This window comes from Streptomyces sp. iso_384, assembly GCF_056172905.1.
Genome location: NZ_JBWBTT010000001.1, coordinates 4,987,897 through 5,043,604, shown reverse-complemented (window position 1 = coordinate 5,043,604; position 55,708 = coordinate 4,987,897). Strand labels below are relative to the sequence as shown.

Here is a 55,708-nt window from a genome sequence, read left to right as displayed (position 1 = left end):
GGGCCGGGGGAGGACCACGGACAGGACGAGGGCGGCGGAGGCCAGGAAGCCGACGGTGGTTCCGGCGAACAGCCAGTTGTAGGAGACCAGGGTCAGCAGGCCCGCGGCCAGAGCCGGGCTGAACAGGCTCTCCAGGTCGTAGGCGAGCCGGGAGAGCGACAGCGCCCGGGTGTAGTCGCGCTCGGCGGGCAGCACCTCGGGGACGGTGGCCTGGAAGGTGGGCGTGAAGGCCGCCGAAGCCGCCTGGAGCAGGAAGATCAGTACGTAGATCTGCCAGACCTCGGTGACGAACGGCAGCGCCAGGGCGACGCCCGCGCGCACGACGTCCATCGAGATCAGCAGCGCCCGGCGGGGAATGCGGTCCGCGACCGCAGCGATCGCCGGGGCGATGCCGACATAGGCGGTCATCTTGATCGTCAGCGCCGTGCCCAGGACCGTCGATGCGCCCGCGCCGGCGAGGTCGTACGCGAGCAGACTCAGCGCCACGGTGGCGAGCCCGGTCCCCGTCAGGGCGACGACCTGGGCGGTGAACAGACGTCGGTAGGTGCGGTTGCGCAGTACGGACAGCATCGGTCCCGTCCCGGCCGGCGGCATGGTGCGACCGAACCATCGTAGACAACGCGTGCGTACCTATGCACATGTTTTCGTCGGTCCGCTGCTCTCGGCGGGAGGCCGGGGCTCAGTCGTGCGGGGGCAGCGCGCCGATCTGGTGGTCGGCGACGTTCAACGCCTCTTCCACCAGCCGGCGCAGATGCCCGTGGCGCAGGCTGTACACGACCCGGCGGCCGTCCTTGCGGGTGGTCACCAGGCCGGCCAGACGGAGCTTGGCCAGATGCTGGCTGACCGAGGGCCGCGCCGCGCCGCACGCCTCGGTGAGGGTGCCGACGTCGGCCTCCCCGCGCCCGAGCTGCTCCAGCAGCGCCAGCCGGGTGCCGTCCGCGAGCAGAGTGAGGACCGAGACGGCCGTCGCCAGCCGCTCGGCCCGCTCCTGCGCACTGCGTGCACCTGCTTGATGCGTGCTCGCGCTCATGCCGCACATCGTAGGCCGCCGATGGTCGAATATGTGCTCGCCCCTGGCATGATCGGCCGACATGAGCCACACACCGCGCCACGTCCTCGTCATCGGCATGGGCGCCGGAGATCCCGACCATCTGACCCTCGCCGCGGTGAAGGCCATGCGCCGGGCCGACGTCTTCTTCGTGCTCGGCAAGGGCAAGGAGAAGGAGTCCCTGACCCGGCTGCGGCGGGACATCCTGGACGAACACCTCACCGGCCCCTACCGCGTCGTGGAGGCCGAGGACCCGTGGCGGGACCGCACCCAGCAGGACGGCGGGCGCTACGCCTCGGCGGTGCACGACTGGCGGCAGCGCCGCGCCGACATCTGCGAACGCCTGATCGTCGATGAGCTCGCGCCGGGGCAGTGCGGAGCCTTCCTGGTGTGGGGCGACCCGTCGCTGTACGACAGCACCCTCGCGATCCTCGACGACATCCGGGGCCGTGGCACGGTGGAATTCGGCCATGAGGTGATCCCCGGCATCAGCAGCGTCTCCGCCCTCGCCGCCCGGCACCGCGTCACCCTGAACGGGGTCGGCCGCCCCATCCACATCACCCCCGGCCGGCGGCTGGCCCAGGGCTTTCCCAGGGACGACGTCGACATCGTCGTGATGCTCGACGGCCATGAGACCTTCACCCATCTGACGGGCAGGGGGCTGTGGATCCACTGGGGCGCGTACATCGGCACCCCGGACGAGATCCTCGTCTCCGGGCCGCTCGACGAGGTGGCCGAACGGATCAGCCGGCTGCGCGCGGAGGCCCGCGAGCGGCACGGCTGGATCATGGACACCTATCTGCTGCGCCCGGCACCGGACGCCACGGACGCCTGACGACACGGACGGGCGACGGGTCCACGTCGAGGCGCGGGCGGCAGCGGCCTCCGCACCTCGTCGTCGGACCGGCGGGGTGTCAGCGCCGGGTCTCGTGCGCCCGGATCACGCCGAGCCCGTGCCCCAGGCTCGGGCACTCGGCGGTCAGGTCGTCGCCCCGCACCAGATAGTTGTGCACCCGGCCGTCCGCCGGCCGCTCGATCGCGCGATACAGCGTGCCGTTCACCGTGATCGTCCAGTCGTCGCCGTCCTGGGCCCATCCGACGGTCTTCTTCATAGGGCGTTTTCCTTTCCTCTGGTCGAACGTCGCCGGGGGTCCGGCGGCCGTGTAGTGGGAAGAAGAACGGCTTGTGACGCTCCGTGGTTCCGCGTTCTCTACGCCATTCGGTTACATCTGGGTCACTGCCTCCGCGCAGTCGAGGTCCACGGCTGACCGGTGGTCAGGGAGCGCGTGACGAACGGCGGTACGGGCGCGGAAGGCCCGTGGCGCCCACGCCCATCGAGTAGACACTGTCCATCCCTGGCCCAGGTGCGGTGGACGAGTACGGCCTACCCCCTCGCGGTGGCGAGTCTTCTCGTCCTCGCCGGACGGCTGGGCGACCGGTACGGCCACACCCGCCTGCTCCTGAACGGATCGCTCGACTTCGGGGCCGCGTCCATGGTCATCGCCGTGGCGCCATCGGTCGGCTGGGCCATCGCGCTGCGCGCCGTACAAGGAGTGTTCGGAGCCCTGTCGCAGCCGACGACGCCGGCCCTGCTGCGCCAGGTCCACCCGCCGGACCGGCTCGGCCTGCCGGTCGCCCTGCCGACCAGCGCCATAGCGGTGGCGGCCGCCGCCGGTCTGCTGCCCGCCGCCGGGGCCGGACAGGCGGAGCGGCGGGAGGGGCGATGGGGGCGGCGCTCCTGGTGCCCGCCGCGACGGCCGCGCTTGCGCTGGTCCCCGCGCGCTGCTGCCGGGCACGCGCCGGCGCACCGGACCGCCCTCGGGCGACGCGGACCGTCCTCGGGCGACGCGGATCGCGGACGGCCGGAAACCGCCGTCCCGTGTCTCACATCACCGTCCGAAGTGTGAACTACGGTGTGCGCCCGGCGGTCGCCCCCTTAGGGTGACCGGTGCAGCTGGTTCGCCCTGTCCGCCAGACAGGGTGTCGTAAGAGGGAACCCGGTGGGAATCCGGGACTGCCCCGCAGCGGTGAGTGGGAACGACCGCCGTCATACGCACTGGGCCCGGCCGGGTCTGGGAAGCGACGGCCAGTAGGTGTCCGCCTCCGGCAGACGTGCCCGCGAGTCCGAAGACCTGCCCGCTGCCCGCACGCGACCGTTCGCGTGCGGAGATCTCGGTGACCTCGTGGGCGGGTCGGCGTAACCATCAGGTGGACGGACACGGTTCCAGGTGTCCCGGCGTCCGCCCGATGCGTCATCCCTTCGCGTCCGCGTCCCGTTCCGGGATCTGCACAGCAGACACGCTCGCGAAGGAGAGTCACGTGACAGCGAAGCCCGCAGCCGCGGCAGCACGGGCCACCGTGTACGGCTACCCCCGCCAGGGTCAGAACCGTGAACTGAAGAAGGCCATCGAGGGCTACTGGAAGGGCCGCGTCACCGCGGACACCCTCCGGCAGACCGCCGCCGAACTGCGCCGGGGTACCTGGGAGCAGCTCGCCGAGGCCGGCGTCCACGAGGTGCCGACCGGTGATTTCTCGTACTACGACCATGTCCTGGACACCAGCGTCATGGTCGGCGCTGTCCCCGAGCGGCACCGCGAAGCGGTCCGCGCCGACGCCCTCGACGGCTACTTCGCCATGGCCCGCGGCACGCAGGATGTCGCGCCGCTGGAGATGACGAAGTGGTTCGACACCAACTACCACTACCTGGTGCCCGAGTTGGGTCCGGACACGGTCTTCACCGCCGACTCCGCCAAGCAGGTCGCGGAGTTCAAGGAGGCCCTCGCGCTCGGCCACACCCCGCGCCCGGTGCTCGTCGGCCCCGTCACCTACCTCCTGCTCGCCAAGGCGGCCCCCGGTGCGGCCGCGGACTTCGAGCCGCTGACCCTGCTGGACCGGCTGCTCCCCGTGTACGCCGAGGTCCTCGCCGACCTCCGGGCGGCCGGCGCGGAATGGGTGCAGCTCGACGAGCCCGCCCTCGTCCAGGACCGCACCCCGGCCGAGCTGAACGCCGCGGCCCGCGCCTACCGCGAGCTCGGCGGACTCGCCGACCGGCCGAAGCTGCTGGTCGCCTCCTACTTCGGGCGGCTCGGCGAGGCGCTGCCGGTCCTGGCCAAGGCCCCCGTCGACGGTCTCGCGCTCGACCTCACCGAGTCCGGCGCCGGAAACCTCGACGACCTCGCGGCGGCCGGCGGACTGCCCGGCAAGCGCCTGGTCGCCGGTGTCGTCAACGGCCGCAACATCTGGATCAACGACTACGAGAAGTCGCTCGCCACCCTCGGCACGCTCCTCGGCCTGGCGGACCACGTCGACGTCTCCGCCTCCAGCTCCCTCCTCCACGTCCCGCTGGACGCCGCGGCGGAGAGCGACATCGACCCGCAGGTCGCCCGCTGGCTCGCTTTCGCCAAGCAGAAGACCCAGGAGATCGTCGTCCTGGCGCGCGGTCTGTCCGACGGCACCGAGGCCATCGCCGCCGACCTCGCCGCCAACCGGGCCGACCTGGCCTCCCGCGCCGATGCCGCCATCACCCGCGACCCGGCCGTCCGGGCCCGTACGGCGGCCATCACCGACGCCGACGGCCGCCGCTCGCAGCCGTATGCCGAACGCACCGTCGCCCAGCGCGCCCACCTCGGGCTGCCGCTGCTGCCGACCACCACCATCGGCTCCTTCCCGCAGACCACCGAACTGCGCACCGCGCGGGCCGACCTGCGGGCCGGCCGGATCGACGAGGCCGGCTACGAGGACCGGATCAAGGACGAGATCCGCGAGGTCCTCTCCTTCCAGGAGAAGGCCGGACTCGACGTCCTGGTGCACGGCGAGCCCGAACGCAACGACATGGTGCAGTACTTCGCCGAGCAGCTCACCGGCTACCTCGCCACCCAGCACGGCTGGGTGCAGTCCTACGGCACCCGCTACGTCCGCCCGCCGGTCCTCGCGGGCGACATCTCGCGCCCCGAGCCGATGACCGTGCGCTGGACCACGTACGCGCAGTCGCTGACCGAGCGCCCCGTCAAGGGCATGCTCACCGGCCCGGTCACCATGCTCGCCTGGTCCTTCGTCCGGGACGACCAGCCGCTCGTCGACACCGCCCGCCAGGTCGCCCTCGCCCTGCGCGACGAGGTCAACGACCTGGAGGCGAGCGGCACTTCGGTCATCCAGGTCGACGAGCCCGCACTGCGCGAGACGCTTCCGCTGCGGACCGCCGAGCACACCGCGTACCTGGAGTGGGCGACCGAGTCCTTCCGGCTCGCCACCGCCGGGGTGCGGCCGGACACCCAGATCCACACCCACATGTGCTACGCGGAGTTCGGCGACATCGTCCAGGCCATCGACGACCTCGACGCCGACGTCATCAGCCTGGAGGCGGCCCGCTCCCACATGCAGGTCGCCCGCGAACTGGCCGCCCACGGCTATCCCCGCGAGGCCGGACCCGGCGTCTACGACATCCACTCCCCGCGCATTCCCGGCGCCGAGGAGGCAGTGGCCCTGCTGCGCACAGGACTTGAGGCCATTCCGGCCGGGCGCCTGTGGGTGAACCCCGACTGCGGCCTGAAGACCCGAGGCTGGCCCGAGACCCGGGCCTCCCTGGAGAACCTGGTCGCCGCCGCGCGGCAGGTCCGCGCGGAGCTGCCCACCGAAGCGGCGTGATCGCGCCCGGTGCGGGAGCGGCCACCGCCGCTCCCGCACCGGGCCGTACCCGTCGGGGCCGGGTCATGTCCGAGCCCGCTGATAGCGTGCCGCTTCCGGATCGAAGATCACGAAAGGGCGGGGTACGTGCGGGAAGTGACGTGTCATGAGGTGGACGCCCGGCGGCTGGACGAAGCGTCGGAAGGCATCGTCGGGCGCACCGCGGGCCGGTGGCACGGAATGCGCCACGGCGACCCGGCCCCGCGGCGCATGGCCGAAGCGGCCGCCGAACTGCTCGACCACGTCGCCGCCCGCACCGGGCAGGGAGCCGCGCTCGACGATGTGGCACGCGCCGCGCTGCGCACGGCGGCCGAGTGCCGCCTGGGGGAGTTGAGCGTCAGCTGCTTCCCCGACGGCGACCAGGAGATCCCCTTCCCGCTGATCGGCGAGCAGCTCAGCACCGAGGACATGTCCTTCGGCGCCGCCATCGGCCACGCGGGAGCGCACGCCCCCTCCGCGCGGACCTGGCTCGACGCCTTCGCCGTCTGCCTGGTCAGCGGCCTCGTGCTGGACTGGCGGCGGGTGATCGGACTGCTCCTGCGGAACGACTACGCGCCCGCGATCCACGAGGGCGTTCCGTACTCCCCGCTCACCTCCGCATCGGACCCGGTGGACCTCGTGGCGATGGACGCACTCAGCCTCTACCTGCGCGAGGCGGAGGGCCATCTGCCCCGGCACTGGCCCACGGTGCCGCTGCGCCGGCCGGCAGCCGACGAGCGGGAACGGGCGGCCGCCGCACTGGACGCCGCGGGCACGCCGACCCCCGATCAGCGACTGCTGCGCGTCCTCCTCGACGACGAACAGCACGCGTTCGAAGCGGCGTTGGCGGACCGGCTCGACACCTATCGGGAGAACCAGGGGCCCGCTCCCGCGCCCCGCACCCTGCTGCCGCTCGACGCCCTCGCCCTGGCCGCGCTCGCGGTGCAGGTGCATGGGTGGGAGCTCGGCGTCCGCTCCAGCTATCTGCCGCCCGAACTGCAGGGAACCACCGACGCGTTGCGCCGGGCGGCATAGGCAGGGCCCGGCAACCCGGTCTCCTGGTAAGCGAAGTAGCCTCCATGGCCCGGCGGGCCACCGTCCCGCGCCCCTCGAAGTTAGGTTAGCCTAACCAGCGGATGTCCGGTGGTGGATCTTCTTCCCGCCCCCGGTACCGCCCTGCGTGCGGACATCGCTCCCGCCCGACCCGCCGCGCACTTTGACCGAAGGGCTTCGCCATGCCACCTGCTCAGCTCCCACCATCCGGTGAACCGCCCCTGGAGCGTGGGGTGTGAGCGCCGGTACGCCGTCGGCGCCCGGCGCACAGGGCGTACGGGCGGGCCTTCTCGCGGGCGGTGCGGACGGGCCCGGGCGGCTGCGGGACCTCACCACGATCGTCCTGGACGCACTGGAGTACGCACCCCGGGCCCGGGGCGGCCCGCTGCCCGCCGGAGGACCCGGGGCCGTGGCCCTGAGTACCCGCGCCCTCTGCTCCCCGGTGCTGCCGGAGGAGGGCGTCGGCGCCGAGGCAGCGCTCGCGGACGTGGTCCGCGCGGTCGCGGAAGGGGCCGCCGACCCGGCCGACCCCGCCTGCGCCGCCCATCTGCACTGCCCGCCGCTCGCGGTGGCGGTCGCGGCGGACCTGGCGGGGGCGGCCCTCAACCCCTCGATGGACTCCTGGGACCAGGCGCCCGCCGCCGGGGTGATCGAGGAGCTGACCACGGCCGCCATCGCCCAGCTCGTCCACCCGACGGCCCCCGCCCCCGACGCGCTCATCACCAGCGGCGGCACCGAGTCCAACCTCGTCGCCCTCCTCCTCGCCCGGGAACGGGCGACGCCCGGACCGCTGCGGGTGGTGACCGGCGCCAACGCCCACCACAGCGTCCACCGTGCCGCCTGGATGCTCGGACTGCCCGCCCCCACGGTCGTGGCCTGCCGCGACGGCGTGATCGACCTGGCCGCCCTCGACCGTGCCCTGACCGGCCTCGCCGGAGCGCCGCTCCTGGTCGTCGCCACCGCAGGGACCACCGACGAGGGGCGCATCGACCCGCTCCCGGAGATCGCCCGGATCGCCGAACGGCACACGGCCCAGCTCCATGTCGACGCCGCGTACGGGGGGCCGCTGCTGTTCAGCGAGCGGCTGGCCCCGCTGCTCGCGGGCCTGGAGCACGCCGCCTCCGTAACGTTCGACCTGCACAAACTCGGCTGGCAGCCGGTCGCCGCCGGGGTGCTGGCCGTCGCGGACGCCGGAATGCTCACGCCGTTGTCCCTGCGCGCCGACTACCTCAACGCCGACGACGACACCGAGGCCGGACTCCCGGACCTGCTGGGCCGCTCGATCCGCACCACGCGACGCCCCGACGCCCTGAAGATGGCGGTCACCTTCCGGGCGCTCGGCCGCCGGGGACTCGGCGATCTGGTGGAGCACTGCGTGCGGACGGCCCATGAGTTCGGCGAAGCCGTCGACGCGCGACCCGCACTGCGCCGCCGGCCCGGCGGGATCGGCATCAGCACCGTGCTGTTCCGGCCGACGGTGGCCGACGCGCTGCCCGAGGAGGCGGGCGACGCCGTGGTCGCCGCCGTCCGCCGGATTCTGCTCGCCGAGGGACGTGCCGTGCTCGGCCGGGCGGTGGCGGAGGACGGCGACGGCCGGCGCCGCCTGTGGCTGAAGGCCACCCTGCTGCACCCGAACGCCGCGACGGCCGACCTGCTTCCACTGCTCGACCTGGTCACAGCGGCGGCGGGCCGTGCTGTGAGCGAAGCCTCGGCGGCCGAAGGTACCCAAGCCGCCGGGGCGGAAAGGCTGTCGCCATGATGTCGACGATGCGCACGACTCGCCCGGGACGATTTACCGCCGCCCCCGTGACCCCCGCCGGAGGAACCCGATGACGCCCGGACCGCGCACGTCGCCCCTCGATCTGCTGGGAGTGGGGGCGGGGCCCTTCAACCTCTCGCTCGCCGCGCTCGCCGACGGTGTACCGGGCCTGCGCACCGTCTTCCACGAACAGCGCGCCGCCTTCCACTGGCACCCCGGGCTGCTCATCGAGGGAGCGACCCTCCAAGTGCCTTTCCTGGCCGACCTGGTGAGCCTGGTCGAGCCCACCAGCCCCTGGTCCTACCTCAATTACATCAAGATCCGCTGCAGACTCTTCCCCTTCTACTTCGCCGAGCGCTTCCACATCCACCGCTCCGAGTTCGACAGCTATCTGCGCTGGGTGAGCACCGAACTCCCCGCCACCCGCTTCGGCCACCGCGTGGACACGGTGGCCTGGGATCCCGGACAGGGCGCGTTCGCCGTGGAGTTCACCCGGCTGGACCCGGACGGGGAGACCCTGTCGACCGGGCTCACCCACGCCCGCAACCTCGCCCTGGGTGTCGGCACGGCACCGTATGTCCCGGAGCCACTGCGGGATCTCGTCCAGGATCCGGCTGCCGTCGTGCTGCATTCCGCGGACTACCTCGCCCAGCGGAACCGGCTGCTGGCCGCCCGTCACATCACCGTCGTCGGCTCGGGCCAGTCGGGCGCCGAAGTCCTGCTGGACCTGCTGCGGGCCCGGCCAGAGGGGGCGGAGGGGCTGACCTGGCTGGCCCGTACGCCCGCGTTCGCGCCCATGGAGTACAGCAAGATCGGCCTGGAGCAGTTCACCCCCGACTACACCCGCTACTTCCACGGACTTCCGCAGGCCACCCGGGACCGGCTCCTGCCCCGGCAGTGGCAGCTGTACAAGGGCGTCAGCGGGGACACGCTCGGAGACATCCACGACGAGCTGTACCGGCGCAGCCTCGGCGGTGGCTGGCCCGACGTCACACTGACCCCCGGCATCGAGGTCACCGGTGCGGCCACCACCGGGGAGGGGCGCATCGAACTGATTGTGGAGCACGGCCAGCAGGAGACGCGGGGCCGGCTCGTCACCGACGCCGTCGTCCTCGCCACCGGCTACCGGGAGCGTCCCGTCGACACCCTGCTCGCCGCTCTCGACCCGTACATCGTCCGCGACGGGGCCGGGCGTCCGCAGGTCGACGCGGCCCAACGGCTCGTCCTCGCACCGGAGATCGCCGGTTCCGTGTTCGTGCAGAACGCCGAACGGCACACGCACGGCGTCGGAGCACCGGACCTGGGCCTGGCCGCCTGGCGCTCCGCCGTCATCGTCAACGCGCTGACGGGCAAGGAGTTCTATCCGCTGCCCGAGCGCACGGCCTTCACCACGTTCGGCCTCGGAGCCCAGGACCGCGAGGAGCTGGACCCGCCGTCACGCCCGGCCGAGGAACGACGCTGACGACGCGGCCGGGCCGCACGGTGGGTTCACCGTGCGGCCCGGGGCGGGGTGGTGCGAGTGATCAGCCCTTGCGGGTGTTGATCTCTTCGGTGAGCTGGGGAACGACGGCGAAGAGGTCGCCGACGACGCCGTAGTCGACGAGCTCGAAGATCGGGGCCTCGGCGTCCTTGTTGATCGCGACGATCGTCTTCGAGGTCTGCATACCCGCCCGGTGCTGGATCGCCCCCGAGATACCCGAAGCGATGTACAGCTGCGGCGAGACCGACTTACCCGTCTGCCCGACCTGCGAGGTGTGCGGATACCAGCCCGCGTCCACCGCCGCACGCGAGGCACCCACCGCGGCACCCAGCGAGTCCGCGAGCGCCTCGATCACGGGGAAGTTCTCCGCCCCGTTGACCCCACGGCCACCCGAGACCACGATCGCCGCCTCGGTCAGCTCCGGGCGCCCCGTCGACTCACGCGCCGTACGCGAGACCACCTTCGTGCCCGTCGCGGTCGCGCTGAACGACACCGACAGAGCCTCGACGGCACCGGCGGCCACAGCCGGCTCGACCGGGGCGGAGTTCGGCTTCACCGTGATCACCGGGACGCCCCTGGAGACCCGCGACTTGGTCGTGTACGAAGCGGCGAACGCCGCCTGCGTCGCGACCGGACCCTTCGTGTCGGCCTCCAGATCGGTGGCGTCGGTGATGATCCCCGAGCCGATCCGCAGCGCGAGACGCGCGGCGATCTCCTTGCCCTCCGCGGACGACACCACCAGCACCGCCACCGGCGAGACCGCCTCGAATGCGGCCTGCAGCGCGTCGACCTTCGGAACCACCAGATAGTCCGCGAACTCCGGGGCATCGGCGGTCAGCACCCTCACCGCACCGTGCTCACCCAGCACACCCGCGGCCGCCTCCGCACCCGCACCCAGCGCCACCGCGACCGGGTCACCGATCCGACGCGCCAGCGTCAGCAGCTCCAGCGTGGGCTTACGGACCGCCCCGTCCACATGATCGACCAGAACAAGAACTTCAGCCATGACAACGCACTCCAGACGAGAGAAGAAACGAGAGAGAGGGAGGGAAGAGAGGAAGAGGGGACCTAGATGAACTTCTGGCCCGCGAGGAACTCGGCGAGCTGCTTGCCGCCCTCACCCTCGTCCTTCACGATCGTGCCCGCCGTACGCGCCGGACGCTCCGTCGCGGAATCCACCGCCGTCCACGCACCCGCCAGACCCACCTCGTCCGCCTCCAGACCCAGATCCCCCAGATCCAGCGACTCCACCGGCTTCTTCTTCGCCGCCATGATCCCCTTGAACGACGGGTACCGCGCCTCACCCGACTGGTCCGTCACCGACACCACCGCCGGCAACGACGCCTCCAGCCGCTCCGACGCGGTGTCACCGTCACGACGCCCCGTCACCACACCATCGGCGACCGCAACCTCGGACAGCAGCGTCACCTGCGGCACACCCAGACGCTCCGCCAGCAGAGCCGGCAGCACACCCATCACACCGTCCGTCGAAGCCATACCGCAGATCACCAGGTCATAGCCGGCCTTCTCCACCGCCTTCGCCAGCACCAGCGACGTCCCCATCACATCCGTGCCGTGCAGATCGTCGTCCTCGACGTGAACCGCCTTGTCCGCACCCATCGACAACGCCTTGCGCAACGCATCCTTGGCATCCTCCGGACCCACCGTCACCACGGTGATCTCCGCATCATCAGCCTCGTCAGCGATCTGCAACGCCTGCTCGACCGCGTACTCGTCCAGCTCCGACAACAGACCGTCGACATCCTCACGGTCCAGCGTCAGGTCATCGGCGAAATGCCGGTCACCGGTCGCGTCGGGCACGTACTTCACACAGACAACGATCCTCAAGCTCACGCCGGCTCTCCTGCCTACCTGGGTGTGGTCCCACCTGGGTGTCGTTCGTAGTGGTGACGACAATATGGCACTCAGTACCCTCTGTAAAGGTACGCAGTGCCAAAAGTGCCGTTCCGGTGCTACGTTTCGCCGCATGAGCGAGGCACGAGGACCCGAGAAGAAGGCGCCCATGCGGGAGGTGCTCGCCCAGGCGGCCTTCCAGCTGTTCCTGGAGCGGGGCTTCGAGCGGACGACCGTGGACGACATCGTGGCCCGGGCCGGGGTGGGGCGGCGCTCGTTCTTCCGCTACTTCCCGTCCAAGGAGGACGCGGTCTTCCCGGACCACGAGCGCTGCCTCGCCGAGATGACCGAGTTCCTGGCGGCCGTCGACGACAGCGACCCGGTCGGCGCGGTGTGCGACGCCGCGCGCATCGTGCTGCGGATGTACGCGGCCAACCCCGAGTTCTCCGTGCAGCGCTACCGCCTCACCCGGGAGGTGCCGGGGCTGCGGACGTACGAGCTGTCCGTGGTGCGCCGTTACGAACAGACCCTCGCCGGGCATCTGCGGGGCCGGTTCGGCGAGGGCGGCGACGGGGAGTTGCGGGCCGAGGTGATCGCGGCGTCCGTGGTCGCCGCGCACAACAACGGGCTGCGGCTGTGGCTGCGTTCGGGTGGCGAGGGCGACCCCGAGGAGGCTGTCGATCATGCGCTCGACCTGGTGCGCGAGGTGTGGGCGCGACCCGTCGACGAGGTGGCCCCGGTCTCGGCGCGGCCGGAGCGGGAGGCGGTGGAGATGTCCGGCGCGGCCGCTTCGCTGCCCGTCTCCGCCGACGGTGAGGTGGTCGTGATGGTGGCGCGGAAAGGGACTCCGATGTGGCGCGTCGTGCAGCAGATCGAGGCCGCCGTCGGCGAGAACTGAGCGCCGCGGCGGCGAGAGCCGTGTACCAATGGGCACTCAGTGCCTTTACTGTCCGGCACTGAGTGCCATATGGTGCGGACGCGCCGGCAGTGCAGGTGCGGCGCGTCCGAGTCGAGCGCAGGGGGTCGAGCCGTGTCCCAGACAGGAATGGGCACCGTCCAGAAGGCGCACGAGGAGTGCGGCCTCTCCTACCACCGCTGCCGTTGGTGCGGCACCGCCTCGTTCCGGCGGTTGCTGTGCCCGGTGTGCGCGTCGAGCGAACTGGAGCCTGAACGCACCACCGGCCACGGCGTGGTCGTCCGCACCGCCGTGGTCCACCGCTACACCGAGGCCGCGCGCAACGAGTCCCTGGTGCGGTTCTCCGAAGGGTTCGTCTTCCGCTGCCGGATCGTGGGGGCGGCACCGCATCTGGTGACGGTCGGAGCGCGCGTGCGGCCCGTCTCCGGGGACGAGCCGGAGACGGGTGCGGTCGTGCTGGAACTCTGCGAGCCGCCCGCACGGCGGGACTGGGTCTGAACGGGCGGGGCCTGAGGCCTCGCCGCGCCCGTCAGCCGAGTCGGCTGAGCAGTTCGGCGGCCAACGGGGCGGAGGAGGACGGGTTCTGACCAGTGATCAGGTTCCGGTCGGTGATGATGAACGGGGCCCAGGGCTCGCCCTCCTGGAAGTCCGCGCCCAGCTCCACCAGCCGGTCCTGGAGCAGCCACTTGGCCTTCTCCGCGAGGCCCGCCTGGGTCTCCTCGGTGTTGGTGAAACCGGTCAGCCGGTACCCGGCGAACGCGTGTCCGCCGTCGGGGCCGGTCGCGGCCAGCAGGGCCGCCGGACCGTGGCAGACCACGCCGAGCGGCTTGCCCGAGGCCAGCGTGTCGGCGAGCAGCCGGCCGGAGGCCTCGTTCACCGCGAGGTCCTCCATCGGGCCGTGGCCGCCGGGGTAGAAGACCGCGTCGTACGCGTCCAGGTCCACGTCCTCCAGCGCGACGGGCCGCCGCAGCTCCGCGAATCCGTCCAGTGCGGCGGCTACCCGGTCGGCCCCTTCCTGGCCGCCGTTGAACTCGGGCGCCAGGCTGCCTCGGTCCACGGTCGGAACGACGCCGCCGGGGGTGGCGACGACCACCTCGTGACCGGCGGCGGTGAGGGTCTCGTACGGGGTCACGGCCTCCTCGGCCCAGAAGCCCGTGGGGTGCTTCGTGCCGTCCGCCAGGGTCCAGTGGTCCGCGCCGGTCACCACGAAAAGGATCTTTGCCATGTCGTACGTCTCCGTAGGTCGAGAGAGAGTGTGCGGGATCGAGCGTGTGGGGGAGTCCCGGTGAGGGCTGACTCATGCGACCGTAGGACGGATCGCCCATAGGTTTCCAATAGGCTGGCAGCTATGAGAAATAAGGATCCTGATGGGTTCGCCGGGCTGGGCCGTCCGGCGGACGCTCACTCGGGTACAGGCGGGCAGTCGGCTGGTCCAGCCGATCTGAATCTGCTGCGCACCTTCCTCGCCGTGCACCGCTCGGGGTCCTTCACCGCCGCCGCCCGGCTGCTCGGCCTGTCCCAGCCCACGGTCACCGCCCAGATGCGCGCCCTGGAGCGGCAGGTGGGCCGGGAGCTGTTCCAGCGGTTGCCGCGCGGGGTCGCCCCGTCGCCGTACGCGGATGAGCTGGCGGCCCGGATCGTCGCCCCGCTGGACGCCCTGGCCGAGGTCACGGGCGATACGGTCCCGGCCGGTGAGCGCCCGGCCGACCCCGTCCATCTGGCGGGTCCCGCCGAGCTGATGTGCCTGCGGGTGCTGCCCGCGCTGGCCCCGCTGGTCGCGGACGGGCTGCTGCTGCGCGGCGCGACCGGGCTCACCGATCCGCTCCTGGACGAGCTGCGCGCCGGCCGCCACGACCTGGTCGTCGCGACCGCCCGGCCGCGCGGCCGGACGCTGTCCGCGGTGCCGCTGATGGACGAGGAGTTCGTCCTGACGGCCGCCCCGCACTGGGCCGCCCGGACCGGGGGACCGGAACGCATCGCGGCCGAGGGCCCGGGCGCGCTGCACGGCCTGCCGCTGGTGACGTACGCCGAGGATCTGCCCATCGCCCGCCGCTACTGGCGCCACGTCTTCGGCCGCCGCCTCGACTGCCGGGCCGCCGTCACCGTGCCCGACCTGCGCGGGGTGCTCGCCGCCGTGGTGGCGGGGGCCGGGTTCACGGTGCTGCCGCGCTACCTCTGCGCGGACGAACTCGCCTCGGGCGCCCTCGTGGAGCTGTACGCCCCCGAGGACCCGCCGATCAACACCGCGTACCTGGTGCAGCGCCCCGGGTCCGCCGTCAACCCCCAGGTGGCGCGGGTGCGGGACCTGCTGACCGGGGCCGCCCGCGCGTGGTGAGCGGCCGGTCGGCGACGGCGAAGAGGGCGTGCGGCAGGACGGCCGCCAGTGTTCCCGCGACGGCCCCGGGCCCCGTCCGCGCCAAGGACGACCCGGGCCTCGCCGCCGATGCGGGGGTGCGCCCGTTGCTCCGCGGCAACCACCGGATGCGCGCCCTGGAGTTCACCGGCGCCCAGCATCCGCGTCCTGCTGGTCTCGGTCTCCGGCCACGGTTCTGGAGGCTGAGGGCCGGGCCCGCCGCCCTTTCAGCCCGTCCGGCGTCTGAGGACGGAAGTCCGGGGCGGGGGGCCTGTGGTCACCGGGGTCCCGAGGCGCAGGACCCCTGCGAGCGCGCCGAACGCCCCCGTAACGGTTCCGTCCTCGAACGCCGGACGGGCTGGGGGGGCCTCCCACCGGCCGCCTCGCCGGCCGACCGTGATTGGGTGGGGCCATGATCGATGACTTCCTGTACGGGACCGCCGGGCACACCGGGCCGTCGGCCGACGTCGAGGCGGCCGTGCGCGCCGCCGCCGCGGCCGAGATCATGCCCCGCCACCGGAAGCTCGCCGCCCACGAGATCATCGAGAAGAGCGGCCCGCACGACCTGGTCACCGCCGCCGACCGGCTGGCCGAGGAGCACCTCACCGCCGCCCTCACCAAGCTGCTGCCCGGCTCGGTCGTCGTCGGCGAGGAGGCCGTCCACGCCGATCCGGCCGTCTACGACGCGCTCGGCGGCGACGCCCCGGTCTGGATCGTCGACCCGGTCGACGGCACCCGCCAGTTCGTCCGCGGCGAGTCCGGCTTCTGCACCCTGGTCGCCCTCGCCCTGCACGGCGAGGTCCACGCCTCCTGGACGTACGCACCCGTCCTCGGCGAGATGGCCGTCGCCGTACGCGGCCGGGGCGCCACGCTCAACGGCGTGCCGATACGCTCCGGGGCGCCCGCCCCCGGCGCCGTGCTCGACGTGGCGACCTCGCACCCCGACTACACCACCGACGCGCAGAAGCGGGCCCTGCTCGGCCTGCGCACCGAGGGCATCGCTCCCCGCCCCTGCGGCTCGGCCGGGCTCGAATACCTCGCCGTCGCCCGCGGCGCGCAGGACGCCGTCGCCTTCAACTGGGAGCTCGCCTGGGACCACGCCGCGGGCCTGCTCCTGGTCACCGAGGCGGGCGGCGTCCAGTCCACCCTGTCCGGCGCCCCGTTCCGGATCGCGGGCGGCAACGACCTGCCGTTCACCGCGGCCCGCGACGAGGCCACCGCCCAGCGCGTCCTGGCCGCGCTGAGGTCCGGCGGCTGACCCGCCGAGCCGGCCCCGGGGTACCCGCGTCCGCGCTGTCGGTGCGCACGAATATCCTGGGTCTCCGCCCGCCGGCCGACGAAGGAGTCCCCAGGTGCCCTCGATGCTCGATGCGGTCGTCGTGGGGGCCGGGCCCAACGGGCTGACCGCCGCCGCCGAACTGGCCCGCAGGGGCTTCGCCGTGGAGGTCCACGAGGCGCACGACACCGTCGGCGGTGGCGCCCGCACCGAGGAGCTGACGCTGCCGGGGTTCCGGCACGACCCCTGCTCCGCCGTGCACCCCCTCGGGATCGGCTCGCCCGCCTTCCGGGCGATGCCCCTGGCCCGGCACGGACTGGAGTGGCTGCACCCCGAGATCGACCTCGCCCACCCCTTCCCGGACGGCACCGCCGCCGCGCTCACCCGCTCCGTCGGCGAGAGTGCGATGTCGCTGGGGCCCGTCGACGCCGGGGCCTACCGCCGCCTCCTGGCCCCCTTCCTCGGCCGCTGGGACACCCTGGCCGCCGACTTCCTGCGCACCCCCTGGGACGGCCTGCCCCGCGACCCGTACCGGCTGGCCCGCTTCGGTCTGCTCGGCCTCCAGCCCGCCACCTGGGTCTCGCGCCGCTTCCGGGGCGAGAAGGCGCGCGGCCTCTTCGCCGGGCTCGCCGCCCACGCCATAGCTCCCACCAGCGGCTTCGCCACCTCCGCCATCGCCCTCGTCTTCGCGCTCGCCGCCCACGAGAACGGCTGGCCGGTGCCGCGCGGCGGCTCCCAGGCGATCTCGGACGCCCTCGCCTCCTACCTCCGCGAGCAGGGCGGCGCCATCCGCACCGGCAGCGAGGTCAGGCGGCTGGACGAACTCCCGCCCGCCCGCGCCTACATCTTCGACACCTCGCCCTCCGCGCTGGCCCGGATCGCGGGCCTCGGCTCCGCCTACAGCCACTACCGCTACGGCGCCGCCGCCTTCAAGATCGACTACGCCCTGTCCGGCCCCGTCCCCTGGACCGCCGAGGAGGCGCGCCGCGCCGGCACCGTCCACATCGGCCCCACCGCCGGAGCCATCGACACCGCGCTGCGGGCCGCCGTCGAGGGCCGCGACCCCGGCGTCCCCTTCCTCATCACCGCCCAGCCGAGCCTCACCGACCCCTCCCGGGCCCCCGAAGGACGCCAGGTCTTCTGGGTGTACGGACATGTCCCGGCCGGCTGGGAGGGCGACGCCACCGACGTCATCGAACGCCAACTGGAGCGCTTCGCCCCCGGGTTCCGCGATCTGGTGCTCGCCCGCGCGATCTCGGGACCGCCCCAGCTCGCCGAGCGCAACGCCAACTACATCGGCGGCGACATCGCGTGCGGAGCCTTCTCGGGCCTGCAGACCCTCATCCGCCCCAAGCTCGCCCGCGTCCCGTACGCGACCGCGCACCCGGCGGTCTTCCTCTGCTCCTCGGCCACCCCGCCGGGACCCGGCGTGCACGGCATGTCCGGCCACCACGCAGCCAAGGCCGTATGGCGACGGCTGCGCGCCTCCTGAACGCCTCCGGGCCGGCGTGGCGCCCGACGCCGTCGTGCGGCACCGCACGGCGGCGACCCGGTGCGGCTCGCGCCGCCCGGTCCGCCGGACCGGGCGGCGAAGGCCCCCGGCGCGCGGCATGATGTCCGCATGAGCACCTCTGTCTCTCCCGCCGTACGCCTGGTTCGCGGCGACATCACCGACCAGTCCGTGGACGTCATCGTCAACGCGGCGAACTCCTCGCTCCTCGGCGGCGGCGGAGTCGACGGCGCCATCCACCGGCGCGGCGGACCCGACATCCTCGCCGCCTGCCGTGAACTGCGCGCCTCGCACTACGGAAAGGGGCTGCCCACCGGGCAGGCCGTCGCCACGACCGCCGGACGCCTCGACGCGCAGTGGATCGTGCACACGGTCGGCCCGGTCTTCTCCGGCGCCCAGGACCGCTCCGCCCTGCTCGCCTCCTGCTACCGTGCATCCCTGCGCCTGGCGGCGGAGTTGGGGGCCAAGTCCATCGCGTTCCCGGCGATCTCCACCGGCATCTACGGCTGGCCGATGGACGACGGGGCCCGGATCGCGGTACGTACCGTCCTGGCGGAGACCCTGGAGCCCGTCGAGGAGGTGCGCTTCGTGCTCTTCGACGCGCACGCGTACGTGGAGTTCGAGGAAGTCCTCGCGATGCGCGGCTGAGCAGGCCCCCGGGGCGGTTCCAGGGGCGGCTCCGGGGCCGCGAGGCCCATGTCGGATTTCCGCCAGCCAAGCCCCTGACCGGTGCACCATCCTGGAACCATGCACACCGAAACCGAGCGCTGCGTGCGGGCCGTCCAGTCCAAGGACGCCCGCTTCGACGGCTGGTTCTTCACCGCGGTCCTGACCACCCGGATCTACTGCCGGCCCAGCTGCCCCGTCGTGCCGCCCAAGGTCGCCAACATGACCTTCTACCCGAGCGCCGCCGCCTGCCAGCAGGCGGGCTTCCGGGCCTGCAAGCGGTGCCGCCCCGACACCAGCCCCGGTTCCCCCGAGTGGAACGCCCGCGCCGACTCGGTGGCCCGCGCCATGCGCCTGATCCGGGACGGGGTCGTCGACCGCGAGGGCGTGCCCGGGCTCGCCTCCCGGCTCGGCTACTCCGCCCGCCAGATCGAACGCCAGCTGCTGGCCGAGCTGGGCGCGGGCCCGCTGGCCCTGGCCCGCGCCCAGCGTGCGCAGACCGCCCGCCTCCTCATCGAGACGACCGAACTGCCCATGGCCCAGGTGGCGTTCGCCGCGGGCTTCTCCTCGATCCGCACCTTCAACGAGACGGTCCGCGAGGTCTTCGGCCTGGCCCCCGGCGAGCTGCGCACCAGAGCCGCCCGGGGCCCGCGGGCCACCGCCGTACCGGGCGTCATCGCCCTCCGCCTCCCGTACCGGGCCCCGCTCAACCCGAGCAACCTCTTCGGTCACCTCGCCGCGACCGCGGTCCCCGGCGTCGAGGAGTGGCGCGACGGCGCGTACCGCCGCACCCTCACCCTCCCGTACGGACACGGCATCGTCGCCCTCACCCCGGCCCCCGACCACATCGCCTGCCGGCTCTCCCTCACCGACCCCCGCGACCTCACCCGGGCCATCAGCAGGTGCCGCTGGCTCCTCGACCTGGACGCGGACCCGGTCGCCGTGGACGCCCGGCTGCGCACCGACCCGCTGCTCGCCCCGCTGGTCGACGCGGGCCCGGGCCGCCGGGTGCCCCGCACGGTGGACGGCGCGGAGTTCGCCGTACGCGCGGTGCTCGGCCAGCAGGTCTCCACCGCCGCCGCCCGCACCCACGCGGCCCGCCTGGTCACCGCCCACGGTGTCCCGGTCGAGGACCCCGAGGGCGGCCTGACCCACCTCTTCCCGACGCCGGAGGCGCTGGCGGGCCTGGACCCGGAGGCCCTGGCCCTGCCGCGCACCCGCCGCACCACCCTCACCACGCTCGTCGCCGCCCTCGCGGAGGACCGGCTGCGGCTCGACACCGACACCGACTGGGAGCGGGCCCGCACCGAGCTGGCCGCACTGCCCGGCTTCGGCCCCTGGACGGTCGAGTCCATCGCCATGCGGGCCCTCGGCGACCCCGACGCCTTCCTCCCCACCGACCTGGGCATCCGCCGGGCCGCCGAGCGCCTCGGGCTGCCGGCCACCCCCGCCGCCCTCACCGCACGGGCCGCCGACTGGCGCCCCTGGCGGGCGTACGCCGTGCAGTACCTCTGGACGGTGGACGACCACCCCATCAACCACCTGCCCACCTGAAGGAGACCCCGACATGACCGCCAGGACCGCCATGCCCCCCGGTGTCAGGGCCAAGCAGCACACGGTTCTCGACAGCCCCTACGGCCCGCTGACGCTCGTCGCCACCGACGGCGTCCTCTCCGCCCTCTACATGACCGACCAGCGCCACCGCCCGCCCGAGGAGACTTTCGGCGTACCGGACCCGGAGCCCTTCGGCGAGGTGATCCGGCAGCTCACGGAGTACTTCGCCGGAGACCGCACCGCCTTCGACCTCCCGCTGGATCTGCACGGCACCCCGTTCCAGCGGAGCGTCTGGGCGGAGCTGCTGAAGATCCCGTACGGCGAGACCCGTACGTACGGCGAACTCGCCGGGGAACTCGGCAAACCGGGCGCCTCACGGGCCGTCGGCCTGGCCAACGGCAAGAACCCGGTCGGGATCGTCGTGCCGTGCCACCGGGTGATCGGCGCCTCCGGAAGCCTCACCGGATACGGCGGCGGCCTGGACCGCAAGCAGCGGCTGCTCGCGTTCGAGAGCGGCGGTGCGGGGGAGGAGGCGCAGGTTCTGTTCTGAGCGCGGGCGAGGGAGTGGTCCCGGGGCGCGGGCGGGGGCGTACCGACACCGGAACGCCTCCGCCCCGCCGCGCGCCGCGCACCGGCCTCAGCCGGTGAAGATCTCCACGGCCGTCCAGACGGCGAGGCCCAGCATGCAGAGCCCGCCGATGCGCTGCACGGTCTTCAGCGGTACGCGCTTGGCGATGAACTTCCCCGCGAGCAGCGCCAGCGCCGAGACGGACATCAGGGCGGCGGCCGAGCCGAGCGCCGTGGACCAGGCGCCGTTGCTCGCCGCGAGGTTGGCGGTGGTGATCTGTGTCAGATCGCCCCACTCGCTGATGAAGACCGCCATGAACGCGGTCGAGTAGACAGGCCAGAAGCCGGTCACGGTCTTCACCTCGGTCTCCTCGTCGTCCCCGCCGCTGCCGCGCAGCAGGAGGAACGCGCCGAGCGCGAAGAGCGAGGCCGAGACCAGCTTGACGATCCAGTCGGGCAGCAGGCCGATGAGTCCGCCCGCACCCACGGCGATGGCGACATGCACGATGAACGCGGACGACGTGCCGAACCACACGTAGAGCGGCCGCATTCGCGTGCCCATGGCCAGCGACGCGAACATCGTCTTGTCGGGGAGCTCCGCGAGGAAGATCAGCCCGAAGGCGGTGATGATCGCCAGAGGGTCGAGGTGCATTCCGGGTGGCTTTCTGTTCGAGCCGGGCCCCGGATCTTCGCGAAGCGCCGCTCGGGCTCTTTCGGAGGACCACTCGGCCCGGCATGACGGCAGCGCCCACAGGACGTGGACGTGTCATACAGGACCGAAGGTCTCGCCCGCCCGTGGAGATCCCTTCGACAGGACTCACGAGCCCGGCCACCGGGAACCCGAAGGCTCCAGTATGTCGACGACCGGTTTGCGGGGCTACTCCCCTTCGCAGCCGTCAACACTACCCCACCCGGCCGTACGAGGGCGCTGGTGTCCGAGCCGTGGGCGCCTCGGTAGAGTCGTGATGATCACCCGTGCCACCGGTGGTCCACTCCACATCACCCACCGCGACGGGAAGTGCCCCCATGAGCCGCCGCTCCCGCAAGGACGTGCCCGCCCAGAGCGTCCCCCGGCCCACCGTCAGCGTCTGCCGGGGCTGCTGCTGCGGCACCGAGAAGATCCCCGGCGTCGACCACGCGGCCCAGCTGGCCCGGCTCCGCTCCGGCCTGGAGGGCGCCGCCACCGTACGGGCGGTCGAGTGCCTGGACGCCTGCGAGCAGGGCAACGTGATCGTCGTGCAGCCCTCCGCCGACGGCCGTCGCGCCGGGGGCCGGCCGGTCTGGCTGGGCCTGGTCAACGACGAGCACGCCGAGCAGGACATCGTGACCTGGGCGGCGGCCGGTGGCCCGGGCCTCGCGGACGCCCCGGACATCCTCGACCTGTACGTCTTCCAGCCCTCGCGCCGGGTCCGGGCGGGCCTGGACGGCTGAGCCCCCGAAGCCCTGCGCCTGCCGGCCCGCCGTCACAGGCCCTGGGTCAGCCGGTGGAGGCGCAGGGCCAGCTGGATCTCCAGCGTGCGGGCAGGCGTGTTCCAGTCCTGGCCGAGCAGCCTGCCGATGCGCTCCAGCCGCTGCACCACCGTGTTCACATGGACGTGGAGCAGGGCCCTGGTCCGGGTGAGGCTCGCGCCCTCGGCGAAATAGGCGTCCAGCGTGGTGACCAGATCGGTGCCGCGCCGGCTGTCGTAGTCGAGCACGGGTCCCAGCGTCCGCCGGACATAGCCTCCCAGGTCCGCCTGGTCGCCCAGGAGCACGCCGATGAACCCGAGATCCGCGACGGCCCCGCCGCTCCCGGTGTGACCGAGGGCGCGCAGCGCGGAGAGGCAGCGGTCGGCCTCGTTGTGCGCGTGCGGCAGGTCGGCCGGACCGGTGGCGGGCCCCGCCGCGCCGACCGTGACGGGGCAGCCGACCGCCTGGCCCAGCTCGGCGGCGAGCGCCTGCGCGGCAGGTCCCGGCTCCTCGGAGGGCGCCACCAGGACGACATGGTCGTGGTGGAGCCCGGCCAGACCGTTACGGGCCTGCGCGCTCCGCGCGGTCGCGGCCAGCAGCCGGTGCCGGGGGGCCACCTCGCTGTGCGCGACGAACACACTGTGCCGCCGGGTCAGGTTGACGCCGAGGCGCCGGGCGCGGGCCGCCAGGGTGCCCGGGTCGCCGGTGCGCGAGAGCAGATCACCCAGCAGCTCGCCCCGTACCCGGTCCTCCGTCTCGGCGACCGAGCGGCGCAGCAGCATGAGCAGAGCGGTGACGACGCTGGCCCGTTCGAACAGCAGCCGGTCGGCGTCCGCGAGCCCCGCCCGGCCGGTCAGCGCGATGGAGCCGAGGAGTTCGGGTCCGGCGAGGACGGCGCAGACCCAGGTGCCGCCCAGGGGAACGGCCCGGCCCCTGGCCCGGGAGGCGGACACGGCCGGGATCGGCTGCGGCAGCGGCTCGGCGCGGGCCCGGGCCAGTTCGGCGCCGTCCGCGTCATGGATGAGGATCCCGCCGTCCAGGATGTCGGCGAGGGCCGCCGCCACGTCGTCGGCGCCGCCGCCCTGGAGCACGAGATCGGTGAGCTGGTCGTGGGCCTCCTCGGCGCGGCGCATCGCCTCGCTGTGCGTCCGGATGGTCTCCGACGCGGCGTTGAGGTCGACCAGCGCGGCCCGGGTCTCCTCCAGCAGCCGGGCCCCGTCGATGGCGATGGCGGCGTGGTCGGCCAGCGACGAGAGCAGCGCCACCTCGCCGGCGGTGAACTCGCGGGGGGCCCGGTCGGCCGCGTACAGCACGCCGATGATGTGCGAGCCCAGTCGCAGCGGCACACCGAGGATCGCCCGCAGCCCCTCGTCCAGGACCGCGCTGTCGATGGTGGTGGTGTGGTGGAACCGGGTGTCGGCCTGGTAGTCGCCGGTCGCGTACGGGCGGGCGGTCTGGGCCACCAGTCCGCCCAGGCCCTCGCCCATGCCGAGCCGCACCCGCTGGAACGCCTCGGCCACCGACCCGTCGGTGACCCGCATATAGGTGTCGCCCGCGGTGTCGTCGTTGAGCGAGAGGTAGGTGACGTCGGTGCCGAGCAGCAGCTTCGCCCGGTGGACGATGGCCCGCAGCACGGCGTCCAGGTCACGCAGGGCCGCCAGGTCGCTCGCGGTGTCGAACAGAGCGGTGAGCTGCGCCTCGCGCACCCGGTGCTGGCTGAGCGTGCGCCGGATGCGCAGCGCCACGGCGGCGGCGTCCGCGATCTCGGCCAGCTCGGCCGCGGACGCTCCCGCCTGCTCGGCGGCGGTGGCGGGCCGGTCGAACTCCTCGGCCGCCGCACCTTGTGCCAGCAGGTCGAGGAGCCGGCGCAGGGCTGCCGCGGAGTGCTGGGGGCCGGGGGCTGTCACGCCGGTGAGCATACGGTGATCGCCTCCCGGGGAGGGCCGAGCGGGCAGCGGGGGTGGGTGCGCCTCCCGCGCGCCGTACGAGCGGTGCGGCGCGCGGGAGGGCGTGGGGTCAGCGGCCGAGCGGGACCGAGTCCTTGCGGGTGGCGGCCGGCGCGGCCGGGACCGAGTCGGCCAGGCCGTCCTTGGCCAGATCGCGGCCCCGGGTCTCCTTCGCGATCCACACCGTCACCGCGGTGACCAGGGCGGCGAAGCAGAGGTAGAGGGAGATCGGGACGGACGAGCGGTAGTCCTTGAGCAGCTCGACCGCGATCAGCGGGGCGAGCGCCCCACCGATGATCGAGGCGAGCTGGGAGCCCATCGATGCGCCGGAGTAGCGGACCTTCGTGTCGAACATCTCGGAGATGAAGGCCGCCTGCGGCCCGTACATCGCCCCGTGCAGCAGCAGCCCGACGGTGACCGACAGGACGATCACCGGGAAGGACCTGGTGTCCAGGAGCGCGAAGAAGCCGAACGCCCAGACGGCCATGCCGAGCGCGCCGATCAGGGTGACGGGTCGGCGGCCGAGCCGGTCCGAGAGGGCGCCCCACAGCGGGATGGTGACGAAGTGGACCGCCGAGCCGATCAGCACGGCGTTGAGCGCGTCACTCCTGGACAGCTCCAGGTGCACGGTCACATAGACCAGGAGGAACGCGGTGAGGATGTAGTACGAGATGTTCTCGCCGAAGCGGGTGCCGATGGCGAGGAGCACCTCGCGCCAGCTCCTGCGGAACACCTCGACGACCGGCGGCTGCTCCTTGACGCCCGCGGCGGCCTGCTCCTGCGCCTTCTTCTGCGCCAGCAGGAAGACCGGGGACTCCTCCACGGAGATCCGGATCCACAGGCCGAGCATCACGAGGACGCCGGAGAGCAGGAACGGGATGCGCCAGCCCCAGGCGAGGAAGGCCTCGTCGGACTGGACGGCGGCCAGCAGCGCCAGGACGCCGGTCGCGAGCAGGTTGCCGCCGGGGGCTCCGGCCTGCGGCCAGGAGGCCCAGAAGCCGCGCCGCTCGTCGCCGCCGTGTTCGGAGACGAGGAGGACCGCGCCGCCCCACTCGCCGCCGAGCGCGAAGCCCTGGACCAGCCGCAGCACCGTCAGCAGGATCGGCGCCCAGACGCCGATGCCGGCGTGGGTGGGCAGCAGCCCCATCGCGAAGGTGGCGCCGCCCATCATCAGCAGGCTGATCACGAGGAGCTTCTTGCGGCCGATCTTGTCGCCGTAGTGGCCGAAGACGACGCCGCCGAGCGGACGGGCGGCGAAGCCGACCGCGTACGTCAGGAAGGCCAGCAGGGTGCCGACGAGCGGGTCGCTGCTGGGGAAGAACAGCGTGTTGAACACGAGCGCGGCGGCCGAGCCGTAGAGGAAGAAGTCGTACCACTCGATGGTGGTGCCGACGAGGCTGGCCGCGACGATCCGGCCGATCCGGCCGTTGCCGGGCGGGGCGGAGCTGGGGGAACCCATGGTGAGTCACCGCGTTTCGTTGGCAGGTGGGTCAGGGACGGGGGTGCGGGTGGTGCGGGGTGGTGCGCCCGGCTCCGGTGGGGACCGGAGGCGGGTGTGGGGTCAGTGGGCGCCCCAGCCCCCGTCGACGGGGAGCGAGGCGCCGGTGATGTACGAGGTGTGGGGGCCGCAGAGCCAGAGGCAGACGGCGGCGACCTCTTCGGGTTCGATCAGCCGCTTGATCGCGGAGCGGTCCAGCAGGATGCCGGCGACGACCTCCTCCGGGGCGATCCCGTGGGCGGCGGCCTGGCCCGCGATCTGGCCCTCGACCAGCGGCGTACGTACGTAGCCGGGATTGACGCAGTTGCTGGTCACCCCGTGCGGGGCGCCCTCCAGCGCGGCCACCTTGCTCAGCCCCTCCAGGCCGTGCTTGGCGGCGACGTAGGCGGACTTGAAGGCGCTGGCCCGCAGCCCGTGCATGCTGGAGACGTTGACGATCCGGCCCCATCCTCCGGCGTACATGTGCGGAAGGCAGTGCCGCATCAGCAGGAACGGGGCGCTCACCATCACCTTCTGGATCAGCTCGAAGCGGTCCGGCGGGAAGTCCTCGATGGCGGCCACGTGCTGCAGACCGGCGTTGTTGACCAGGACGTCCACACCGGCCGGCAGCGTCCCGATCGCTTCGGGGTCGGCCAGGTCCACGACATGGGCCACGCCGCCGATCGCGGCGGCGACGGACTTGGCGCTCCCGGCCTCGCGGTCGACCACATGGACCAGGGCCCCGGCCCCGGCGAGCGCCTCGGCGGTGGCCCGGCCGATGCCGCTGCCGCCGCCGGTGACGAGGGCGGTACGCCCCCTGAGGTCCACGGCCCCGGCGTCCGGCGCCGGGGAACCGGGCGCTGCGTGAAATTGGCTCGTCATGGCCGGAAACGCTAGAGACACTCCGCCGGGCAGCCCATGGCGTGGATCTCCACAGTGGGCGGGAGGGAAGTGGCGGACATCGCCACCCGTCGAACCCTGTGTGACGCACGGGGCACCAGGGGCCACGGGTCGGACACCACGGCGAAGCCGGCGAAACGCACGGGACGGGGCCCTCCGGAGTGGAGGGCCCCGTCAGGGGTGGGCGCGGGGAGCCGGCTGCCGGCCGCTACCCGTCCAGGCGGCACCGGGCGAGCAGCTCGGCGGGCGAGGCTCCCTCCGGCAGTTTCAGGGTCCGGCTCGACGCCGGCCGCCGGCCCTCTTCCAGCCAGCGTTCCAGCGCGGCGGCCGCCGAACGGTGGCACGGCACGAGCGGACGCAGCCGGTCGGGGAAGGCGTCGACGAGCGAGTCCACATGGGTGCCGCCCTCGACCCGGTAGTAGCGGTGGAGTGCGCCACGGCCCTCCCGCCGCACCATCGAGGCGTATGCGTCCGAGGACGCGGAGATCGGCAGCAGGACGTCCAGGGTGCCGTGGAAGCTGATCAGCGGCTTCCCGATGCGGCCCGTCAGGGCGATCTTCGCGACGGCGTCGCGGATCTCGGCCGGCCGTTCGGCGTAGACGTAGTCGGCGTCGCAGGCGGGCGTTCCCGGCGCGCAGAACGGTGTGCCGGCCTCGGTCGAGCCGTCGAACTCCGGGTCCAGCTCCTCCCGGTAGATCCGTTGGGTCAGATCCCAGTAGTACTGGTGGTGGTACGGCCAGAGGAACTCCGAACCCGCCGGGTATCCGGCGGCGGTCATGGCCCGGTGGGCCTCCTCGGCGTCCGGGCCCCCGGCCGCGTAGCGCGGATAGGCGCGGAGGGCGGGCGGCAGGAAGGTGAGGAGGTTCGGCTCCTCGGCGGTCCAGAGCGTGCCTTCCCAGTCCACTCCGCCGTCGTACAGCCCGGGGTGGTTCTCCAGCTGCCAGCGCACCAGATAGCCGCCGTTGGACATGCCCATCGCCAGCGTGCGGGAGGGGAGGCGGTGGTAGCGCTGGGCGACGGTCAGGCGGGCCGCGCGGGTGAGCTGGGTGAAGCGGGTGTTCCACTCGGCGATGGCGTCACCGGGGGCCGTGCCGTCCCGGTGGAACGCGGCCGAGGTGTTGCCCTTGTCGGTGGCGGCGAACGCATAGCCCCGGGCGAGCGCCCAGTCGCCGAAGGCCCGGTCGTTGGCGTACTGCTCGCGCACCCCCGGCGATCCGGCGACGACGAGGCCGCCGTTCCAGCGGTCGGGGAGCCGGATGACGAACTGGGAGTCGTGGTTCCAGCCGTGGTTGGTGTTGCCGGTCGAGGTGTCGGGGAAGTAGCCGTCGATCTGGATGCCGGGCACGCCGCTGGGGGTGGCCAGACCCTCCGGTGTGAGCCCCGCCCAGTCGGCCGGGTCGGTGTGCCCGGAGGTCACTGTGCCCGCCGTCGTCAACTCAGGCAGGCAGTCGCTCTGTTGGTGGGCGGCTCCGGGCACCCTGATCAGGCCGGGGCGCGAGCAGTGACCGGCTCCGGGGGTGTCCGGCGACAGCGGGGCGGCGGCGGACGGGGCCGCCGTCCACGCCGTCAGCAGGGCCGCGGCGACGGCCGCCCCGCGCAGCCACCGGCCGCGGGCCGGACCACGCGGACGGTCGTGTCGTGATCCGGTGCGCCGGACTGCCGGTGGGGCGACTGGCATGGGCTGGGCCTCCGTCGGTGAGCGGGTGAGCGGGTGAGCGGGTGTGTGGGTGCGTCGGTGCGTCGGAGAGAAGGGGTGTCAGGGGCAGGCGCCGTCGGCCAGTACGTAGTGGCCCGGCGGTGACTCCTTGAGGGTGTGGGTCACGAAGGTGTTGTAGAGCCCCAGGTTCTGGCCGGAGCCCTTCGCGTACACCAGGCCGCCGATGGTGGTGGCCCGCCCGGCGCGTACGTGCTCGTAGTTGTCGGCCGTCCAGCAGGCGGCGGGCTCGGTGGGCGGGTCCACGGGCGGCTCGGGGGTGGTGGTGCCGTCGAGACCGAAGAAGCGGATGATCCAGGAGGAGGAGCAGATCGAGTCGATGAAGTGCTGGGTACCGGTGGCGCCGCACTGCTCCGCGCCGCCGCCCGGATCGACCGGAGTGCCGTGCCCGATGCCGGGCACCCGGTCGACCTCGACGACGCTCGCGCCGCCGGCCGCCAGATACTCGCTCCTGCGGGTGCTGTCGGGGCCGATCGTGGAGGTCCGGTCCGGGGTCTGGCCGAGGCCGTGCACCGCGGTCCACTGGTCCCGCAGCTCATCGGCGTTCCTCGGGGCGACGGTCGCGTCGCGGTCCCCGTGCCAGATCGCCACCCGGGGCCAGGGGCCCGCGAAGCCGGGGTGGGCGTCCCGGACGGCCTGCGCCCACGCCGCCGGGGTCCGGTCCACACCGGGACTCATGCAGCCGAACGCCGACACCACGTCGACCCCGCAGCCGTACGGGATGCCCGCGACGACCGCGCCCGCGGCGAACACGTCCGGGTAGGCGGCCAGCAAGACCGACGTCATCGCCCCGCCCGCCGACAGACCCGTCACCTGGACCCGGCCGGTGTCCACCCCGTAGGCGATCGCGGCATGGGCGACCATCTGCCGGATCGACGCGGCCTCGCCCTGGCCCCGCCGCGTGTCGCTCGGCTGGAACCAGTTGAAGCACTTGTTGGCGTTGTTGGCGGTGGTGGTCTCGGCGTAGACGACCAGGAAGCCGTGCCGGTCGGCGAAGGTGTTCAGCCCGGAGTTGTCGGAGTAGATCTGCGCGCTCTGGGTGCAGCCGTGCAGGGCGAAGACCACGGGCGCGTTCGCGGGCAGGGCCGCGGGCCGGTACACGTACATGTTCAGCCCGCCGGGGTTGGCCCCGAAGGAGGTGACGCGCTCCAGCGAGGCGGCCGCACGGGCCTCGGCGGCCAACGGTCCTGCCGGTGCCGCCCCGGCGGGCCCCGGTCCTGCCAGTGCCGCCCCGGTGGCCAGGGCGACGACGGCGGCGAACCGGCGGACGGCACGGCTCCACCGCCCGCCGCGCCGTGCCCCGGGCGGCGGGGCGCCCGGCGGAGCCCCGAACGGAGCCGGGTGCGACGGCATGACGTACGACATGGTGACCTCCCGTGGGACGGTGCACGGGATCGCCCGTGATCCCGTGACCCCGGCCGAGGCGCGCCGCACGGCGGCGGTACGGCCGAGGTGCGGTCACCGTAGGAAGCGGGCGGGAGGGCGGGTAATGGCGATGCCCTCCACAACCGGCCCGGGAGCCGGGGGCCACGACCTGTTGCCGGGAGCGCGCCCGGCTGCTACGCGCGTACCGACACCGGCTCGTGCGCCACGGTCAGCTCCGCCCCGGTCGCGGCCCGCACCTGATCGACCGTCACCCCGTCGGCCACCTCCCGCAGCAGAAAGCCCTCGGGGGTGACGTCGAGGACCGCGAGATCGGTGATGATCCGGTGCACCACGCCCCGGCCGGTGAGCGGCAGGGTGCAGGTGTCGAGCAGCTTGGGGGAGCCGTCGCGTGCCGTGTGTTCCGTCAACACGATGACGCGCCGGGCCCCGTGGACGAGGTCCATGGCGCCGCCCATGCCCTTGATCATCTTGCCGGGAATCACCCAGTTCGCCAGATCGCCGGAGGCGGACACCTGCATCGCCCCCAGTACCGCGACGTCGATGTGTCCGCCCCGGATCATCGCGAAGGAGAGCGCGGAGTCGACGCAGGACGCCCCGGAAAGCAGCGTCACCGTCTCCTTGCCCGCGTTGATCAGGTCGGGCCTGACCTCGGACGCGTCGGGGTAGGGGCCGACGCCGAGGAGGCCGTTCTCCGACTGGAACACCACCTCGACCCCGTCCGGCAGGTGGTCCGGGATGAGCGTCGGCAGACCGATGCCGAGGTTGACGTAGGAGCCGCCGGCCAGCTCCTCGGCGGCGCGGGCCGCCATCTGCGTACGCGTCAGCGGCATCTCAGGTGGTCCCTTCGTGGGCAGCGGCGGGGGCGGTGCGGACGGTACGGCGCTCGACGCGCTTCTCGGCGCGCGGGTCGTCGGGGCCGATGGGGACGACCCGCTGGACGAAGACGCCGGGCAGATGGATGTCGTCGGGGGCGAGTTCGCCGGGCTCGACGAGTTCCTCCACCTCCGCCACGGTGATGCGCCCGGCCATCGCGGCGAGCGGGTTGAAGTTGCGGGCGGAGGAGTCGAAGCGGAGGTTTCCGTGCCGGTCGCCCACGGCGGCGCGCACCAGCGCGAAGTCGGTGGTGATGCCCTCCTCCAGCAGATGCTCCCGCCCGCCGAAGACCCGGGTCTCCCTGGGCGGCGAGGCGACCGCGACGGAGCCGTCCGCGCCGTACCGCCAGGCCAGACCGCCCTCGGCGATCACGGTGCCCGCACCGGCCGGGGTGTAGAACGCCGGGATGCCCGAGCCGCCGGCCCGCAACCGTTCCGCCAGGGTGCCCTGGGGGACGAGCTCCACCTCCAGCTCGCCCTGGAGGTACTGGCGCGCGAACTCCTTGTTCTCGCCCACGTAGGAGCTGGTCATCCGCGCGATCAGCCCCGCCCGCAGCAGGAGGCCCAGGCCCCAGTCGTCCACGCCGCAGTTGTTGGACACCACCCTCAGCTCACCGGTGCCCCGCTCCAGCAGCGCGTGGATCAGCACCCCGGGTATGCCGCACAGCCCGAAACCGCCCACCGCCAGCGACGCCCCGCGCGCCACGTCCGCGACCGCGTCCGCCGCGTCGGCGACCACCTTGTCCCTGCTCATCCGCACACCTCTCGTCGCATCGGCTGCGACGAGACTAGGAACCCGCGACGGCCCACGACGATGGCGTCCGGCCACACATCGGGGCCGGGCCGGATGGTGGTCCCGCCCGTGCGGGCGCTGCCCATCCAGGAAAGCGGCGCGTGTGCGGAACGTGCCGGGGCAGGGTCCGCGCATGGCCAAGGTGACCGTCAGTCCGGATGCCGAACTCGTCGTCGAAGTCATGGTGCTCGCGGGGGTCGGGAACCCCCAGGACGCCGTCGAACTCGTGGTGCGCGACTACATCGCGCGCGGCCACCGCACCGAGTCCGTGGTCGCGGAGCGCGAGGGTGCGGCGCGCGACGTCGAGATCAAGCCGGACGCGCAGCAGGGCTGACCGCCCGCAGCCCCTTTCCCGCGACCTTCACGGGACTGCGCGACCTTCGCGCGACTACGCGACCGGCTCGCCGTCCTCCAGCTCCGCCGGTCCGCCGCCGGAGGCCAGGACCGCCAGCGCCGCCCGTACCCGGTGGCGGAGCGCGCCCAGCAGAAAGCCGTCCAGATCGGCGGGCGCCACCAGCCGCCAGGACAGCAGCTCCTCCTCCTGGAGCCGGATCGCCGCCAGCTGGTCCGCGGTGAGCACCCCGCCGTCGTACAGGTACGCCACGATCGGCGGGCGGCCGGCGCCCCGCGCCCAGTCCACGGCCAGCAGCCGTCCCGGCGCGAGGTCGAGCCCGATCTCCTCCGCCGTCTCGCGCCGGGCGCCCTGCCGGGGCCCCTCGCCCGTCTCCGACTCGACCGTCCCGCCGGGCAGCGCCCAGCCCTCGCGGTAGTTCGGCTCGACGAGCAGGATCCGCCCGTCCACGTCACGGAAGAGCGCGGCGGCACCGGCCAGGACCCGGGGGAGCCCGGCGATGTACGCGGCGTAGTCGGCATCGGGAGTCGTCACGGCCGACAGCGTAGTGGCGCGGGCCGGACCGCACGGCCGTGGACAGCCATGGGCAGATCAGGGGGCGTGCGGATAAGGTCGGGGCGGCGCGACTGCCTGTTCGAAAGCAAGGGATGCAAGGTGACGGACGGAGCAGATGTGGAGACCGCCCGCGTGCTCGTGGCGGCGGACAAGTTCAAGGGCTCGCTCACGGCCGTGCAGGTCGCGGAGCGGGTGACGGTCGGGCTGCGGCGCGTCGTGCCCGGCGTGCGGGTGGAGACCCTGCCGGTCGCGGACGGCGGCGACGGTACGGTCGCGGCGGCCGTGGCCGCCGGATTCGAGCGCCGCGAGGCGCGGGTCACCGGCCCCCTCGGGGAGCCGGTGACGGCGGCGTACGCGCTGCGCGGGTCCACCGCCGTGGTGGAGATGGCCGAGGCCTCGGGCCTCCAGCTCCTGCCCGACGGGGTGTTCGCCCCGCTCACGGCCACCACGTACGGCTCGGGCGAACTGCTCCGGGCCGCCCTGGAGGCGGGGGCCACGACGATCGTGTTCGGGGTCGGCGGCAGCGCCACCACGGACGGCGGCGCCGGCATGCTCGCCGCCCTCGGCGCCCGCTTCCTGGACGCGGACGGCAAGCCCGTCGGCCCCGGCGGCGGACCGCTCGCCGAGCTGGCCGAGGCCGACCTGTCCGGGCTCGACCCGCGCCTGGCGGGCGTCGACCTGGTCCTGGCCAGCGATGTGGACAACCCGCTGACCGGGCCCAAGGGCGCCCCCGAGGTGTACGGGCGGCAGAAGGGCGCCGGCGAGGAGGACATCGCGGTCCTCGACGCGGCCCTGACGCACTTCGCCTCGGTCCTGGGCCCGGAGACGGCCGCCCTGCCCGGCGCGGGCGCGGCCGGAGGCATCGGCTACGGGGCGCTCGTCGCCCTCGGCGCCCGCTTCCGGCCCGGCATCGAGGTCATGCTCGACGTGCTGGGCTTCGCCCCGGCGCTCGCCCGGGCCACGCTGGTCATCACGGGCGAGGGTTCGCTCGACGAGCAGACGCTGCACGGCAAGGCCCCGGCCGGGGTCGCCGCCGCCGCCCGCGCGGCCGGGATCGAGGTCGTCGCGGTCTGCGGCCGCCTCGCCCTGCCCCCGGAGGCCCTGGAGAAGGCGGGCATCCGCCGCGCCTACGCCCTGGCCGAGCTGGAACCGGACCCGGCGGTGTCCATGGCCCAGGCCGGGCCGCTGCTGGAACGGGCGGCGGAGTCGATCGCCCGGGACTTCCTGGCGGGCTGACGTCGGTACGTCCCCGAGGGGGAGCCGGCCCGGGCCGGCTCCCCCTCAACCCCCGCCCCCAGGGCCCGCCGGGGCGGACGACAGCCGCAGCACGTCCAGCGCCAGCACCAGGTCGACCAGTTCACGCGGCCGGGACAGCGAGCGCGCGGTCAGGCGTTCCAGTCGCCGCAGACGGTTGAACACCGTGTTGCGATGACACCCCAGCCGGGCCGCCGCCCGCCCCACCGAACCCCCGCACTCCAGCCACGCCTCCAGCGTCTCCACCAGCAGTGACCGCTCCGCCGGTACGAGGGTCAGCAGCGGGCCGAACACCTCCGCCAGCAATCGGGTGGACAGCTCCGGGCGGCTCACCAGCAGGGCCGCCGGAAGCCGCTCGTCCAGCCGGACGATCTCCCGGCTGCCCGGCTCGCACGTCAGCAGCGCCGTACCCGCCAGCCGGTGCGCGGCGCCCACCTCCGCCAGGGAACCCACCACCGGGCTCACACCCCCAGGCCCGGCGCCCAGCTCCCTGAGCCGCGCCACCGCCCGGGCCGGGCCCGCCGAGCCCAGCAGCACCACCGCGACCTCACGGGCCTCCTCCCGGCCCTCCGCCTCGCCCGGAGAGCCGTCGGCCCCGCCCCACCACCAGCGCGCGCCGTCCACGTCCGGGCCCTCGACCACCGCACCCTCCGGCACGGGCGCGCCCAGCACCACCACCACGTAACGCCCCCGTTCCGGCAGCCCGAGTCCGCGCGCCGAGCGCTCCACCAGGTCCGGCCGCGCCCCGCCCGCCAGCAGCGGGCCGAGCAGCGCCCCGTACCGCGTTCCACGCCGCATCCGCCGCTCCGTCCCCGGGTCCGGGCGCACCTGATGACCGATGAGGATGCCACCGGCCGGACGGGCGGGCGGCCGCCCGTCACCGCGTCTGTGCGCGTGCACAACGAGGCCCCGCGTTCGCTGGTCGCCCGCATCGAGTCGGTCCCGCCCCGTGGACGCAGGTCCCGCCCGGTGCTGGTCTGTGGCATCACCCCCACGGACCAGCACGACACACGACACACGACAAGGCGGAAGGAGGAGGACGCATGGCAACGCTAGAGATCCGCGGGCTGTCCGTCGGCTACGGCCCGGTCCGGGCGCTGCGCGACATCTCCGTCGATGTGCCGGACGGCGGGATCACCGCCGTGCTCGGCGGCAACGGCGCGGGCAAGACCACGCTGCTGCGGGCCGTGTCGCGGACCCTCGGCTTCCACCGCGGGACGGGCACCGGCACCATCCGGTTCGACGGCCGCCCCCTGGAAGGGCTGCGGCCCGCCCAGGTGGTGGCCGCCGGAGTGGTCCAGGTACCGGAGGGCCGGCAGGTCTTCGCCCGGATGACGGTGGCCGACAACCTGCGGGCGGGCGCCCTCGGGGCGCGCGGCGGACGCAAGGAGACGGGCGCCGCGCTGGCCCGTGTCCACGAGCTGTTCCCGGTGCTCGCCGACCGCGCGCACCAGCGGGCCGGACTGCTCTCCGGCGGCGAGCAGCAGATGCTGGCGATGGGCCGCGCCCTGATGGCGGGGCCCCGGCTGCTCCTGCTGGACGAGCCCTCGCTCGGCCTCGCCCCGTTGATGGCGGCCAGGATCGCCGAGACCGTGCAGGAGATCAACGCGAGCGGCACCTCCGTCATGCTCGTCGAGCAGAACGCGGCGATCGCGCTGAAGCTCGCCTCCACGGCGTACGTCCTCGACGTCGGCGAGGTCGCCCTGTCCGGGCCCGCCGACGAACTCGCCGCCTCCGACGAGGTGCGCCGCCGCTATCTGGGCGTCGTCGACGAGGACGCGGCGGCGGACGCCGACCCGGCCGCCCGAACCCGGCGCGCCCTGAGCAGGTGGTCCGCGTGACCACCACCGCCACGGCCTTTGCGCACAGCACCGCGGCCGCCCTCGCCGTCGAGGACGTCACCGTCCGCTTCTCCGGGCTCACCGCCCTGGACAGCGTCTCCTTCACCGTTGAACCCGGCAGTGTGCACGCCGTCATCGGACCCAACGGCGCGGGCAAGTCCACCTGCTTCAACGTCCTGTCCGGCGTCTACCGCGCCACCTCCGGACACGTCCGCCTCGGCGACACCGAACTCACCGGACTCCCGCCGCACGCCATCGCGGACCTCGGGGTCGCCCGCACCTTCCAGAACCTGGCGCTGCCCCCGCACGCGACCGTCGCCGACAGCCTCCTCCTCGGCCGCCACCGGCTGACCCGCTCCGGGTTCCTCGCCACCGGCCTGAGGCTGCCCTCCGCCGCGCGGGAGGAACGACGCCACCGCGACCGGGTCCGGGAGATCGCCGAATTCATCGGATTGGCCGGGGAGTTGGAGCGGCCCGCCGGATCGCTCCCGTACGGACAGCAGAAGCTCGTCGAGCTCGGCCGCGCCCTGTGCATGGAGCCCAAGGTCCTGCTGCTGGACGAGCCGATCGCCGGCATGACCGCGGACGAGCGCCGCCGAACCGCCGCCGTCGTGGCCGACGTACGCGACAGCCTCGGCATCTCCATCGTGCTGGTCGAGCACGACATGGGGGTGGTGATGCGGCTGGCGGACGCGGTGACCGTACTCGACTTCGGACGCAGGATCGCGGGCGGCACCCCCGCCGAGGTCCAGAACGACCCGGCCGTCGTCCAGGCCTACTTGGGAGCACCTCAATGACCACGTTCGTCGAACTCCTCCTCGGCGGCCTGTCGATCGGCTCGGTCTACGCACTCATCGCGCTCGGCTTCGTCGTCATCTTCAAGGCCACCGAGGTCGTCAACTTCGCCCACGCGTCCCTGCTGTTGGCGGGCGGCTATGTCACCGCCGTGCTCCACGACGACATCGGGTTCTGGCCCGCGCTGCTCGTCGGGATCGCCGGGGCCGCGACCGTCGGGGCGGCCATCGAGTTCCTCGTGATGCGCCGCTACCGGGGCAGCGACCACAGCGTCCTGGCCATCGTCACCATCGGCGTCGACATCCTCCTGATCACCGAACTCACCCGCCGGATGGGCACGGACGTACTCGCCCTCGGCGACCCCTGGGGCAACGAGGTCGTCCACATCGGCTCCATCACCCTCGCCCAGACCAGGATCGCCGCGTTCCTCGCCGCCGGGCTGCTGATCACCGTGTTCCTGCTCGCCTTCCGCTACACCTCGTGGGGTGTGTCGATGCGGGCCGCCGCCGAGAACCCGCAGACGGCGGCGCTCATGGGCATCAAGCTGGGGCGGGTCTCGCTCGCCGCCTGGGCGGTCGCCGGAGCCCTCGCCGCCGTCGCCGCTCTCTTCCTCACCGTGTTCCCGACCCCGGGCCTGGAGCGCGCCACCTCGCTCGCCGCGCTCAAGGCGTTCCCCGCCGCGATCCTCGGCGGACTCGACTCCACCACCGGGGCGCTGGCCGGCGGACTCATCGTCGGCGTCACCGAGTCGCTCGCCACCGGCTACCAGAGCGACCTCTCCTTCCTCGGCCGGGGCATCGGCGATCTGGCGCCCTACCTGGTGATGGTGGCCGTCCTGCTGATCCGGCCCGCGGGACTCTTCGGCACGAAGGAGCTGGCCCGTGTCTGACACCACCGCCGAAGCCGCCCCCGAAGCCCCCGCCACACCCGCCCCCGCACCCGGCGGCCGCGCGGACAGCCTCACCGACCGGCTGCGCAGCCCCCGTACGTACGCCGTCCTCATCGGCTCCCTGCTGCTCCTCGTCCTGCCGTTCTACCTGGACCGCTTCTGGCTCCAGGCCGGACTGTTCGCGATGGCGGCCGCGATCGGCGCCATCGGGCTCAACATGCTCACCGGCGCCACCGGGCAGCTCTCCATGGGCCACGCGTTCTTCCTCGCCGTCGGCGCGTACGGCTACTGCGTCCTGGCGGGGGAGAGCAGCACCGAGAACGGGCACACGCTGACCGGACTCGGGCTGCCCACCTGGCTGGCCGCGATCCTCGCCGTACTGCTCGCCGGAGCGGTGGGCGGGCTCTTCAGCCCCATCGCCGGCCGGCTGCGCGGCGCGTACCTCGGCATCGCGACGCTCGCGCTGATCTTCATCGGGCAGCACGTCCTGTTCAACGCGGGCTCGCTGACCGGTGGTTACAACGGCCGGGCCGTACCGCCGCTGTCGCTCTTCGGCTTCACCTTCGACGACAGCGAACTCATCGTCGCCGCCGTGCCGTTCGGCTCCTCGGAGAAGCTCTGGTACGCGGGTCTGGCCGCGCTCCTGCTGAGCGCGCTGTTCGCCCGGGGGGTGCTGCGCGGCCGGCCCGGACGGGCCATGAACGCCATCCGCGACCACCGGATCGCGGCCGGCGTGATGGGCGTGCCGGTGGCCCGCTACCGGGCCGGCGTCTTCGTCCTGTCCTCGATGTACGCGGGCCTCGCGGGCGTTCTGCTCGCCCTGGTCTTCCAGCGGACCGTGCCCGAGTACTTCGGCATGATCCTGTCCCTCGAATACCTCGCCATGATCGTCATCGGCGGGCTCGGCAGCGTCGCGGGCGCCGTGATCGGCGCCGCCTTCGTCTCGCTGCTCCCGCAGGTGTTCACGCACTACAGCGACTCCCTGCCGCTGGTCTCCGCCCCCGGTACGGGCGGGCTGGCACCCGGTGAGGCGTCCCGCTATCTGTACGGCGCCGCGGTGGTCGCGGTGGTCCTGTTCCTGCCCGGCGGCCTCGCCCGCCTCGGCCTCGCCCGTACGAAGAAGCCGAAGGCTCCGAAGAATCCAGCGGCTCCGAAGAATCCAGGGGAGAAGTCATGAAACTGAGAGTGCTCACGGCCGTGGTCGCGACCCTCGCCGTCACCCTCGTCGGGTGCAGCGGTAAGGCGACCGACTCAAAGGCGAACGAGGAGGGCGAGGGCGGCGTCAAGACCGGCCCCGGGGTCTCCTCCTCGACGATCTCCCTCGGTGTGCTGACCGACATGACCGGCGTCTACGCCTCGCTCGGCAAGAGCGTCACCCAGGCGCAGCAGCTGTGGGTCAAGCGGACCAACGACGCGGGCGGCATCTGCGACCGGAAGATCGAACTGACGGTCCGCGACCACGGATACGACCCGCAGAAGGCGATCGCCGCGTACACCGAACTGGAGCCGGAGGTGCTCGGCTTCACCCAGTTCATCGGCTCCCCGTTCGTCGCCGCCGTCGAGCAGCGCATCGACGGCCAGGACAAGGGCCTGGTGCTGCCGCAGGCCTGGTCGGCGAATCTGCTGGGCTCCCCGTACATCCGGGTCATCGGCGCCACCTACGACGTCGAGACGATCAACCTGATCGACTACCTCCTCGCCGAGAAGCGCATCGCGAAGGGAGACAGGATCGGTCACGTCTACTTCGAGGGCGACTACGGCGAGAACGCGCTCGTCGGCTCGAAGCACGCGGCGAAGGAGGCCGGTCTCACCGTCGTCGAGCAGAAGATCAAGCCGACCGACAACGACATGACGGCCCAGGTCGCCGCCCTCAAGCAGGCCGGGGTCAAGGCCGTGATCGTCAGCGCGGGTCCGCGCCAGGCGGCTTCGCTGGTCGGCGTCGCGGCGGCCACCGGCTTCGATGTCCCGGTCGTCGGCAACAACTCGGCTTTCGCGCCGCAGCTGTTGAAGACCCAGGCGGGCCCCGCCCTGCTCAAGGACTACTACGTCGCCGCCTCCACCCTGCCCATCGGCGACCCGGGCGACGGCCCCGCCAAGCTCGCCAAGGAGTACGCCGCCCAGTACCCGAAGGACGTCCTCGACAACGGCGTCGTCGCCGGCTACACGGCGGCCTCCCTGTTCGGCGAGGCGCTGTCGAAGGCGTGCGACGACAAGGACCTCACCCGCGAGGGCATCGACAAGGCGCTGCTCACGATCAAGGAGTACGGGACCGAGTTCGGGGTGTCGCACGACTTCTCCGATCCGAAGGCGCCGTCCACCCGCGAGAGCGTCATCATGAAGCCGGACGCCAAGGCCGCCGGCGGTCTGAAGGTGGTCCGGCCGGCCGAGGTCGCCGCGGCGGCCGAGTCCTTCACCGCCGGTTCCTGAGCCCGGACGTGCCTGACGGAGGTCCGACCGGGACAGCCCGGTCAGACCTCCGTGCCGTCCATCCCGATGTACCGGAAGCGCCCTCGCTCCACGCGGTAGAGGAAGACCCCGGTCCCGGTGTACATCCCGTTGGCGGACTCGAAGGCGTAGCTCTTGGACACGCCCTTGTACGAGGTCGTCCGCAGCGCGGGCAGCAGATCCTGGCGGCTCACCGTCTCCCGGCCCAGCCCCTCGGCGCAGGCGGCGATCAGCCCGACCGCGTCGTACGCCTCCGCGGCGAACAGCGGCGGCGCGCCGTCGAAGCGCTTGCGGTAGGCGGCGGCGAACGGGTGCACCGAGGGTACGGAAGCGGGGTCCGCGGCCGTCGACACGACCAGCCAGCCCGCCGCGGCCTCGCCCGCCTCCGCCAGGAACCTCGGGTCGTGCACGGCCTGGGTGCCGATCTTCGGGCCCAGGAACCCGGCCCTGGTCAGCGACTTCGCGAACCGTCCGGCCTCCCGCCGGCCACCCCCGTACACCACCGCCCCCGGCCGCTTCGCGGCGATCCGCTCGGCCTCGGCGTCCAGGTCGCGGGTGCCTTCCCGCACGGTCTCCGCGAACACGGTGCGGCCGTTGCCGCGCAGCCCCGCGTCCAGGAAGCGCGTGGTCTGCCGGCCGTACTCGGTGCCGTCGTCGACCAGCGCGACCCGGTCGATCTCGTACGCGCCGAGGAACTGGGCCACCGGCAGCATCTGCATGTCGTTGCGCGGCCGGGCGCACAGGAAGATCCGGTTCAGGTGCCGGATGTCGCCGTCGACCACGCTGAGCAGCGGCAGCGCCGCCTCGTCGTAGGCCACCAGTGCCTCCCGGGCCGCGTCCGTGCCGGTCGCGCCGATCGCGGCCACCAGGAGCGGGTCCTCGGCGAACCGGCGCACCGCCGCCTTCGCCCGCTCCTCGTCGCCCCCGTCGTCGACCGTGGTCAGCCGCAGCGTGAACGGCGCGTTCCCCCGGGCGTTGTGCTCCGCCACCGCGAGCCGTGCCGCCCGGTCCTGCCCCTTGCCCACGGCCGCCGACGGGCCGCTGAGATCGGCCTGGAGCCCGATGTGCAGCTCCGGGCGGGCCGCCTTCCCGTCGGCCCCCTCGCCCTTCCCGCCGGGGTCCTTGTCCTCGCCCGAGGAGACCAGCCACGCGGCGGTGCCGCCCGTCGCCGCGAAGGCCGCGCCGCCGGTGACGTACGCGAGCAAGCGGCGACGGCCGACCGGGGCCGGAACGGCGGTCGTGTCCCGCCCACCGGGCCCCGTGCCGGTGCCCGTGTCCTGGCCGCCGTCCGGGCCGTCGGCGGATCCGGCGTCCAGGCTCGTCGCGTCGATGTCGGGCAGCGCGAGCATCCGCGCCGAACGCTCGGCGATCAGATGGGTGACCGGACCGGGCAGCCAGCTGCCGCCCGACAGATCCTCGGCGAACGCCCGCCGGATGTCCGCCGTCGTCGGACGGTCCTCGGGGGCCTTGGACAGGCACGCCTCGACGACCGGACGCAGCCCGGGCGGCAGCGCGCCCAGCTCCGCCGGGTCGTGCACCGTACGGAACAGCATCGCCTCCACCGGACCGGCGCCGAACGGCCGCCCGCCGGTGGCCGCGTACACCAGGACGCAGCCCAGCGAGAAGACATCGCTCGCCGGGCCGATCCGCCGGCCCTGCGCCTGCTCGGGCGAGAGGAAGCCGGGGGAGCCGACGATCACGTCCGTCGCCGTGAGGACGGTGTCGTCCAGGGCCCGCGCGATCCCGAAGTCGATCAGCCGGGGCCCGTCCAGGCCCAGCAGCACATTGCCGGGCTTGACGTCCCGGTGCACGAGCCCCGCCGCGTGGACGGCCTCCAGCGCCTCCGCGAGCATCGAGCCCAGCGCCCGCACCCCGCGTTCCGGCAGCGGCCCTCCGCCGCCGACCGCCTCGCTCAGGGCGGGCCCCGGCACGAACTCGGTGGCCAGCCACGGGGCCGGCGCCTCGGTGTCGGCGTCGACCACCGGCACCGCCCACCGGTTGCGCACCTGCCGGGCGATCGCCACCTCCCGCCGGAAGCGGGCCCGGAAGCCGGTGTCGTCGGCGTACTCCGCGCGGATCAGCTTGATCGCCACCAGCGCGCCGCCGGGCGACCGGCCGAGCAGCACCACACCCATGCCGCCGGCGCCGAGCCGGCCCAGGACGCGGTATCCGGCGATCCGTGCCGGGTCGGCGGAACGGAGCGGTTCCATCAGGGGTCAGTGCCTTTCGTCCGGGCCCGCGGTCACTTCAGTTCCAGCTCGACGCGGTAGAGCACCTTGGCGCCGCCCTCGGCGGCGATCCGCAGCAGGTCGCTGTTCTGGTAGCCCTTCGCGCCCTTGACCGACACGGCCGTCGTCACCGGGCCGATCCGGGACTTGGTCCACACATAGTCCTGGGTCCCGCCGGAGCCGGGGCCGGTGTACTTCCCGGCCTCGAAGAGCGAGGCGTCCGCGTTGCGCACGTCCTTCTGGTCGAACTGGAGCGACATCAGACCGCTCAGCCGCTGCCCGCCGCCCAGCTCCTGCTGCGGGCAGCGGAAGCTCTCCTGGACGGTGTCCTTGATCTCCTTGTCGGCGCCCGCCTCGCTCCGGTGCACGGTCACGGTCACCGCCCCCTGGACCCGGCCCTTGCCGCCCTGCGCCGGGATGTCGAGCCGCCGCGTGAAGCTGTCCAGCACGCCGGAGGGCAGCGCGGAACGGGTCCAGACGCAGGATTCCGGGAGCACCGGCCAGCTGCCGCCGCTCTCGTACGGTGTGTGCCGGACCATCCCGGCCGTCCAGTCGGCCTCACCGAGCGCGGCGTTCCGCGTCAGCTTCCGGGCCTGGGCCGCGGTCCTCGGCACCCGCTCCGGGTCCGGCGTGAAGTCGTAGGCGCTGGGCAGCGCCCCCGGCAGCGTGGACTGCTTCGGGTCCGGCTTTCCGGTCGCCCCGGTCTTCTCGCCGTCGGTCGCCGGTCCGCCCTGCTTCGCCGATCCGCTCGGCTTCGGGTCGGGCCGGTCCTCGCCCTTCGACCCCGACCCACCACATCCGGCCAGCAACACCCCCGCCGCCGCGACCGCCACCACGCGTGTCCCCACCAGCATCAGCTTCATCTCGGACCCCCCTGGTCCCCCGGACCGCACCCTGGCCGAAGGGCCCCGGGCGTCGGTTGCGAGGTGATTCTAGAAGCGGATCGGGCCACGGTGACGGGAACCCGGTACTCACCTCGCTGCCGAAACTTCTCAGCCATCGGGAGGGCTTCACCTCTGGCGGCCCGGCGCGCGCGGTGGTAGGCGGCGCCGAGCCGACCGTGCGGTGCCGTCGTGAGCCCCCGCCGGAGGCGCGCCGGGAACGCACGAGGGCCCGGATGCCGGGGAGCATCCGGGCCCTCGCCCTCGTCCACACACGTACCGCTACGGCAGCTGTGCCGCCCGCGCCTCGCGCCGGTTGTCACGGAACGTGTTCACCCGTCGCGCCGTGGCGAACAGCGGGATCACCGCGCCGAGCACCACCTGGAGCGCGCAGCCCGTCTGGAGCAGCAGCTGACCGCCGGGCGCGTCGAACGCCCATGCGGCGAGCAGCCCCATCGCGGCCACGATCCAGCCGAGCATCGCCACCGCGAGGACGCCCCGCGGCTTGGGGTACTCCACCCGGCTCACCATCAGCCAGGCCACGCCGACGATCGCGAGCAGCGTCGGGATGAAGGGCAGCTCCAGGAGCACGATCGAGACGACCGTCAGCGCTCCGAAGGGGCTCGGCATGCCCTGGAACATGCCGTCCTTCAACGTCACGCAGGAGAATCTGGCAAGCCTCAGCACCACCGCCAGCAACACGACGATCGCCGCCAGCGCCGACACCCGCTGATGGGCGTCGTCGGCGACCATGCCGTACACGAGCACGAAGTAGGCCGGCGCGAGCCCGAAGCTGATGAGGTCCGAGAGGTTGTCCAGCTCGGCGCCCATCGGCGAGGAGCGCAGCTTGCGCGCCACGAGTCCGTCGAAGAGGTCGAAGATCGCGGCCATCAGCATCAGGATCACTGCGGTGGCGGCCGAGTGCCGGGCCATGCCCGTCTCGTCGCTGCCCGTGAGGTGCGGGATCAGAATGCCCGTGGTGGTGAAGTACACCGCCATGAACCCGCACGTCGCGTTACCGAGCGTGAGCGTGTCCGCTATCGACAGCCGCATCGACAGCGGCATGTCCTCCGCGCCGTCGGTGTCGTTCGCCTCGTCCGCCTCCGGCACCCAGCCGGCCTTGGTATCAGGATCAATCACGGTCAATTCGAGTCACCCCCGCGGTGGTGGCCTGACCGACCTCGACCGCGACATCGATCCCCTCCGGGAGGTAGATGTCCACGCGCGAGCCGAAGCGGATCAGGCCGATGCGCTCGCCCTGCTCCACCTTCGTGCCCTGGGGGAGGTACGGCACGATCCGACGGGCGACCGCTCCCGCGATCTGCACCATCTCGATGTCGCCGAGCTCGGTGTCGAAGTGCCAGACAACGCGCTCGTTGTTCTCGCTCTCCTTGTTGAAAGCCGGAACGAACCCGCCCGGGATGTGCTCGACCGACGTCACGGTGCCCGCCAGCGGCGCGCGGTTGACGTGGACGTTGAGCGGGCTCATGAAGATCGCGACGCGGGTGCGCCCGTCCTTCCACGGCATGATGCTCTGCACCACACCGTCGGCCGGGGAGATGACCCGGCCGTCAGTGATCTCGCGCTCGGGGTCACGGAAGAACCACAGCATGCCCGCCGCGAGCGCGGTGGTGGGCACAGCCGCTGCTGCCCAGCGCCCCGACTTGCGGGCGCGGGCCAGGCTGAGGGCTGCGGTGGCGACGGTCGGCAGGAGCCACGGCGATGCTCCGCGGGCGATGCGGACCCCGCCGCGGGGTGCGGAGGAAGTGCTGTCGGGCATGGATGACCTTCGTAGCGGATGATGCCGCGCTGGCAACGGGGGACGGCGGCTTTCCGAAGATGCTATCGGTTGCCGGGCGCAACTGGGCAAGCCAGCAGCCGAGTCGGACGGCGGAAAGGCACCCGCCGAGGATGACCTGGTGTGATGTTCTTCGCCACCAAATCAACTCGAAAGGGACATTCAGCCCTGGAATCGGTACTCCTCCAAGAGGCGCCGGCCAATGATCATTTTCTGGATCTCGGCGGTACCTTCACCGATCAGCAGCATCGGCGCCTCGCGGTAGAGGCGCTCGATCTCGTACTCCTTGGAGAAGCCGTAACCGCCGTGGATGCGGAAGGCGTCCTCGACGACTTCCTTGCAGTACTCGGAGGCGAGGTACTTCGCCATCCCTGCCTCCAGGTCGTTTCGTTCCCCGGAGTCCTTTTTGCGTGCCGCATTCACCATCATCGCATGAGCGGCTTCGACCTTGGTGGCCATTTCGGCCAGTTTGAACTGGATCGCCTGGTGCTGGGCGATCGGTTTGCCGAAGGTGTGGCGCTGCTGGGCGTACGAAACGCCCAGCTCGAACGCACGCTGCGCGACTCCGCAGCCACGCGCGGCGACATTCACCCGCCCTACCTCGACGCCGTCCATCATTTGGTAAAACCCTCGGCCGGTCGCGCCCCCGAGGACGCGATTGGCCGGAATGCGCAGGTCGTCCATGATGAGCTCGGTGGTGTCGACGCCCTTGTAGCCCATCTTGTCGATCTTCCCGGGGATGGTCAGGCCGGGCCGGACCTCTCCGAATCCGGGCTCCTTCTCCACCAGGAAGGTCGTCATCGACTTGTGCGGCGCGGTCCCCTCGGGGTGGCCTTCGTCACTTCGGCAGAGAACGGCCACCAGCGAGGACGTTCCGCCGTTCGTCAGCCACATCTTCTGGCCGTTGAGAACGTACTCCTCGCCGTCCTTCACGCCCTTCGACGAAATCGCCGAGACATCCGAGCCGAGCGCCGGCTCCGACATCGAGAACGCGCCCCGCACCTCGCCGAGCGCCATCCGCGGCAGGAACGTGTCCTTCTGCTCCTGGGTGCCGTGCTGCTTGAGCATGTAGGCCACGATGAAATGCGTGTTGATGATGCCCGACACGCTCATCCAGCCGCGCGCGATCTCCTCCACGCACAGCGCGTAGGTGAGCAGCGACTCACCCAGACCCCCGTACTCCTCGGGGATCATCAGCCCGAACAGGCCGAGTTCCTTGAGCCCCTCGACGATTTCCGTGGGGTACTCGTCGCGGTGCTCCAGCTGGGTCGCGACCGGAATGATCTCCTTGTCGACGAAATCCCGGACCGTGGAAAGGATTTCCCGCTGGATGTCGTTCAGACCGGCGGTCTGGGCGAGTCGCGTCATGGCTGCTTCTCCTGTGGCTTCACGCGGATGGCCTTAAGGCTTCACTCGGTTACTTGGCGGGTGTCGGGCGGCCGGGCTGCTCCCCGCCGCGCTCCTTGATGTACGTCTCGGTGGGGACCATCACCTTGCGCCGGAACACGCAGACCACGGTGCCGTCCTGCTTGTAGCCCTTGGTCTCCACGTACACGATCCCGCGGTCGTTCTTGGACTTCGACGGGGTCTTGTCCAGTACGGTCGTCTCGCCGTAGATCGTGTCGCCGTGGAAGGTCGGCGCGATGTGCCTGAGCGATTCGACCTCCAGATTGGCGATGGCCTTTCCGGAGACGTCCGGCACCGACATGCCGAGCAGCAGCGAGTAGATGTAGTTGCCGACGACCACGTTCTTGCCGAAGTCGGTCGTCTTCTCCGCGTAATTGCTGTCCATGTGCAGCGGGTGGTGATTCATGGTCAGCAGGCAGAAGAGGTGGTCGTCGTACTCCGTGACCGTCTTACCGGGCCAGTGCTTGTAGACGGCACCGACCTCGAACTCCTCAAAGGTGCGTCCGAACTGCATGATCAGGCCTCCGGGGCTTCGAACTTGGAGGTGCGCTGCATTCCGGCGGCCCGGCCCTTGCCCGCGATGACCAGGGCCATCTTGCGGCTGGCCTCGTCGATCATCTCGTCGCCGAGCATCGCGGAGCCCTTCTTGCCGCCCTCCTCGGAGGTGCACCAGTCGTAGGCGTCGAGGATCAGCTCGGCGTGGTCGTAGTCCTCCTGCGAGGGCGAGAACACCTCGTTGGCCGCGTCGACCTGACCCGGGTGCAGCACCCACTTGCCGTCGAAGCCGAGGGCGGCGGCACGGCCGGCCACCTCGCGGTAGGCGTCCACGTCACGGATCTGGAGGAACGGGCCGTCGATCGCCTGGAGGTCGTGCGTACGGGCCGCCATCAGGATGCGCATCAGGATGTAGTGGTAGGCGTCCGCAGGGTAGCCGGGCGGCTGCTGGCCGACGACCAGGGTCTTCATGTTGATCGAGGCCATGAAGTCGGCCGGGCCGAAGATCAGCGTCTCCAGGCGGGGCGAGGCGGCGGCGATCTCGTCGATGTTCACCAGGCCCTTGGCGTTCTCGATCTGCGCCTCGATGCCGATCTTCCCGACCTCGAAGCCCATCGTCTTCTCGATCTGGGTCAGCAGCAGGTCCAGCGCCACGACCTGCTGGGCGTCCTGGACCTTCGGCAGCATGATGCAGTCGAGGTTCGGCCCCGCGCCCTCGACGACCGTGATGACGTCCCGGTACGTCCAGTGCGTCGTCCAGTCGTTGACCCGCACGACCCGGGTCTTGCCGCTCCAGTCACCGTTGTTGAGCGCGTCCACGATTGTGTGGCGGGCGCCCTCCTTGGCGAGCGGCGCGACGGCGTCCTCCAGGTCCAGGAAGACCTGGTCGGCCGGGAGGCCCTGGGCCTTCTCCAGGAAGCGCGGGTTCGAGCCCGGCACGGCCAGACACGAACGGCGCGGGCGCAGACGGTTGACCGAGGGGGTGGGCGTGGTCATGCGGGGACCTCCAGAGGGTCGAGCTTGTTCGCTTTCCGGATCTCGTCGACGATACGGCCGATGATCTCGGTGATGCCGAAGTCCTTCGGGGTGAAGACGGCGGCCACTCCGGCTTCGATGAGCGCCGCGGCGTCGGCCGGCGGGATGATGCCTCCCGCGATCACCGGGATGTCCGGCGCTCCGGCCTCGCGCAGCCGGTGCAGCACGTCGGGCACCAGCTCCGCGTGCGAGCCGGAGAGGATGGACAGCCCCACGCAGTGCACGTCCTCGGCGATCGCCGCATCGGTGATCTGCTCGGGGGTCAGCCGGATGCCCTGGTAGACCACCTCGAACCCGGCGTCCCTGGCTCGTACGGCGATCTGCTCGGCGCCGTTGGAGTGCCCGTCCAGGCCCGGCTTGCCGACCAGCAGGCGCAGCCGACCGACACCCAGGTCGGCTGCGGTCCGGGTGACCTTCTCGCGGACCAGGGCGAGCGTGCTGCCCGGCTCGGCGGTGACCGCGACCGGGGCCGAGGAGACCCCGGTGGGCGCGCGGAACTCGCCGAAGACGTCCCGCAGCGCCCAGGACCACTCGCCGGTGGTGACGCCCGCGCGGGCGCACTCGACGGTGGCCTCCATCATGTTCTCGGTGCCCGCCGCGGCCTTCTTCAGCGCGGCCAGCGCCTCCGACGCCCGCGCCTCGTCGCGGTTGTCCCGCCACTCGTGCAGGGCCGCGACGACCCGGGCCTCGTTCTCGGGGTCGACGGTCATGATCGCGCCGTCGAGGTCGGAGGTGAGCGGGTTGGGCTCGGTCGTCTCGTAGATGTTGACGCCGACGATCTTCTCCTCGCCACCCTCGATCCGGGCCCGGCGTGCCGCGTGCGAGGAGACCAGCTCGGACTTGAGGTAGCCGGACTCGACGGCCGCCATCGCGCCGCCCATCTGCTGGATCCGGTCGATCTCCGCCAGCGACTCCTCGACCAGCGAGTCCACCTTGGCCTCGATGACATGGGAGCCGGCGAAGATGTCCTCGTACTCCAGCAGATCGCTCTCGTGCGCCAGCACCTGCTGGATCCGCAGCGACCACTGCTGGTCCCAGGGCCGGGGCAGCCCCAGCGCCTCGTTCCAGGCCGGCAACTGTACGGCGCGGGCGCGGGCGTCCTTGGAGAGGGTGACGGCCAGCATCTCCAGGACGATGCGCTGGACGTTGTTCTCCGGCTGCGCCTCGGTCAGCCCGAGGGAGTTGACCTGGACGCCGTAGCGGAAGCGGCGCTGCTTGGCGTCGGCGATGCCGTACCGCTCGCGGGTGACGCGGTCCCAGATGCGGCCGAAGGCGCGCATCTTGCACATCTCCTCGATGAAGCGGACGCCCGCGTTCACGAAGAACGAGATCCGGGCGACCACGTCACCGAACTTCTCCTCGGGCACCTGGCCCGAGTCGCGGACCGCGTCGAGCACCGCGATGGCGGTCGACATGGCGTACGCGATCTCCTGGACCGGGGTGGCCCCCGCCTCCTGGAGGTGGTAGCTGCAGATGTTGATCGGGTTCCACTTGGGGATGCGGTTGACCGTGTACGTGATCATGTCCGTGGTCAGCCGCAGCGAGGGCGCCGGCGGGAAGACGTGCGTCCCGCGCGAGAGGTACTCCTTCACGATGTCGTTCTGCGTGGTGCCCTGGAGCTTGCTGGGGTCGGCCCCCTGCTCCTCCGCGACCACCTGGTAGAGCGCCAGCAGCCACATGGCGGTCGCGTTGATCGTCATCGAGGTGTTCATCTGCTCCAGGGGGATGTCCTGGAACAGCCGCCGCATGTCACCGAGGTGCGAGACGGGAACGCCGACACGGCCCACCTCGCCGCGGGCGAGAATGTGGTCCGGGTCGTATCCGGTCTGCGTCGGCAGATCGAAGGCGACCGAGAGACCCGTCTGGCCCTTGGCGAGGTTGCGGCGGTACAGCTCGTTGGACGCCTCGGCGGTCGAGTGACCGGCGTATGTCCGCATGAGCCAGGGCCGGTCCTTCTGACGTTCGTTCATCGGAGAACCTCAGACGTTGCGGAAGCGGTTGATGGCGTCGATGTGCTGCTCGCGCATTTCCTGGTCGCGCACGCCCAGACCCTCGCGGGGGGCCAGGGCGAGGACGCCGACCTTGCCCTGGTGCAGGTTGCGGTGGACGTCGTACGCGGCCTGCCCGGTGTCCTCCAGGGAGTACGTCCTGGAGAGCGTCGGGTGGATCTTGCCCTTGGCGATGAGGCGGTTGGCCTCCCACGCCTCGCGGTAGTTGGCGAAGTGCGAGCCGATGATGCGCTTGAGGGACATCCACAGGTAGCGGTTGTCGTACTCGTGCATGTAGCCCGAGGTGGAGGCGCAGGTGGTGATCGTGCCGCCCTTGCGGGTGACGTAGACCGAGGCGCCGAAGGTCTCGCGGCCCGGGTGCTCGAAGACGATGTCGATGTCCTCACCGCCGGTGAACTCGCGGATGCGCTTGCCGAAGCGCTTCCACTCCTTCGGGTCCTGGGTGTGCTCGTCCTTCCAGAACCGGTAGCCCTCGGCGTTGCGGTCGATGACCGCCTCGGCGCCCATGGCGCGGCAGATGTCGGCCTTCTCCGGGCTGGAGACGACACAGATCGGGTTGGCGCCGCCGGCCAGCGCGAACTGGGTGGCGTAGGAGCCGAGCCCGCCGCTGGCGCCCCAGATCAGCACGTTGTCGCCCTGCTTCATGCCCGCGCCGTTCCGCGAGACGAGTTGGCGGTACGCGGTGGAGTTGACCAGGCCCGGAGCCGCGGCCTCCTCCCAGCTGAGGTGCTGGGGCTTGGGCATCAGCTGGTTGGACTTGACCAGTGCGATCTCTGCCAGGCCGCCGAAGTTCGTCTCGAAGCCCCAGATGCGCTGCTCGGGGTCGAGCATCGTGTCGTTGTGGCCGTCGGAGGACTCCAGTTCGACCGACAGGCAGTGCGCGACGACCTCGTCGCCCGGGTTCCAGGCGTTCACGCCGGGCCCGGTGCGCAGGACGACGCCCGCCAGGTCGGAGCCGATGACGTGGTACGGCAGGTCGTGGCGCTTGGTGAGCTCGCTGAGCTTGCCGTAGCGCTCCAGGAAGTTGAACGTCGACACCGGCTCGAAGATCGACGTCCAGACGGAGTTGTAGTTCACCGAACTGGCCATCACGGCGACGAGGGCCTCGCCGGGGCCGAGTTCGGGGACCGGGACGTCGTCGAGGTGGATCGACTTGCGGGGGTCCTTGTCACGGGTTGCGAGGCCCGCGAACATCTCCGCCTCGTCCTTGTGCACGGTGATCGCGCGGTAGGACTCGGGGAGGGACAGGGCCGCGAAGTCCGCGGCCGTGCTGTCCTGCGACTGAATCGCGTCCAGGATTTCCTTCACGGTGTTGCCTCCGGTGATGCGGCGTCGAGGGAACGCTTGAGGGGCCCTGCTGGCAGGGGGAGCGGTGCGGTGTGGAGGTGTTGCCGTCGGTTCGGCAGGTGGAGCTCGGCTTTGCTCGGTGGAGCAGAAGGGTGCCTGTGACGCAGGCGTCCGGGCGCGCAGCACGGTGGTTGCGGGGACAGCCGGCGTACGTGTGAGGTCTCAGCACGCCGGCCGCCCGGACACCTTCAACGTATGGCACTCCGTGACACCTGACAAGGCACCCAGTGCCAACAATTTCTCTCACTTGTCATCCCGTAGGCACGCATGAGCAACACGATGGGTGTTACGGGACGTTCTGTCCTGCTGGCAGGCGGTTATCCGGCCGCGCGGTACACATACGGCGTCGTCGTGCCGAGCGCCGTGAAGCCGAGCCGGGCCAGGATCGGAGCCGACATGTCGCTCGCGTCGACCTGCAGATAGCGGTAGCCGCGCTCGGCGGCGATCCGTGCCCGATACGCGACCAGCGCCCGGTAGACGCCCCTGCCCCGCCACTCCGCGACCGTGCCGCCGCCCCAGAGCCCCGCGAAGCCCGTGCCCGGGTACAGCTCCATCCGGGCCGAGCTGACCGGCTCCCCGTCGGCCAGCACCATGAGCGCCACGAAGTCGTCGGGGGCCTCCTCCAGCCGCTTCACGACCTGGCGCAGGAGACGGGCCCCGTCCGTGCCGAACGCCCGCTCATGGGCCTGCGCCATCAGCTCCGCACCCGCCGCGTCCGTCACCGGGCGCAGCGTGACGCCATCGGGCAGGGCGACCGGCCCGGTCAGCAGCTCCGTGGGCGCCACCAGCAGGGTTTCCGACGGCTCCGGTACGAATCCGGCCGCGCGCAGCCGCTCACCCAGGTCGGCCGGCCGGTCGGGGGAGTGGAGCTTCCACTCGAACTCCTCGTGGCCGAGCGCGGCCCAGTGCTCGATCTGAGCCCTGATCGCCGCGTCGGCCCCGGCGGCGTCCAGCTCCGGGTCCGACCAGACGACGCCGTTCCAGTCGTCCGGCCCGCCCACCTGGCGTACCACGGGCCCGGCGCGCTCGACCCGCACGCCCGGCCCGTCGGGGCGGGCGTGCTCGCGCATCGCGCGGTCGTACAGGTCGCGTACCTCATCGGTTCTCATGGGCGAACCGAACCACGGGCCCCGGGCCGCCGCGAACGGGTTTACGGCGCGGCCCGCAGGGCCCTCAGCGCTCTTTGAGGGCCTGCTGGATCGTCCGCATGACCTCGTCCAGCGGGGCGTCGGTACGCGCCACCGCGACGAGCACCTCGCCCTCCGTCGCGACCGTCGCCGCCGGGGCCCGCTCGGGCTCGGCGGCCGCGGTCCGGCCGGCTCCGATGCCGGTGCCGAAGGTGTCCCGCACGATCGCGAAGGCGCGGTCGAGCTGGGCCTCCACATCGCCCTGGCCGCCCGCCCGCAGCCAGCGGCGCAGCACATGGTTGTGCGCGGTGACCACGGCGGACGCGGCGACCTCCGCGAGCAGCGGGTCGTCGTTGCCCACATGGTGGTCGCGCTCGTCGAAGTGGCCCAGGAGATAGCGGGTGAACAGCCGCTCGTAGCGGGCCACCGACGCGATCTCGGCCTCCCGGAGGGTCGGTACCTCACGGGTCAGTTTGTAGCGGGCCACGGAGACGGCGGGCTTGGCCGCGTACATCTTCATGACTTCCTTGATGCCGCGGCAGACGGTGTCGAGCGGATGCTCGTGCGCGGGGGCGGCGTTGAGGACGGCCTCGGCCCTGACGAGGGTGTCGTCGTGGTCCGGGAAGATGGCCTCTTCCTTGGAGCGGAAGTGGCGGAAGAACGTCCGCCGGGCCACTCCCGCGGCGCCCGCGATCTCGTCGACGGTGGTCGCCTCGTAGCCCTTCGTGGCGAAGAGCTCCATCGCGGCGGCGGCCAGCTCGCGGCGCATCTTGAGCCGTTGGGCGGCCGCGCGCGTCCCCGCGGTGGTCTCCGGGGCGTCGGTCGCGGCGGTGGCACGGGGTGACTTGGCGGGCTGGGACATGGCATGAACGTAACGCATCGGTGCAGGAGAGCGCGCCTGCGGGGGCGGGCCGCCGGAGGGTCCCAGCAGCCCGCCCCACCCGGCTCCCGGGTCAGCGACGGGCATATTCGCGGAAGCCGCGCCCCGTCTTGCGGCCGAGGCAGCCCGCGGCCACCAGGTGCTCCAGCAGCGGCGCGGGCGCCAGGCCCGGGTCGCGGAACTCCTTGTGCAGCACCTTCTCGATGGCCAGCGAGACGTCCAGGCCGACCACGTCGAGCAGCTCGAACGGGCCCATCGGGTAACCGCCGCCCAGCTTCATCGCCGCGTCGATGTCGTCCAGCGAGGCGTAGTGCTCCTCGACCATCTTGATCGCGTTGTTGAGGTACGGGAAGAGCAGCGCGTTCACGATGAACCCGGCCCGGTCCCCGCAGTCCACCGGGTGCTTGCGGATCCTCGCGCAGACGGCGCGGACCGTGGCGTGCACATCGTCTGCGGTCAGGACCGTGCGGACCACCTCGACCAGCTTCATCGCGGGCGCCGGGTTGAAGAAGTGCATCCCGATGACGTCCTCGGGGCGGGCGGTCGCCCGGGCGATCGCGACGACCGGCAGCGAGGAGGTGGTGGTGGCGAGCACCGCGCCCGGCCGGCAGACCTTGTCCAGCGTGGCGAACAGCTGCCGCTTGATCTCCAGATCCTCGGCGACCGCCTCGACGGCGAGGTCGACCTCGGCGAACGCGTCCAGCGAACCGGCGGCCGTGATCCGGGCCAGCGTCTCGTCCCGGGCCTCGGCGGTCAGCCGGCCCTTGGTCACCGAGCGCTCCAGCGACTTCGCGATCCGGCCCTTGGCGACATCGGCCTTCTCCTGGGTCCTGGCCGCCAGCACCACGTCGTGACCGGCCTTCGCGAAGACCTCCGCGATCCCGGACGCCATCGTCCCGGAGCCCGCGACGCCCACCGACGCCACCTCGCGGCCCGCACCGGCCTCGGCGTCGGCCGCCGGGGTCAGCGCGTCGGGCACCACGGTCTGGCCGCCCGGGGCGTCGTACGTGTAGAAGCCGCGCCCGGCCTTGCGACCGGTGAGGCCCGCGCTGCTGAGCTGCCCGAGGACGGGGGCCGGGGCGTGCAGCCGGTCGTGGGACTCGGCGTACATGGCCTCCAGGACCGTGCGCGCGGTGTCGATGCCGATCAGGTCCAGCAGGGCGAGCGGACCCATCGGCAGCCCGCAGCCCAGCTTCATCGCCGCGTCGATGTCCTCGCGGGACGCGTAGTTCGCCTCGTACATCGCGGCGGCCTGGTTGAGATACCCGAAGAGCAGCCCGTCCGCGACGAACCCGGGCCGGTCGCCGACCGCGACGGGCTCCTTGCCCAGCTCCCGGGCCAGCTGGGTGACGGCCTCGACGGCGGGCGGCGCGGTCAGCACCGAGGAGACCACCTCGACCAGCTTCATCGCGGGCGCCGGGTTGAAGAAGTGCAGGCCGAGCACGCGCTCGGGGTGCTGGGACTCGGCGGCCAGCCGGGTCACCGACAGGGCGTTGGTGCCGGTCGCCAGGATCGCGGTCGGGGAGACGATCGCGTCGAGCTCCCGGAACACCTGCTGCTTGATCTCGTACGTCTCCGGCACCACCTCGATGACCAGCTCGGCCCCGGCGGCGGTGCGCAGGTCGTCGGAGGTACGGAACCGGGCGAGGGCGTCGCTCCGCTCCTGCTCGGTGATCCGTCCACGGCCCACGGCCCGTGCGGTGGACGCTTCGAGGGAGGCGACGGCCGCCAGGGCGGCCGTCTCGCTGATGTCGATGCCGATGACCTCGCGGCCCGCCAGGGCCAGGACCTCGGCGATGCCGGTGCCCATGGTGCCGAGGCCGACGACGGCGATGGTGGAGAGAGGGGTGTCCATCACGGGACTCCAGGGTGAGTGACGACTGTGGGAGCACGGCGCGCGCGGCGATGAGGGAGCGGCGCGTGGCGTACGGAAGCTGCGTGTCGTGGAGCACGGGGCCGGGGCGCGAACAGAGCGCGCCCGGCCGTGAGGGGTGACGGACTCTGTCCCGGAGTCACGTCGCACGGAAAGCCGAACCGACAAGCACTCCGAATGGCTGCGTCACCAGGCCACCGGAGCCTGCGGGGAGTGTGCCCCGCTCAGATGAGACTAACCGGCGAGTAACGAGCGCGCCACCCCTGAATCCTTGTGCCCTGGGCCACAGGAACTCCTCGATGCCCGCCCGTACGGAGCGTGTCCGTCGATACGCTGAGCGTCATGGATGAGGAGTTCCGTTCACTCATGGACCGGCTGGAGCCCGAGGCGGCCGGATCGCCGCAGTACGCCCGGCTCGTCGCCGTCGAAGATCCTGAGGAGCTGGCCCTGGTCCTCGTGGAGCCGCACCGGCCGTTGTGGGCCCGCGAGCTGGCCGCCTTCCGGCTCGGCTGCGCGGGCGACCGGCGGGCCTTCGAGGCGCTGGTGCTCCTGCTCAACCATCGCGACCCGGAACGCTGCGTCTCCGCCGCCCACGCCCTGGCCCGCCTGAACGACCCCCGCACCCCGAGGGCCGCCGCCGCCCTCGCCACCAACGCGCTGCGCACCGCGTACGCCCTGCACCCGGTGCGCCTGCTGACCGACCTGCGGGCCCCCGAGTCGGTCCCCGCCCTGGTCGCCACCCTCCAACGCCTGCTGGCCCCCGGCGAACCGCACTGGCGCGTCGCCCTGGCCTGCGTCGAGGGGCTCGGCCGCCTCGCCGACGACCGCGCCCGGCCGGTCCTCACGGCGGCCCTGCCGCATCCGCGCCTGGGTACGGCGGCGGCGGACGCGCTCAGCCGGCTGCCGGGGGAGTGAGCGGGCGGACGTAACGCACCTCGGTCACCAGGGCCCCGCCCGCCGTGAACGTGTCCTCGGCCCCGTCCGGCCGGAACCCGGCCCGCTCGTAGAACCGGCGCGCCGGACCGTTGTCGCGGAGCACCCACAGCGCCATGTCCGGGTGGCCCGCGGCGGCGGCCCGGGCCGTCAGCTCGGCCAGCAGGGCGCGCCCGGTGCCGGTCCCGATGTGCTGGGGCAGGACGTAGATCGCGTACAGCTCGCAGCCGGGGAGCCCGTGGTCCTCGGCGCGGTGCGGGCCGACGCAGGCCCAGCCGGTGACGGTCCCGTCGGGCTGTTGGGCGACCACGTTCACGCTCTCGCCGCGT

51 protein-coding genes, 1 pseudogene and 1 riboswitch (2 of these 53 running past the window's edge) are annotated in these 55,708 nt (G+C 72.5%); of the genes and pseudogenes, 23 read left to right on the top strand and 29 right to left on the bottom strand.

Annotation, left to right across the window (positions count from 1 at the left end; translation table 11 throughout):
- Both AC0VY3_RS22625 and AC0VY3_RS22620 read right to left on the bottom strand, forming a co-directional pair.
- Positions 1-570: the beginning of an MFS transporter gene (locus AC0VY3_RS22625; protein ID WP_475550445.1), read on the bottom strand. It extends 792 nt beyond the left edge of the window; the window shows 570 of its 1,362 coding nt (coding positions 1-570); it begins with the start codon at positions 568-570; the stop codon falls past the left edge of the window.
- Positions 571-679: 109 nt separating this feature from the next.
- On the bottom strand, positions 680-1,030 hold the full coding sequence (locus AC0VY3_RS22620) for an ArsR/SmtB family transcription factor (RefSeq protein WP_103510238.1): 351 nt from the start codon (positions 1,028-1,030) through the stop codon (positions 680-682).
- A gap of 61 nt (positions 1,031-1,091) precedes the next feature.
- Here AC0VY3_RS22620 and cobF point away from each other — a divergent pair, with 61 nt between their 5' ends.
- Positions 1,092-1,883, top strand: coding sequence for a precorrin-6A synthase (deacetylating) (gene cobF, locus AC0VY3_RS22615; protein ID WP_475550444.1), 792 nt, complete (start codon positions 1,092-1,094; stop codon positions 1,881-1,883).
- 79 nt (positions 1,884-1,962) lie between these two features.
- Here the strand turns inward: cobF and AC0VY3_RS22610 are convergent, their stop codons facing one another.
- A complete protein-coding gene (locus AC0VY3_RS22610) occupies positions 1,963-2,160 on the bottom strand; it encodes a hypothetical protein (RefSeq protein WP_103510236.1) in 198 nt (65 codons plus the stop codon).
- Positions 2,161-2,319: 159 nt separating this feature from the next.
- Between AC0VY3_RS22610 and AC0VY3_RS22605 the strand changes: the two are divergent.
- The 5 genes and pseudogenes from AC0VY3_RS22605 to AC0VY3_RS22585 form a co-directional block, all read left to right on the top strand.
- Positions 2,320-2,730 (top strand): annotated as a pseudogene (locus AC0VY3_RS22605) (MFS transporter); the annotation flags it as partial.
- 256 nt (positions 2,731-2,986) lie between these two features.
- Positions 2,987-3,202: riboswitch (cobalamin riboswitch) on the top strand.
- A gap of 165 nt (positions 3,203-3,367) precedes the next feature.
- Positions 3,368-5,692, top strand: a complete 2,325-nt coding sequence (gene metE / locus AC0VY3_RS22600; protein ID WP_475550443.1) for a 5-methyltetrahydropteroyltriglutamate--homocysteine S-methyltransferase — start codon at positions 3,368-3,370, stop codon at positions 5,690-5,692.
- A 126-nt stretch (positions 5,693-5,818) separates the two neighbouring features.
- Positions 5,819-6,745, top strand: coding sequence for an Imm49 family immunity protein (locus tag AC0VY3_RS22595; RefSeq protein WP_475550442.1), 927 nt, complete (start codon positions 5,819-5,821; stop codon positions 6,743-6,745).
- A 253-nt stretch (positions 6,746-6,998) separates the two neighbouring features.
- Positions 6,999-8,522, top strand: coding sequence for a pyridoxal phosphate-dependent decarboxylase family protein (locus tag AC0VY3_RS22590; RefSeq protein ID WP_475550441.1), 1,524 nt, complete (start codon positions 6,999-7,001; stop codon positions 8,520-8,522).
- A gap of 70 nt (positions 8,523-8,592) precedes the next feature.
- Positions 8,593-9,984 carry a lysine N(6)-hydroxylase/L-ornithine N(5)-oxygenase family protein gene (locus AC0VY3_RS22585; RefSeq protein WP_475550440.1) on the top strand — a complete coding sequence of 464 codons (1,392 nt, stop codon included), beginning with the start codon at positions 8,593-8,595 and terminating at the stop codon, positions 9,982-9,984.
- 61 nt (positions 9,985-10,045) lie between these two features.
- On the opposite strand, the gene AC0VY3_RS22580 is transcribed toward AC0VY3_RS22585, so the two are convergent.
- Together AC0VY3_RS22580 and AC0VY3_RS22575 are read right to left on the bottom strand one after the other, a co-directional pair.
- A complete protein-coding gene (locus AC0VY3_RS22580) occupies positions 10,046-11,008 on the bottom strand; it encodes an electron transfer flavoprotein subunit alpha/FixB family protein (RefSeq protein ID WP_475549826.1) in 963 nt (320 codons plus the stop codon).
- 62 nt (positions 11,009-11,070) lie between these two features.
- A complete protein-coding gene (locus tag AC0VY3_RS22575) occupies positions 11,071-11,856 on the bottom strand; it encodes an electron transfer flavoprotein subunit beta/FixA family protein (protein WP_103508625.1) in 786 nt (261 codons plus the stop codon).
- A gap of 169 nt (positions 11,857-12,025) precedes the next feature.
- On the opposite strand from AC0VY3_RS22575, the gene AC0VY3_RS22570 reads away from it, so the two are divergent.
- Together AC0VY3_RS22570 and AC0VY3_RS22565 are read left to right on the top strand one after the other, a co-directional pair.
- Entirely contained in the window at positions 12,026-12,754 is a 729-nt protein-coding gene (locus AC0VY3_RS22570; RefSeq protein ID WP_103511791.1) for a TetR family transcriptional regulator, read from the top strand.
- Positions 12,755-12,901: 147 nt separating this feature from the next.
- A complete protein-coding gene (locus tag AC0VY3_RS22565; protein ID WP_103511790.1) occupies positions 12,902-13,270 on the top strand; it encodes a Zn-ribbon domain-containing OB-fold protein in 369 nt (122 codons plus the stop codon).
- 31 nt (positions 13,271-13,301) lie between these two features.
- On the opposite strand, the gene AC0VY3_RS22560 is transcribed toward AC0VY3_RS22565, so the two are convergent.
- Positions 13,302-13,997: a type 1 glutamine amidotransferase domain-containing protein gene (locus AC0VY3_RS22560; RefSeq protein ID WP_475550439.1), complete on the bottom strand. Its 696-nt coding sequence runs from the start codon at positions 13,995-13,997 to the stop codon at positions 13,302-13,304.
- A 123-nt stretch (positions 13,998-14,120) separates the two neighbouring features.
- On the opposite strand from AC0VY3_RS22560, the gene AC0VY3_RS22555 reads away from it, so the two are divergent.
- The 6 genes from AC0VY3_RS22555 to AC0VY3_RS22530 all read left to right on the top strand — a co-directional run bounded on the left by AC0VY3_RS22555 (position 14,121) and on the right by AC0VY3_RS22530 (position 20,681).
- A complete protein-coding gene (locus AC0VY3_RS22555; protein ID WP_475550438.1) occupies positions 14,121-15,107 on the top strand; it encodes a LysR family transcriptional regulator in 987 nt (328 codons plus the stop codon).
- A gap of 430 nt (positions 15,108-15,537) precedes the next feature.
- Positions 15,538-16,383 (top strand): inositol monophosphatase family protein, encoded by an 846-nt coding sequence (locus AC0VY3_RS22550; RefSeq protein ID WP_242737940.1) that lies wholly within the window; start codon positions 15,538-15,540, stop codon positions 16,381-16,383.
- Positions 16,384-16,477: 94 nt separating this feature from the next.
- Positions 16,478-17,893 (top strand): phytoene desaturase family protein, encoded by a 1,416-nt coding sequence (locus tag AC0VY3_RS22545; RefSeq protein WP_103511786.1) that lies wholly within the window; start codon positions 16,478-16,480, stop codon positions 17,891-17,893.
- A gap of 129 nt (positions 17,894-18,022) precedes the next feature.
- A complete protein-coding gene (locus AC0VY3_RS22540) occupies positions 18,023-18,559 on the top strand; it encodes an O-acetyl-ADP-ribose deacetylase (protein ID WP_475550437.1) in 537 nt (178 codons plus the stop codon).
- Positions 18,560-18,658: 99 nt separating this feature from the next.
- On the top strand, positions 18,659-20,131 hold the full coding sequence (locus AC0VY3_RS22535; protein ID WP_103506940.1) for an AlkA N-terminal domain-containing protein: 1,473 nt from the start codon (positions 18,659-18,661) through the stop codon (positions 20,129-20,131).
- Between the two features lie 13 nt (positions 20,132-20,144).
- Positions 20,145-20,681, top strand: coding sequence for a methylated-DNA--[protein]-cysteine S-methyltransferase (locus AC0VY3_RS22530; RefSeq protein ID WP_258047001.1), 537 nt, complete (start codon positions 20,145-20,147; stop codon positions 20,679-20,681).
- Between the two features lie 87 nt (positions 20,682-20,768).
- Here the strand turns inward: AC0VY3_RS22530 and AC0VY3_RS22525 are convergent, their stop codons facing one another.
- Positions 20,769-21,350 carry a TMEM165/GDT1 family protein gene (locus AC0VY3_RS22525; protein WP_030083600.1) on the bottom strand — a complete coding sequence of 194 codons (582 nt, stop codon included), beginning with the start codon at positions 21,348-21,350 and terminating at the stop codon, positions 20,769-20,771.
- Positions 21,351-21,724: 374 nt separating this feature from the next.
- On the opposite strand from AC0VY3_RS22525, the gene AC0VY3_RS22520 reads away from it, so the two are divergent.
- A complete protein-coding gene (locus tag AC0VY3_RS22520; RefSeq protein WP_103506939.1) occupies positions 21,725-22,129 on the top strand; it encodes a (2Fe-2S) ferredoxin domain-containing protein in 405 nt (134 codons plus the stop codon).
- Positions 22,130-22,161: 32 nt separating this feature from the next.
- On the opposite strand, the gene AC0VY3_RS22515 is transcribed toward AC0VY3_RS22520, so the two are convergent.
- From AC0VY3_RS22515 to AC0VY3_RS22485, 7 genes are all read right to left on the bottom strand, one after another.
- On the bottom strand, positions 22,162-24,066 hold the full coding sequence (locus AC0VY3_RS22515; protein ID WP_103506938.1) for a helix-turn-helix domain-containing protein: 1,905 nt from the start codon (positions 24,064-24,066) through the stop codon (positions 22,162-22,164).
- 97 nt (positions 24,067-24,163) lie between these two features.
- Positions 24,164-25,552 (bottom strand): MFS transporter, encoded by a 1,389-nt coding sequence (locus AC0VY3_RS22510; RefSeq protein WP_475550436.1) that lies wholly within the window; start codon positions 25,550-25,552, stop codon positions 24,164-24,166.
- Positions 25,553-25,654: 102 nt separating this feature from the next.
- Positions 25,655-26,452: a 3-hydroxybutyrate dehydrogenase gene (locus AC0VY3_RS22505; RefSeq protein WP_475550435.1), complete on the bottom strand. Its 798-nt coding sequence runs from the start codon at positions 26,450-26,452 to the stop codon at positions 25,655-25,657.
- A gap of 226 nt (positions 26,453-26,678) precedes the next feature.
- Positions 26,679-28,148: a 3-hydroxybutyrate oligomer hydrolase family protein gene (locus tag AC0VY3_RS22500; RefSeq protein WP_475550434.1), complete on the bottom strand. Its 1,470-nt coding sequence runs from the start codon at positions 28,146-28,148 to the stop codon at positions 26,679-26,681.
- Positions 28,149-28,226: 78 nt separating this feature from the next.
- Entirely contained in the window at positions 28,227-29,549 is a 1,323-nt protein-coding gene (locus tag AC0VY3_RS22495; RefSeq protein WP_475550433.1) for an extracellular catalytic domain type 1 short-chain-length polyhydroxyalkanoate depolymerase, read from the bottom strand.
- A 194-nt stretch (positions 29,550-29,743) separates the two neighbouring features.
- Complete coding sequence (locus AC0VY3_RS22490) at positions 29,744-30,400, bottom strand: 3-oxoacid CoA-transferase subunit B (RefSeq protein WP_475550432.1); 657 nt, start codon at positions 30,398-30,400, stop codon at positions 29,744-29,746.
- A 1-nt stretch (position 30,401) separates the two neighbouring features.
- A complete protein-coding gene (locus tag AC0VY3_RS22485; protein WP_103507645.1) occupies positions 30,402-31,196 on the bottom strand; it encodes a CoA transferase subunit A in 795 nt (264 codons plus the stop codon).
- A 172-nt stretch (positions 31,197-31,368) separates the two neighbouring features.
- Between AC0VY3_RS22485 and AC0VY3_RS22480 the strand changes: the two genes are divergently transcribed.
- A complete protein-coding gene (locus AC0VY3_RS22480; RefSeq protein WP_475550431.1) occupies positions 31,369-31,569 on the top strand; it encodes a DUF2191 domain-containing protein in 201 nt (66 codons plus the stop codon).
- A gap of 54 nt (positions 31,570-31,623) precedes the next feature.
- On the opposite strand, the gene AC0VY3_RS22475 is transcribed toward AC0VY3_RS22480, so the two are convergent.
- Positions 31,624-32,121 carry an NUDIX domain-containing protein gene (locus AC0VY3_RS22475; RefSeq protein WP_103507644.1) on the bottom strand — a complete coding sequence of 166 codons (498 nt, stop codon included), beginning with the start codon at positions 32,119-32,121 and terminating at the stop codon, positions 31,624-31,626.
- A 138-nt stretch (positions 32,122-32,259) separates the two neighbouring features.
- Between AC0VY3_RS22475 and AC0VY3_RS22470 the strand changes: the two genes are divergently transcribed.
- The gene (locus AC0VY3_RS22470; protein WP_103507643.1) at positions 32,260-33,378 is read left to right on the top strand and encodes a glycerate kinase; all 1,119 of its coding nucleotides are present in this window, start codon (positions 32,260-32,262) and stop codon (positions 33,376-33,378) included.
- Positions 33,379-33,423: 45 nt separating this feature from the next.
- Here AC0VY3_RS22470 and AC0VY3_RS22465 read toward each other — a convergent pair whose 3' ends face one another.
- Positions 33,424-34,194 (bottom strand): PucR family transcriptional regulator, encoded by a 771-nt coding sequence (locus AC0VY3_RS22465; protein ID WP_103507642.1) that lies wholly within the window; start codon positions 34,192-34,194, stop codon positions 33,424-33,426.
- A 245-nt stretch (positions 34,195-34,439) separates the two neighbouring features.
- Between AC0VY3_RS22465 and AC0VY3_RS22460 the strand changes: the two genes are divergently transcribed.
- From AC0VY3_RS22460 to AC0VY3_RS22440, 5 genes are read left to right on the top strand one after another with little or no spacing between them, the layout of a single operon-like run.
- Entirely contained in the window at positions 34,440-35,237 is a 798-nt protein-coding gene (locus tag AC0VY3_RS22460; RefSeq protein ID WP_103507641.1) for an ABC transporter ATP-binding protein, read from the top strand.
- Positions 35,234-36,034: an ABC transporter ATP-binding protein gene (locus tag AC0VY3_RS22455; protein WP_103507640.1), complete on the top strand. Its 801-nt coding sequence runs from the start codon at positions 35,234-35,236 to the stop codon at positions 36,032-36,034. The genes AC0VY3_RS22460 and AC0VY3_RS22455 overlap by 4 nt, the downstream gene beginning before the upstream one ends.
- On the top strand, positions 36,031-36,921 hold the full coding sequence (locus tag AC0VY3_RS22450) for a branched-chain amino acid ABC transporter permease (protein WP_030623674.1): 891 nt from the start codon (positions 36,031-36,033) through the stop codon (positions 36,919-36,921). The genes AC0VY3_RS22455 and AC0VY3_RS22450 overlap by 4 nt, the downstream gene beginning before the upstream one ends.
- The gene (locus AC0VY3_RS22445) at positions 36,914-38,098 is read left to right on the top strand and encodes a branched-chain amino acid ABC transporter permease (protein ID WP_103507639.1); all 1,185 of its coding nucleotides are present in this window, start codon (positions 36,914-36,916) and stop codon (positions 38,096-38,098) included. The genes AC0VY3_RS22450 and AC0VY3_RS22445 overlap by 8 nt, the downstream gene beginning before the upstream one ends.
- Entirely contained in the window at positions 38,095-39,348 is a 1,254-nt protein-coding gene (locus AC0VY3_RS22440) for an ABC transporter substrate-binding protein (protein WP_103507638.1), read from the top strand. The genes AC0VY3_RS22445 and AC0VY3_RS22440 overlap by 4 nt, the downstream gene beginning before the upstream one ends.
- A gap of 41 nt (positions 39,349-39,389) precedes the next feature.
- On the opposite strand, the gene AC0VY3_RS22435 is transcribed toward AC0VY3_RS22440, so the two are convergent.
- The 12 genes from AC0VY3_RS22435 to AC0VY3_RS22380 all read right to left on the bottom strand — a co-directional run bounded on the left by AC0VY3_RS22435 (position 39,390) and on the right by AC0VY3_RS22380 (position 54,428).
- Positions 39,390-41,576 carry a bifunctional serine/threonine-protein kinase/ABC transporter substrate-binding protein gene (locus tag AC0VY3_RS22435; protein WP_103507637.1) on the bottom strand — a complete coding sequence of 729 codons (2,187 nt, stop codon included), beginning with the start codon at positions 41,574-41,576 and terminating at the stop codon, positions 39,390-39,392.
- A 32-nt stretch (positions 41,577-41,608) separates the two neighbouring features.
- On the bottom strand, positions 41,609-42,457 hold the full coding sequence (locus AC0VY3_RS22430) for a hypothetical protein (protein ID WP_103507636.1): 849 nt from the start codon (positions 42,455-42,457) through the stop codon (positions 41,609-41,611).
- A gap of 300 nt (positions 42,458-42,757) precedes the next feature.
- Entirely contained in the window at positions 42,758-43,621 is an 864-nt protein-coding gene (gene pssA, locus AC0VY3_RS22425; RefSeq protein ID WP_374935453.1) for a CDP-diacylglycerol--serine O-phosphatidyltransferase, read from the bottom strand.
- A complete protein-coding gene (locus AC0VY3_RS22420) occupies positions 43,608-44,255 on the bottom strand; it encodes a phosphatidylserine decarboxylase (RefSeq protein WP_030083634.1) in 648 nt (215 codons plus the stop codon). The genes pssA and AC0VY3_RS22420 overlap by 14 nt, the downstream gene beginning before the upstream one ends.
- Positions 44,256-44,435: 180 nt before the next feature.
- Positions 44,436-45,641 carry an acyl-CoA dehydrogenase family protein gene (locus AC0VY3_RS22415; protein WP_103507634.1) on the bottom strand — a complete coding sequence of 402 codons (1,206 nt, stop codon included), beginning with the start codon at positions 45,639-45,641 and terminating at the stop codon, positions 44,436-44,438.
- A gap of 49 nt (positions 45,642-45,690) precedes the next feature.
- On the bottom strand, positions 45,691-46,194 hold the full coding sequence (locus tag AC0VY3_RS22410; RefSeq protein ID WP_103507633.1) for a MaoC family dehydratase: 504 nt from the start codon (positions 46,192-46,194) through the stop codon (positions 45,691-45,693).
- A 2-nt stretch (positions 46,195-46,196) separates the two neighbouring features.
- Positions 46,197-47,171: an HpcH/HpaI aldolase/citrate lyase family protein gene (locus tag AC0VY3_RS22405; protein WP_475550430.1), complete on the bottom strand. Its 975-nt coding sequence runs from the start codon at positions 47,169-47,171 to the stop codon at positions 46,197-46,199.
- Positions 47,168-49,180, bottom strand: a complete 2,013-nt coding sequence (locus tag AC0VY3_RS22400; RefSeq protein WP_103507631.1) for a protein meaA — start codon at positions 49,178-49,180, stop codon at positions 47,168-47,170. The genes AC0VY3_RS22405 and AC0VY3_RS22400 overlap by 4 nt, the downstream gene beginning before the upstream one ends.
- 9 nt (positions 49,181-49,189) lie before the next feature.
- Positions 49,190-50,527, bottom strand: a complete 1,338-nt coding sequence (gene ccrA / locus AC0VY3_RS22395) for a crotonyl-CoA carboxylase/reductase (protein ID WP_103507630.1) — start codon at positions 50,525-50,527, stop codon at positions 49,190-49,192.
- 356 nt (positions 50,528-50,883) lie between these two features.
- Positions 50,884-51,675: a GNAT family N-acetyltransferase gene (locus AC0VY3_RS22390; RefSeq protein WP_475550429.1), complete on the bottom strand. Its 792-nt coding sequence runs from the start codon at positions 51,673-51,675 to the stop codon at positions 50,884-50,886.
- A gap of 64 nt (positions 51,676-51,739) precedes the next feature.
- Complete coding sequence (locus AC0VY3_RS22385; RefSeq protein ID WP_103507628.1) at positions 51,740-52,555, bottom strand: TetR family transcriptional regulator; 816 nt, start codon at positions 52,553-52,555, stop codon at positions 51,740-51,742.
- Between the two features lie 91 nt (positions 52,556-52,646).
- Positions 52,647-54,428 carry a 3-hydroxyacyl-CoA dehydrogenase family protein gene (locus AC0VY3_RS22380; RefSeq protein WP_242737899.1) on the bottom strand — a complete coding sequence of 594 codons (1,782 nt, stop codon included), beginning with the start codon at positions 54,426-54,428 and terminating at the stop codon, positions 52,647-52,649.
- A 360-nt stretch (positions 54,429-54,788) separates the two neighbouring features.
- Here AC0VY3_RS22380 and AC0VY3_RS22375 point away from each other — a divergent pair, with 360 nt between their 5' ends.
- On the top strand, positions 54,789-55,361 hold the full coding sequence (locus tag AC0VY3_RS22375) for an adenylosuccinate lyase (RefSeq protein WP_475550428.1): 573 nt from the start codon (positions 54,789-54,791) through the stop codon (positions 55,359-55,361).
- Here AC0VY3_RS22375 and AC0VY3_RS22370 read toward each other — a convergent pair.
- Positions 55,339-55,708 carry the 3' portion of an N-acetyltransferase family protein gene (locus tag AC0VY3_RS22370; protein WP_475550427.1) on the bottom strand. 206 nt of this gene lie beyond the right edge of the window, so the window shows 370 of its 576 coding nt (coding positions 207-576); its start codon lies off the right edge, out of view; it ends in the stop codon at positions 55,339-55,341. The genes AC0VY3_RS22375 and AC0VY3_RS22370 overlap by 23 nt on opposite strands.

Coding starts and splice junctions, on each gene's coding strand:
- cobF (WP_475550444.1), top strand. CDS start 1,092: ATGAGCCACACACCGCGCCACGTCCTCGTCATCGGCATGGGCGCCGGA.
- AC0VY3_RS22420 (WP_030083634.1), bottom strand. CDS start 44,255: ATGCCCGACAGCACTTCCTCCGCACCCCGCGGCGGGGTCCGCATCGCC.
- AC0VY3_RS22515 (WP_103506938.1), bottom strand. CDS start 24,066: ATGCTCACCGGCGTGACAGCCCCCGGCCCCCAGCACTCCGCGGCAGCC.
- AC0VY3_RS22405 (WP_475550430.1), bottom strand. CDS start 47,171: ATGACCACGCCCACCCCCTCGGTCAACCGTCTGCGCCCGCGCCGTTCG.
- AC0VY3_RS22495 (WP_475550433.1), bottom strand. CDS start 29,549: ATGTCGTACGTCATGCCGTCGCACCCGGCTCCGTTCGGGGCTCCGCCG.
- AC0VY3_RS22485 (WP_103507645.1), bottom strand. CDS start 31,196: ATGAGCAGGGACAAGGTGGTCGCCGACGCGGCGGACGCGGTCGCGGAC.
- AC0VY3_RS22555 (WP_475550438.1), top strand. CDS start 14,121: ATGAGAAATAAGGATCCTGATGGGTTCGCCGGGCTGGGCCGTCCGGCG.
- AC0VY3_RS22430 (WP_103507636.1), bottom strand. CDS start 42,457: ATGAAGCTGATGCTGGTGGGGACACGCGTGGTGGCGGTCGCGGCGGCG.
- AC0VY3_RS22500 (WP_475550434.1), bottom strand. CDS start 28,148: ATGCCAGTCGCCCCACCGGCAGTCCGGCGCACCGGATCACGACACGAC.
- AC0VY3_RS22480 (WP_475550431.1), top strand. CDS start 31,369: ATGGCCAAGGTGACCGTCAGTCCGGATGCCGAACTCGTCGTCGAAGTC.
- AC0VY3_RS22380 (WP_242737899.1), bottom strand. CDS start 54,428: ATGGACACCCCTCTCTCCACCATCGCCGTCGTCGGCCTCGGCACCATG.
- AC0VY3_RS22540 (WP_475550437.1), top strand. CDS start 18,023: ATGAGCACCTCTGTCTCTCCCGCCGTACGCCTGGTTCGCGGCGACATC.
- AC0VY3_RS22585 (WP_475550440.1), top strand. CDS start 8,593: ATGACGCCCGGACCGCGCACGTCGCCCCTCGATCTGCTGGGAGTGGGG.
- AC0VY3_RS22510 (WP_475550436.1), bottom strand. CDS start 25,552: ATGGGTTCCCCCAGCTCCGCCCCGCCCGGCAACGGCCGGATCGGCCGG.
- AC0VY3_RS22465 (WP_103507642.1), bottom strand. CDS start 34,194: ATGCGGCGTGGAACGCGGTACGGGGCGCTGCTCGGCCCGCTGCTGGCG.
- AC0VY3_RS22390 (WP_475550429.1), bottom strand. CDS start 51,675: ATGAGAACCGATGAGGTACGCGACCTGTACGACCGCGCGATGCGCGAG.
- AC0VY3_RS22460 (WP_103507641.1), top strand. CDS start 34,440: ATGGCAACGCTAGAGATCCGCGGGCTGTCCGTCGGCTACGGCCCGGTC.
- AC0VY3_RS22440 (WP_103507638.1), top strand. CDS start 38,095: ATGAAACTGAGAGTGCTCACGGCCGTGGTCGCGACCCTCGCCGTCACC.
- AC0VY3_RS22400 (WP_103507631.1), bottom strand. CDS start 49,180: ATGAACGAACGTCAGAAGGACCGGCCCTGGCTCATGCGGACATACGCC.
- AC0VY3_RS22520 (WP_103506939.1), top strand. CDS start 21,725: ATGAGCCGCCGCTCCCGCAAGGACGTGCCCGCCCAGAGCGTCCCCCGG.
- AC0VY3_RS22375 (WP_475550428.1), top strand. CDS start 54,789: ATGGATGAGGAGTTCCGTTCACTCATGGACCGGCTGGAGCCCGAGGCG.
- AC0VY3_RS22610 (WP_103510236.1), bottom strand. CDS start 2,160: ATGAAGAAGACCGTCGGATGGGCCCAGGACGGCGACGACTGGACGATC.
- AC0VY3_RS22385 (WP_103507628.1), bottom strand. CDS start 52,555: ATGTCCCAGCCCGCCAAGTCACCCCGTGCCACCGCCGCGACCGACGCC.
- AC0VY3_RS22410 (WP_103507633.1), bottom strand. CDS start 46,194: ATGCAGTTCGGACGCACCTTTGAGGAGTTCGAGGTCGGTGCCGTCTAC.
- AC0VY3_RS22435 (WP_103507637.1), bottom strand. CDS start 41,576: ATGGAACCGCTCCGTTCCGCCGACCCGGCACGGATCGCCGGATACCGC.
- AC0VY3_RS22535 (WP_103506940.1), top strand. CDS start 18,659: ATGCACACCGAAACCGAGCGCTGCGTGCGGGCCGTCCAGTCCAAGGAC.
- AC0VY3_RS22550 (WP_242737940.1), top strand. CDS start 15,538: ATGATCGATGACTTCCTGTACGGGACCGCCGGGCACACCGGGCCGTCG.
- AC0VY3_RS22415 (WP_103507634.1), bottom strand. CDS start 45,641: ATGACGCGACTCGCCCAGACCGCCGGTCTGAACGACATCCAGCGGGAA.
- AC0VY3_RS22570 (WP_103511791.1), top strand. CDS start 12,026: ATGCGGGAGGTGCTCGCCCAGGCGGCCTTCCAGCTGTTCCTGGAGCGG.
- AC0VY3_RS22620 (WP_103510238.1), bottom strand. CDS start 1,030: ATGAGCGCGAGCACGCATCAAGCAGGTGCACGCAGTGCGCAGGAGCGG.
- AC0VY3_RS22450 (WP_030623674.1), top strand. CDS start 36,031: ATGACCACGTTCGTCGAACTCCTCCTCGGCGGCCTGTCGATCGGCTCG.
- AC0VY3_RS22560 (WP_475550439.1), bottom strand. CDS start 13,997: ATGGCAAAGATCCTTTTCGTGGTGACCGGCGCGGACCACTGGACCCTG.
- AC0VY3_RS22565 (WP_103511790.1), top strand. CDS start 12,902: ATGGGCACCGTCCAGAAGGCGCACGAGGAGTGCGGCCTCTCCTACCAC.
- AC0VY3_RS22525 (WP_030083600.1), bottom strand. CDS start 21,350: ATGCACCTCGACCCTCTGGCGATCATCACCGCCTTCGGGCTGATCTTC.
- AC0VY3_RS22490 (WP_475550432.1), bottom strand. CDS start 30,400: ATGCCGCTGACGCGTACGCAGATGGCGGCCCGCGCCGCCGAGGAGCTG.
- AC0VY3_RS22580 (WP_475549826.1), bottom strand. CDS start 11,008: ATGGCTGAAGTTCTTGTTCTGGTCGATCATGTGGACGGGGCGGTCCGT.
- AC0VY3_RS22530 (WP_258047001.1), top strand. CDS start 20,145: ATGACCGCCAGGACCGCCATGCCCCCCGGTGTCAGGGCCAAGCAGCAC.
- AC0VY3_RS22505 (WP_475550435.1), bottom strand. CDS start 26,452: ATGACGAGCCAATTTCACGCAGCGCCCGGTTCCCCGGCGCCGGACGCC.